42 protein-coding genes are annotated in these 40789 nt (G+C 33.0%); 4 read left to right on the forward strand and 38 right to left on the reverse strand.

Annotated elements, in window-relative coordinates:
* Positions 1–495: 495 nt before the first annotated feature.
* From ACF91D_RS26235 to ACF91D_RS26265, 7 genes are all read right to left on the reverse strand, one after another.
* Positions 496–1560: a P-loop NTPase gene (locus ACF91D_RS26235; RefSeq protein ID WP_042739037.1), complete on the reverse strand. Its 1065-nt coding sequence runs from the start codon at positions 1558–1560 to the stop codon at positions 496–498.
* A 188-nt stretch (positions 1561–1748) separates the two neighbouring features.
* Positions 1749–3194: an MDR family MFS transporter gene (locus tag ACF91D_RS26240; RefSeq protein ID WP_107526938.1), complete on the reverse strand. Its 1446-nt coding sequence runs from the start codon at positions 3192–3194 to the stop codon at positions 1749–1751.
* Positions 3195–3265: 71 nt separating this feature from the next.
* On the reverse strand, positions 3266–3721 hold the full coding sequence (locus ACF91D_RS26245; protein WP_042739039.1) for a SepA family multidrug efflux transporter: 456 nt from the start codon (positions 3719–3721) through the stop codon (positions 3266–3268).
* 165 nt (positions 3722–3886) lie between these two features.
* Positions 3887–5242, reverse strand: coding sequence for a multidrug efflux MFS transporter SdrM (gene sdrM, locus ACF91D_RS26250; protein ID WP_042739040.1), 1356 nt, complete (start codon positions 5240–5242; stop codon positions 3887–3889).
* A gap of 333 nt (positions 5243–5575) precedes the next feature.
* Positions 5576–6256, reverse strand: a complete 681-nt coding sequence (gene trhA, locus ACF91D_RS26255) for a PAQR family membrane homeostasis protein TrhA (protein WP_042739041.1) — start codon at positions 6254–6256, stop codon at positions 5576–5578.
* An 18-nt stretch (positions 6257–6274) separates the two neighbouring features.
* Complete coding sequence (locus ACF91D_RS26260; RefSeq protein ID WP_107513175.1) at positions 6275–7462, reverse strand: UTP--glucose-1-phosphate uridylyltransferase; 1188 nt, start codon at positions 7460–7462, stop codon at positions 6275–6277.
* Between the two features lie 114 nt (positions 7463–7576).
* Positions 7577–8080: a metal-dependent hydrolase gene (locus tag ACF91D_RS26265; RefSeq protein WP_107526936.1), complete on the reverse strand. Its 504-nt coding sequence runs from the start codon at positions 8078–8080 to the stop codon at positions 7577–7579.
* A 175-nt stretch (positions 8081–8255) separates the two neighbouring features.
* On the opposite strand from ACF91D_RS26265, the gene ACF91D_RS26270 reads away from it, so the two are divergent.
* Positions 8256–8516 (forward strand): SunI/YnzG family protein, encoded by a 261-nt coding sequence (locus tag ACF91D_RS26270; protein WP_042739044.1) that lies wholly within the window; start codon positions 8256–8258, stop codon positions 8514–8516.
* Between the two features lie 236 nt (positions 8517–8752).
* On the opposite strand, the gene ACF91D_RS26275 is transcribed toward ACF91D_RS26270, so the two are convergent.
* Together ACF91D_RS26275 and ACF91D_RS26280 are read right to left on the reverse strand one after the other, a co-directional pair.
* Positions 8753–10078 (reverse strand): APC family permease, encoded by a 1326-nt coding sequence (locus ACF91D_RS26275; protein WP_107526935.1) that lies wholly within the window; start codon positions 10076–10078, stop codon positions 8753–8755.
* On the reverse strand, positions 10065–10880 hold the full coding sequence (locus tag ACF91D_RS26280) for a carbon-nitrogen hydrolase family protein (RefSeq protein WP_157946373.1): 816 nt from the start codon (positions 10878–10880) through the stop codon (positions 10065–10067). Before ACF91D_RS26280 ends, ACF91D_RS26275 begins: the two co-directional genes overlap by 14 nt.
* Before the next feature lie 236 nt (positions 10881–11116).
* Here ACF91D_RS26280 and ACF91D_RS26285 point away from each other — a divergent pair, with 236 nt between their 5' ends.
* Positions 11117–11428: a heme oxygenase gene (locus ACF91D_RS26285; RefSeq protein ID WP_042739047.1), complete on the forward strand. Its 312-nt coding sequence runs from the start codon at positions 11117–11119 to the stop codon at positions 11426–11428.
* Between the two features lie 702 nt (positions 11429–12130).
* On the opposite strand, the gene ACF91D_RS26290 is transcribed toward ACF91D_RS26285, so the two are convergent.
* The 7 genes from ACF91D_RS26290 to ACF91D_RS26320 all read right to left on the reverse strand — a co-directional run bounded on the left by ACF91D_RS26290 (position 12131) and on the right by ACF91D_RS26320 (position 20821).
* Positions 12131–13504, reverse strand: a complete 1374-nt coding sequence (locus ACF91D_RS26290; RefSeq protein ID WP_107513140.1) for a YjiH family protein — start codon at positions 13502–13504, stop codon at positions 12131–12133.
* Between the two features lie 213 nt (positions 13505–13717).
* Entirely contained in the window at positions 13718–14680 is a 963-nt protein-coding gene (locus ACF91D_RS26295) for an iron chelate uptake ABC transporter family permease subunit (protein WP_042739049.1), read from the reverse strand.
* A complete protein-coding gene (locus tag ACF91D_RS26300; protein ID WP_107513138.1) occupies positions 14677–15711 on the reverse strand; it encodes a FecCD family ABC transporter permease in 1035 nt (344 codons plus the stop codon). The genes ACF91D_RS26295 and ACF91D_RS26300 overlap by 4 nt, the downstream gene beginning before the upstream one ends.
* A 12-nt stretch (positions 15712–15723) precedes the next feature.
* On the reverse strand, positions 15724–16734 hold the full coding sequence (locus ACF91D_RS26305; RefSeq protein ID WP_042739051.1) for an ABC transporter substrate-binding protein: 1011 nt from the start codon (positions 16732–16734) through the stop codon (positions 15724–15726).
* A 92-nt stretch (positions 16735–16826) separates the two neighbouring features.
* Positions 16827–17888, reverse strand: coding sequence for an alanine/ornithine racemase family PLP-dependent enzyme (locus ACF91D_RS26310; protein WP_107526933.1), 1062 nt, complete (start codon positions 17886–17888; stop codon positions 16827–16829).
* Between the two features lie 3 nt (positions 17889–17891).
* Positions 17892–19649 (reverse strand): IucA/IucC family protein, encoded by a 1758-nt coding sequence (locus ACF91D_RS26315; protein ID WP_107526932.1) that lies wholly within the window; start codon positions 19647–19649, stop codon positions 17892–17894.
* A complete protein-coding gene (locus ACF91D_RS26320) occupies positions 19646–20821 on the reverse strand; it encodes an MFS transporter (protein WP_042739054.1) in 1176 nt (391 codons plus the stop codon). Before ACF91D_RS26320 ends, ACF91D_RS26315 begins: the two co-directional genes overlap by 4 nt.
* 104 nt (positions 20822–20925) lie before the next feature.
* On the opposite strand from ACF91D_RS26320, the gene ACF91D_RS26325 reads away from it, so the two are divergent.
* Positions 20926–22878, forward strand: coding sequence for an IucA/IucC family protein (locus tag ACF91D_RS26325; protein ID WP_107526931.1), 1953 nt, complete (start codon positions 20926–20928; stop codon positions 22876–22878).
* 218 nt (positions 22879–23096) lie between these two features.
* On the opposite strand, the gene ACF91D_RS26330 is transcribed toward ACF91D_RS26325, so the two are convergent.
* The 6 genes from ACF91D_RS26330 to ACF91D_RS26355 form a co-directional block, all read right to left on the reverse strand.
* Positions 23097–23603, reverse strand: a complete 507-nt coding sequence (locus tag ACF91D_RS26330; protein WP_107526930.1) for an Asp23/Gls24 family envelope stress response protein — start codon at positions 23601–23603, stop codon at positions 23097–23099.
* Between the two features lie 59 nt (positions 23604–23662).
* The gene (locus ACF91D_RS26335) at positions 23663–23902 is read right to left on the reverse strand and encodes a DUF2273 domain-containing protein (RefSeq protein WP_042739057.1); all 240 of its coding nucleotides are present in this window, start codon (positions 23900–23902) and stop codon (positions 23663–23665) included.
* Between the two features lie 12 nt (positions 23903–23914).
* The gene (gene amaP / locus ACF91D_RS26340; protein ID WP_042739058.1) at positions 23915–24451 is read right to left on the reverse strand and encodes an alkaline shock response membrane anchor protein AmaP; all 537 of its coding nucleotides are present in this window, start codon (positions 24449–24451) and stop codon (positions 23915–23917) included.
* Positions 24452–24594: 143 nt separating this feature from the next.
* Positions 24595–26151, reverse strand: a complete 1557-nt coding sequence (locus tag ACF91D_RS26345) for a BCCT family transporter (protein WP_107526902.1) — start codon at positions 26149–26151, stop codon at positions 24595–24597.
* Positions 26152–26306: 155 nt separating this feature from the next.
* Positions 26307–27320 carry a zinc-binding alcohol dehydrogenase family protein gene (locus ACF91D_RS26350; protein ID WP_107526901.1) on the reverse strand — a complete coding sequence of 338 codons (1014 nt, stop codon included), beginning with the start codon at positions 27318–27320 and terminating at the stop codon, positions 26307–26309.
* Between the two features lie 28 nt (positions 27321–27348).
* Complete coding sequence (locus tag ACF91D_RS26355) at positions 27349–28350, reverse strand: NADP-dependent oxidoreductase (protein WP_107526900.1); 1002 nt, start codon at positions 28348–28350, stop codon at positions 27349–27351.
* 149 nt (positions 28351–28499) lie between these two features.
* Between ACF91D_RS26355 and ACF91D_RS26360 the strand changes: the two genes are divergently transcribed.
* Complete coding sequence (locus ACF91D_RS26360) at positions 28500–29498, forward strand: LLM class flavin-dependent oxidoreductase (protein ID WP_119624623.1); 999 nt, start codon at positions 28500–28502, stop codon at positions 29496–29498.
* Between the two features lie 34 nt (positions 29499–29532).
* On the opposite strand, the gene ACF91D_RS26365 is transcribed toward ACF91D_RS26360, so the two are convergent.
* From ACF91D_RS26365 to ACF91D_RS26440, 16 genes are all read right to left on the reverse strand, one after another.
* Positions 29533–30420, reverse strand: coding sequence for an alpha/beta hydrolase (locus tag ACF91D_RS26365; protein WP_107526898.1), 888 nt, complete (start codon positions 30418–30420; stop codon positions 29533–29535).
* Between the two features lie 197 nt (positions 30421–30617).
* On the reverse strand, positions 30618–31010 hold the full coding sequence (rpsI, locus tag ACF91D_RS26370; RefSeq protein WP_042739063.1) for a 30S ribosomal protein S9: 393 nt from the start codon (positions 31008–31010) through the stop codon (positions 30618–30620).
* 19 nt (positions 31011–31029) lie between these two features.
* Positions 31030–31467, reverse strand: a complete 438-nt coding sequence (gene rplM / locus ACF91D_RS26375) for a 50S ribosomal protein L13 (RefSeq protein WP_042739064.1) — start codon at positions 31465–31467, stop codon at positions 31030–31032.
* A gap of 244 nt (positions 31468–31711) precedes the next feature.
* Entirely contained in the window at positions 31712–32476 is a 765-nt protein-coding gene (truA, locus tag ACF91D_RS26380) for a tRNA pseudouridine(38-40) synthase TruA (RefSeq protein WP_107526897.1), read from the reverse strand.
* A gap of 3 nt (positions 32477–32479) precedes the next feature.
* Positions 32480–33286 (reverse strand): energy-coupling factor transporter transmembrane component T family protein, encoded by an 807-nt coding sequence (locus ACF91D_RS26385; protein WP_107589337.1) that lies wholly within the window; start codon positions 33284–33286, stop codon positions 32480–32482.
* On the reverse strand, positions 33276–34139 hold the full coding sequence (locus tag ACF91D_RS26390; RefSeq protein ID WP_107526895.1) for an energy-coupling factor transporter ATPase: 864 nt from the start codon (positions 34137–34139) through the stop codon (positions 33276–33278). The genes ACF91D_RS26385 and ACF91D_RS26390 overlap by 11 nt, the downstream gene beginning before the upstream one ends.
* The gene (locus tag ACF91D_RS26395) at positions 34136–34945 is read right to left on the reverse strand and encodes an energy-coupling factor transporter ATPase (protein WP_107526894.1); all 810 of its coding nucleotides are present in this window, start codon (positions 34943–34945) and stop codon (positions 34136–34138) included. The genes ACF91D_RS26390 and ACF91D_RS26395 overlap by 4 nt, the downstream gene beginning before the upstream one ends.
* An 897-nt stretch (positions 34946–35842) precedes the next feature.
* On the reverse strand, positions 35843–36211 hold the full coding sequence (rplQ, locus tag ACF91D_RS26400) for a 50S ribosomal protein L17 (protein WP_042739069.1): 369 nt from the start codon (positions 36209–36211) through the stop codon (positions 35843–35845).
* Positions 36212–36229: 18 nt separating this feature from the next.
* Positions 36230–37174: a DNA-directed RNA polymerase subunit alpha gene (locus tag ACF91D_RS26405; protein WP_042739070.1), complete on the reverse strand. Its 945-nt coding sequence runs from the start codon at positions 37172–37174 to the stop codon at positions 36230–36232.
* Positions 37175–37250: 76 nt separating this feature from the next.
* Positions 37251–37640: a 30S ribosomal protein S11 gene (gene rpsK / locus ACF91D_RS26410; RefSeq protein ID WP_002471279.1), complete on the reverse strand. Its 390-nt coding sequence runs from the start codon at positions 37638–37640 to the stop codon at positions 37251–37253.
* Positions 37641–37663: 23 nt separating this feature from the next.
* Positions 37664–38029 (reverse strand): 30S ribosomal protein S13, encoded by a 366-nt coding sequence (rpsM, locus tag ACF91D_RS26415; protein WP_042739071.1) that lies wholly within the window; start codon positions 38027–38029, stop codon positions 37664–37666.
* Between the two features lie 21 nt (positions 38030–38050).
* Positions 38051–38164: a 50S ribosomal protein L36 gene (rpmJ, locus tag ACF91D_RS26420; protein WP_002482634.1), complete on the reverse strand. Its 114-nt coding sequence runs from the start codon at positions 38162–38164 to the stop codon at positions 38051–38053.
* A gap of 31 nt (positions 38165–38195) precedes the next feature.
* Complete coding sequence (infA, locus tag ACF91D_RS26425) at positions 38196–38414, reverse strand: translation initiation factor IF-1 (protein ID WP_001118443.1); 219 nt, start codon at positions 38412–38414, stop codon at positions 38196–38198.
* 177 nt (positions 38415–38591) lie between these two features.
* Positions 38592–39239: an adenylate kinase gene (locus ACF91D_RS26430; RefSeq protein WP_042739072.1), complete on the reverse strand. Its 648-nt coding sequence runs from the start codon at positions 39237–39239 to the stop codon at positions 38592–38594.
* A 17-nt stretch (positions 39240–39256) separates the two neighbouring features.
* The gene (gene secY, locus ACF91D_RS26435; protein ID WP_042739073.1) at positions 39257–40549 is read right to left on the reverse strand and encodes a preprotein translocase subunit SecY; all 1293 of its coding nucleotides are present in this window, start codon (positions 40547–40549) and stop codon (positions 39257–39259) included.
* A partial coding sequence (locus ACF91D_RS26440) for an uL15 family ribosomal protein (protein ID WP_392438003.1) occupies positions 40549–40789 on the reverse strand: 241 nt, incomplete at its 5' end. The genes ACF91D_RS26440 and secY, both read right to left, overlap by 1 nt.

Raw genomic sequence — 40789 nt, forward strand, 5'->3', positions numbered from 1 at the left:
ATTATGATGTTTGATTAGCTCATAAAATACTAATTTGTGTTATCATTAACACGTTTTTTGAACCAACGATTATCGTTGTGTTCGGAATTAACGTTGACATATTGCAATTCAGTTTTCAATGTTCATTTAAATAGTTGCTTTATCACTATATCATGTCCGTTAATATCTTGTCAATAAGAAATTAATATTTCGTAACAATCAATTAACATTACTTTAATAATATTAAACTATTATTTTGAAGTTAACAAGTATATTTTTTACACTTTTTTCAAAATGATATTAAATAATGTTTTTGCCGTTTTTGACGACTTTTATATAATATCAAGTCTCACAATCAAAGTCAACAATTATTTTAGTGATTTATAAATTGTTTTTTTGTTGCGTCTGTAGTGCCTGTTGTCAGGTCACAAGATATAATTCTAACATCATTACAAATAAATGCAAGTAAAAAATGGAGAGAAATTAAAATAATTTCTCTCCATCCTTAAATCAGCTTTATTTAGCTGTTTTTTCAATGATTTGTTGCGCTATTGATTGATATATTTGCCCTAATTTATCATCCTCTTGATAAATTGAAGGTGCAAAATCTTTCGGATTCCATGATGGTTGTTCCAATGGTAATTGCCCTAGGAGATCTGTTTGTAGTTCTTCAGCAAGTTTTTCTCCTCCACCTGAACCAAATACATATTCTTTATTTCCCGTCTCTTTACTTTCAAAATAAGACATATTTTCAATAACGCCTAAGATTGAATGTTCAGTATGTTTCGCCATTGCTCCAGCTCTAGCAGCTACGAACGCTGCTGTTGGATGAGGTGTTGTTACAATAATTTCTTTACTAGAAGGCAACATAGAATGGACGTCTAACGCAACATCACCAGTTCCAGGTGGTAAATCTAATAATAGATAATCTAATTCACCCCAACGCACTTCCATAAAGAAATTCGTAAGCATTTTACCTAGCATTGGACCTCGCCATATAACTGGTGCATTTTCTTCCACAAAGAATGCCATTGATATAACTTTGACCCCATGTCGTTCTACAGGAATGATTTCTTTACCTTGTACACCCGGCTTTTCATCGATGCCCATCATATCTGGAACACTAAAACCATAAATATCTGCATCTACTAATCCGACTTTCTTACCTTCTCTGGCAAGTGATACTGCTAAATTAACAGCGACTGTTGATTTACCGACGCCACCTTTACCTGATGCAATCGCAATAAATTCAACTGGATTATCTTTTGACAATAAACCTTCTATTGTTTGTGGCTGATCATCATTTACGCCTCTATATGATTCAACTTTATCTGAAGGTAGTTCTTCGAATCTTATTCCTACCGTGTTCGCTCCATTTTCTTTTAAAGCTTCAACAATTGCCATTTGCAATTCTAATTGAGGTTGTCCACCTAATTGAGCAATAGCAATTTTCACACTAACATGCTCAATCTCTTCTTTTATTGAGACATCTACAATACCTTCTGACTCTTTCAATGGTACACCAATGATAGGGTCTTTGATTTCACCTACTATTGATTTAACTTGCTCGATCGTTAACACAATGCGTCCCCCTTAAAGTTACATACTTAAAATCTTTACTATATGAATAAATTAATTCTAACAAACTATACCTACATTTGTTGTTAATCGTTGTCTCCAGTATAAATATATTTTAACTAATAAAAAAGGAGTTAGCTCAATTTATTTATAATTTATAAAAATAAATGACTAACTCCTCGGCAGGAAGTCTACACTTCTCTTGTATTCACTTTTGTTTCTGCTCTATTTTCTTTTATAAAGCAAGCAATAATCAGTCCGATAAACACCAATACACTCACAACAGCAAAAGAAAGATCAACACCTGCAGCTATTGCTTGTCTCTGTATCATTGCCTGTGATTCATTGGCACTTGGATCAGGCGCAAAGTTTTTTGATCCAATTGACATTATGGTTACCATTAATGCAGTACCTAACGACCCAGCTGTGACACGTCCAAAGTTACTAATTGCTGTTCCGTGAGAAATATTTTTATTACTTAGTGAATTAATTCCTGCTGTATTCAGTGGCATCATCAATAATGAAACTGAAAACATTCTTAACGCATACACAATAATGAGATACGTATATGATGTATCCGCCTTTAAGAAACACAACATAACTGTGAAAATAGTTAATAAAGTGAAACCTGTTAAGACAAGTGGTCTAGCACCATACTTATCATAGAATTTCCCGGTAAAGATAGACATCACACCATTGATAATTGCTCCTGGCATAATCACCAGTCCTGACAATAACGCTGACAACCCTAAGGCATTTTGAACATATAATGGAATTAATAATGCTGGTCCAACCATTGATAACATTACTATCATCGATGAAATAGTTGTTAAGCAGAATACTTTATTTTTAAATACAATAATATTTAATAGTGGATTACTAATGCGGATCTGTCTTCTAATAAATGCACCAATAATTACTAAACTAATTGCAAGTGATACTAACACTATTGGATTATGAAATCCTAAATTACCTGCACTACTAAAAGCATAAAGCATCAAGCCGAAACCTAAAGTAGAATATATAACTGAACGTTTATCTAATTTTGTATCTTTAGTCTCGTTATAGCTTTTTAAGAAAATAGCTCCGAAAATAAATCCTAAAGACGCTACTATTACAACTACTACGAATGGCATACGCCAACTCATGGTATCAACAATCAGCCCTGAAAGTGTAGGTCCAATAGCAGGAGCAAACTGTATAACTAAACCAGCTAATCCCATAGCAAATCCTCGCTCATCCTTTGGAAATAGCATAAATAATGTAAATTGCATTAATGGCATAATCACTCCTGCACCAATAGCTTGGATTACACGAGCTAACATTAATATAGGAAAAGTAGGTGCTAAAGCCGCTACAATAGAACCAATTAAAAAAATCCCCATCGCCATTAAGAATAATGGACGCGTCTTAATTTTATCCATTAAAAATGCAGTTAATGGAATCATAACACCATTGACTAGCATAAACCCTGTTACCAGCCATTGTGATGTGTTTTCAGTGATGTGAAGACCTTTCATAATATGAGGCAGAGCCGTATTTAATAAAGTCTGGTTCAATATTGCTACAAAAGCACTCACAATCATAACCGCAACAATCATATTTCTTTGTGACTTAGGTAGTGTTTGATTTTGCATATTGTCACTCCTTAATATTCAACAGAATGACGATAGCATTATCTTAACTTTGACATACTATCGTCATTTGCTTACTTTTTTTGATTTAAATTTTCGCTATCGGGATAAAAGATTTCTTTGCATATAAATAATATTCCAATAATAACGACAATAACCCAAAAATCAATATTGATATAAGTATAGTGTATGTGAACAATGAAGTAGAATAACAAAGTGGTTACAGTAAATGTAATTAAGTGATAAGTTAATCCTTGAAAGTAAGGATTGTCTGGTAATTTCTTTCTAAAATAATCCATTAAATTTTCAATGATAAATAATGTGAAATAACCTAATACGATATAGCTACCATAATAAAATAAGTTATCGTAAAAGTTTTTATTATAACCGAAGTATGCTAAATGGAAATAAATCAAAATTCTACTGAGTCCATATAAACCGAAGCCTAAAAACGCTAAAAATATAGCACCTGAAATAATAAACACAGAAAGTACAATAAGCGTGGTTATCAAGTATCTTATATATTTCATTGCTTACTGTCCTCCCCTTAAAATAATAGTTCAGCTTCTTAGAACTTATTCCAAACAATAATATTAATATACTACCATTATAACAAGTAGTTACCAAATACAAAAAAACAAGAGCTAAAATTCCAATATTTCAACCCTTGTTTCAACTCATCGTCTGTCACATTGCTAACTACCATTGTTATCTATGTGCGGTTTATACATGAAAGACCATAAAATAATTAAAATGAATAGAATAATACAAACTAACAATAATACATTATGAATTTGTAGGCCTATAAACAATATTGACATTGCATACACATAACCCATTATGGTTGAACCAATTGAATTTCCTAAACTCTTCGTCAATGTATAAAGTGACATCATCCGCTTCATATGTTCAGGAGATGTTTCTTCTTGAGTAATCACACTGTCTTTAGTATAAACTGTTCCAAAACTTACACCCGCAAACAACAAACTAAATGCTATAAATAGTGGGTGTTCTGTACCGACAAACACTAAAATTGAACATAGTAGCAATGATGTAAAAGCAGCCAAATATAGCATCTTTCGTGATAAGCGCATTTCAATTTTTGCTAAGGAAAAGTTTAACATTAACCAAGCAAATGATATTGGGAAAATGACAAACCCACTTTGTAACGGCGATAATTTCAATTCTTCTTGTAAATAAACTGGCATATAAAGGTTATACCCCATTAACATAATTGCATATAGAAAGTCAGTCGTAAAAACGAGTACTATCATTTTGTTAAATTCTTTAACAGGTACGAATGGCATACTGATCGATTTTTCATTTTTATATAAAATCATTGCAACGATACAGGCTACTACAAATGCAATTACATTCAAATAAATATGAGACGTATTCATAACAGCAAATAATAAAAAGAATATAAATATGTAGAAAAGTGTTAAACCTCTAATATCTAGCTTACTCTTGCGACCATTCTCAGTCGATGAGGTTTCGTTATCGAAATGGAAGGTCATCAATGCAAGTACCATTGCTAATATTGCAATTGGAATATTTACAAAAAACAACCAATGCCATGATGCAAATTCAAGTATTCCGCCACCTAGTACCGGCCCAATAATACTTGAAATGCCCCAAACGCTACCAACTATCCCCATAATTTTATAGCGCAGTGGAATTTCAAATGCAAGTTTAGGAACAATTTGACATAAGGCCATCATTATTCCTGCACCCAATCCTTGTATAAATCTTGAAATAATTAATATAGTAAATGTTTCACTTAGTCCTGAAAATAAACTACCGATCGTGAAACATAACAAACCAAACATTGTTATGTAAATCATTCTAGTACGTTCAAGTAATTCCCCAACTATTGGATTCGCAATTACAATGGCAATAAAATAAACAGCAAAAATCAATGAGATAGATGAAGTGACATTTAAATCATCCTTTATTGTCGGTAACGCTAATGACACAATAGAAGTTTCAATTGCAGACATGAACATAATTAATAATAATGCTATAACAATACCTATAGATTTTATATTCATAACATACCTCCTAACCTGATTTTATTGAATCAAGTACTTTTAAAATAAACCATTAATTTGAAAGATGTGCAATAACTAAAGGTCAAATTACACCATTTGACCGATACAGAAATTATCGTATATTAACGGTAATACGAATAACATGCTGGCGTTTTTGCTAAATTAACATTAAAAATGGCTAACCTCGTAAAGAACGAGATTAACCTGAAATTTAATTAAATATTTAGTTACTTAACTTTGAACAGTTTCAAATTTATAAGCATTCATATACAGTCATTTTCTAAGGATGAGCTTCCAAACTTGATATATTAATTACAAAACTTTTATTCTGAATTAAATCAAGAAAATGATAGCGATAAAATGACATGCTGACGCGATGATTATAAATAAATGCCATATCATATGGAAATAAGGTCTTTCCTTTTGAGCATAGAACCAAGCGCCTCCAGTATATGCCAGTCCACCTAGGACGATAAAAGTAATAAACAACGCTGACGTTTTTATTACAATTAAAGGGGAAAATAAAATACCCATCCATCCCATAACTAAATACATCGTTAAACTTAATTTATGATTTACATATTTAGCTAAGGATTTATAAAGAATACCCCAAATTGTTATTCCCCATAATATGGCCATTGCAAGCCAACCTAACCATCCACCTACTATGATAAGAAACACTGGCGTATATGTACCAGCAATTGCTAAAAATATCATACTATGATCAATAATTCTCATTACATATTTATGTGGTGAATCATTTTGCATTGCATGATAAATTGTAGATGCTAAAAACATCATAAAAATACTTATTAAATAGACTGACACACTTAATGTGCCTAAGAATCCATTATCAATATAACTTTGAACTGCCGCATACGGAAGTGCCAACAATACCAACATTGCACCTACACCATGTGAAATCGAATTTCCCAATTCTTCTCCAAAGGTTAAAGGTATGATGTCATTAAAAGACTTTCTCATCTTTTTATTTACTTTTATTGTATCTGCCATTTGGCATACCACCTTCTATTAAATCAAGTTCATGCTTTTCAAATCAGCAGTTGCTGTTTCGACACTATCTTTACCTTCTTTATTCTTTAAAGGTGAAAATTCTTGATTTCTATCTACTTGTAATGTAATAAAACTATTTGCGTATTTGAATATATCAAAATAAAATAATTCAAACTTTAACGTCGGTTGTTCAATGACCCCAAAATCTTCATCTAATTGCTTTAAATTCTTTATTGCAAGATGATATGGTAAATCATAGTCTACAACATCATTGATGAATAATAGTTTAAATGCATGTATGCCAATATTTGCGTTATTAAATTGATTAGCAGCAGCTTCGTCTAGTTCGGAATATTCATAGACCGTATCCTTTTGATTTACATGTACTAATCTACCCACACTTTCATTAGGTTTAGGTTGGATAGATTTCGTTGTAATTTCCTTACTGTTCTTATAAGTATAGCCAGCAAATACCGGATCCAAGACTTTAACTAAAACATTATCAATATTATTTAAAAAGATGTACTCAACGCCATTTTCTAACATTTCAGCTAAATAGCCAGCTTTTTTAAGGGATTTGAACACACCACCATTACCATTTGGTGTCTCTAAAATATTCCCATCAGCATCCAAGACCAGTTTACCTTCTTCAGATAATGCAACAATGTTATCCTGTTCAAAGAAATGTATATGCTCAGCATCATAGCCAAAATAACCTTGATCTTCAAAATATAATTGAGTTTCTCTATTATTTACTTTGCTCGTCATTATATACCAATCGATATAGACACCCGTTTGTTCGTGTAACGCAATAAGTTGTTTCGCTTGTAACTCAAACAAACTTACACCCTCGATTTCAAATGAACCTTTAGGTCCCTTATACCCTAAACGCGTACCTTGACCACCGGCCATTAATAACACTGCAAACTTGCCATTTTTAATTGCATCTATTCCAATACTTTCATATTCATTTAACAATGATTCTGATAATGTATTTTTGACTTCGTATTTGACTTCATCAACTTCAGTTACATCATCTATAACTTGCTTATTCACATATAAATCTTCGTACAAATCTCGAATGTTAGATAAGTTTAATGAGTCAACCTTATTAGCTAATTGTTCCTTTTCATTTGAACTCATCATTTTTTCAAATTCAATTAAATGTGCTTGATTATACTTTTCTAACTCTTTCTTGTCTAGCATATTTTCGCTCCTTATTGACTAAAGATTATATAAAAAATATATTTTATTTACACAGTGATTTTATAAATTCTGTATTCTCACTTTATATTATAATCACAGCATATACAACTGTAATCATAATAATTTCATGATTAAATCATCAACAAATGATTTGAAAAACAAATAAAATGCACCAATTGATAAAGCACTTGCAAGAGATAAATCTATCATACCGCCCGTCTTAAATACAATCGGGAACTTCACACTTATCGGTACCGGATAAAATAATTTAACTCCTCTAGGCGTTAACATATCTAGTATAACATGTGAACACAAGCCACATACAATTGCTATTAAATAATGACTAGGTGTTTGAATAAAATATAATATCCCCGTAATAATAGATATAAACAATATAGAATGGGTAAAGGTTCGATGACCGAACATAAGTCTAATAATTAAACTCAATAATTTAAATCTTCTACCAATCTTACTTTGTGTATGACAAATATCAGGTAATAAGCTTGAAATAATAGCAAGCGTTATAATAGTAATAGATGTAAACAAATCAGTATGGTAATATTCTATAGTTAATGCGCCTACTAATAAACCGCATGAGGCATGGGTCTTACCTGTCATATTCATCACTCCTTAATATGCTATATTTTACCATAAAAACGCACAAAATGCGAACATACTTTCGGTACACGCAATTAGTATAACCTAATTTAAATAAGTATCACCTAATCTCTTGAAAACGATTTCAGTATGTTGTATGATATAGCTACAAATTATTTAAAGGATGTGTTCATTTATGGCAATGACAGTTAAAAAAGACAATAATGAGGTACGAATTCAGTGGAGAGTAGCAGATATTAAAATTCCAACAAGTGAAATTACAAATATTTCACAAGATCAAAATATTCATGCAGTGCCTAAATTAGACAGAGATAAAGTATCTCGTATTGGTTCAACATTCGGTAAAACTAACCGAGTAATTATTGATACAAAAGACCATGAATACATTATTTATACGCAAAATGATCAAAAGATTTACAATGAAATAACTAAATAATCGTTTTAAACTGCCTTTAAAATAATAATTAAATTCAGCTGATGTTAATATCAGTCATTAATAAATAGACGAGATTTCGTTTTTCGAAATCTCGTCTTTTTTGAGTTCAATATATTTCAAATATGAATATAAAGAATGGAGCAGTAAGTTTTTATGACAAAAATTACTCCACCATTCTTCAATACATTTCACAAACTGTTGCATAATATATATCATTATTCTCTTGTCAGTTAAATCTATATTGCTAAACTTGGTGGTAATTTTGAAAAACATTTAGTCAATACAAGTAAATAGATAAATCCTATACACGTCCATGCAGAACCGAGTATTAAGGCATGTATGTCTAAACTCACAAATAGACTGATATCTAGTATGCAACCTATTGCTGGTATAAATAAGTAACTCAATTTTTTGAATCCTTCTCTTTGCTTTAATTTTATATAATAATAAGCAATTACAGAAATATTAACAAAAGCAAAAGAAATAAATGCACCAAAATTAATAAAAGAAGTAGACGTACTAATAGTCATAAATACACCTATAGTACCAATAATCCCAATAAATATAAGATTAAATATAGGGGTTTGATGTTTTTTATCCACAAAACCAAAAATACGCTTATTTAATACTCCATCTCTTCCCATCGCATATAATATACGAGCGCCACTCGTTTGCGCTGATAAACCTGAAGCAAATTGAGCTAAGATTAATCCACTTAAAAATAAAGCTGATAAGAAATTACCTCCAACAATTTTTGCAATTTCAAATGCTGCTGATTCTGTATTATGAATTACATTGAAATTAGGAACTGTAATCGATAATACATACGCGACCGCTACAAAAATAAAGCCACCTATAATGGTTATAAGCATTATAGCTCTTGGTATCGTCTTGCTTGGATTTTTAGTTTCTTCAGCAAGTGTAGTAACCGCATCAAATCCTAAGAAAGAGTAACACGCAATTGAGGCACCAGCCAGTATAGGCGACATATGGTGACCTGCTATAGCAAATATATGACGACTTAATAGACTACCTTCACCCATACCATGTACTACATTCCATATACATAAACCTAAAAAAATTATAATTACTAATATTTGAAATAACATGATTAATAAATTCATTGAAGTTGTAGTATTAATACCAATAATATTAATTGCAGTAGTGATGATTATAAAAATAATAATCCACGACCAATTTGGCATGAATGGAAAAGCTGTCGTTAAATATTCTGCGCCAATTAACCAGATAACTAATGGTAAGAATAGATAATCCAACATTATCGTCCAACCCACCATAAATCCCAATGATGGATGTAAACTTTTAGAAACAAAAGTATATGCTGACCCAGCTGAAGGAAACACCTTTGCCATTTTCCCATAACTATAAGCCGTAAATAACATCGCAATTGTTGCAAATAAATAGGCATATGGCACATAACCACTTGTTGTTGCATACAAAGTTCCATAAGTTCCAAACACTATCATTGGAGCCATATACGCTAGACCAAACATAATAACTTGATAGAGTGATAAAGATTGCTTTAATTTACCTTGTTCCATTAATATCACACTCCCCTTTAGCATGACTTAATTGTTGATAAATATTAGGATGCAATTGATTGATATAATCTAACTGTGGATCACGTTCCGTTGTTAACTGTAAATCCAAACATTCGACTGTTGCTTTATCATCGACTTGTAATAAACAATTGGCATTATGATCATACACTGCACTATGACCAAAAAATACTAAAGAACCATTTACTCCAAATTGATTAGCAATAGCGATAGGTACTTCATTTTCTAGCGCTCGACTAGCAATATATATATCCTGATGTTTTTGATAAGGTGCCATATTCGCCGTAGATATAAGTATTAATTCTGCACCTTTCAATTTTAAAATTCGTGCAACTTCTGGAAATTCTAAGTCATAACAAATCATTAAGCCAAAGTTCCCGAATCTAGTTGGTACAACGACAAACTCATCGCCTCGCTCAAATAACATTTGCTCATTTGCAAATAAATGCGTCTTTCTATATTTTCCAATTATTTCCCCATTGCAGTCTATATACACTGATGTAATATAGTAGCATTGTCTATCGACTTCAGGAAATGAAACTATCGTATCAACATGGTATTGAATACATGTTTCCATGATTTTTTGTAAAATACGTGAAGTATCTTCAATCGCTACTCGATCTAATAACTCAGTTTCTTCTATATAACCTGAAATTGATAATTCAGGAAATAATACTAAATCTGACTGAAATTGACTCTCTGTTTTTAAAATATCGCATATGTCATTAATATTCTGCTTTAAGTCTCCTAAATTCGGCTCAAATTGAGCTAATGAAATTTTCATCAACATATCCCCTTTGTATTAAATTAATGAACCTCATATAACTAGCAAATTCTATAAATTCCACCCTTCGTTTCGAAAAAAATAAATTATTAAATTTAATTATCTGAATTTTACTACAATTCTGGTTAGTTATAAAAGAACCAGATAGAACGTTTTTAAGGTACCAGTTTATAAAAATAATTTTTAGCGAAAAGTGTTATAATAAACAGTACAAAATTAGAAAGTAGGTGCATGATATGTATGTAGTTACAAATAGAATTGATTTAAAAAAAGGCTATGCCGAAAAAATGGCACCACATTTTACCAAAGGTGGTAAAATCGAGGATTTACAAGGCTTTATCAAAATAGAGGTTTGGCAAATAGAAAATGAAGCGGATTACGATCAAATGTATGTAAATACATGGTGGGAATCTGAAGATGATTTCAAAGGTTGGTTATCAAGTGATGCCTTTAAAGAAGCACACAGCGGCAAATCAAAAAATTCAGAGGAATCACCTGTACTAGGTAATGAGGTTGTTAAGGCAACCGTACTATCGAAATTAAATTAAAGTTATGATTTAGCTTTAATTAATATATTATATGAAACAAACTAAGTGTCCTTTGGCATTTAGTTTGTTTTTTGTACGTATAGCTGTCGTGCATATCGTTTTTTATGTAGCGTTTAAGTGTTGAGAAACTGTCTAATCTATATTTGTAATATCGGATACGAATTAGAATTCAATTTAATATTAATATAGAACATTTAATTAATCATTGATGAGGGCGACAATGTCTTGATTATTTTAAATAAATTGATTGCTACATCAACCTATCTTATTACACTATTATTTGAATTTAGCTTTAAGCGATAATACATTAAGTAGTCAGTTCCATAAATATTATTACTTTTTTTTGAAAATGGTGCCGACTCCTGTGGGAATAGCACATGCCGAAGACTACAGGCTGAGGCTGGGCACACGGAAAGCGTGCACCATATTCTCAATTAACAATAAAATGATGACAATAGAACCTATCTTATTACATTATTATTTGAATTTAGCTTTAAGCGATAATACATTAAGTAGTCAGTTCCATAAATATTATTACTTTTTTATTTAAAAATGGTGCCGACTCCTGTGGGAATAGCACATGCCGAAGACTACAGGCTGAGGCTGGGCCCACGGAAAGCGTGCACCATATTTTCAATTAACAATAAAAAACTGTCGATAAGATCAAATCTTAATCGACAGTCATACTAACTTATATCAAACTTAATTAAAATAAAGATGCGCCATTAAAGCAATAATCGGTAATGAAATAATTGTTCTTATTAAAAAGATAATAAACAATTTAAAGATACTTACTGGTATCTTCGAACCTAAAATAACACCACCAACTTCAGATAAATAAATTAATTGCGTTATACTTAAAGCACCTATTACAAATAATGTAATATTATTACCAACCCCTTCTATCAATATAGAAGGCAAGAACATATCAGCAAAACCTATTAATACAGTTTCTGAAGCTTGAGCTGCTTCCGGAATTTGCAATAATTCCAAATACGGTACAAACGGTTTACCTATAATGGCAAACACAGAAGTATAATTCGCTATAATCGTAGCTATTGTCCCAATCGCCATAACTACTGGTAAGATAACAAACCACATATCAATTACAGTCTTAAAACCTGATTTAAAGAAAGCAATAAATCCTGGTGCTTTAATTCCTACTTCTGTAGCCATGTCAAAGCCATGTCCAAGCGCGGTTTTATTTTCAGGTAAACGCTCTGTTCTAGTTTCCTCTGATACTTCCTTTGCATATTCATCTTTAATTTTATTTAATGGCCAAATACGTGGCAAAATAAACGCACAGACTAGACAAGAAACTATAACAGTTAAATAAAAATAAAAGAAATGCTTTTCCATGTGTACCGTACTAGCAACAACAATAGCAAAAGTTAGTGACACCACACTAAATGTTGTTGAAATTACAGTTGCTTCACGTCTAGAATAGAAACCCTCTTCATACTGTCTACTCGTAATCAAGACGCCTACTGTACCATCCCCAATAAATGAAGCTAAATTATCAACTGTAGAGCGACCTGGCAATGTAAATAATGGACGCATAATGGGTCTAAATAATGGTCCCAGTAATTCTAACAATCCATATTCCATCAGTAATGGTAAGAATAAAGCTGCAAATAGAAATACAGTTACTAAGGTAGGCAATAAACTATCGAATACTAAGCCACCCGTATCACTTGAGTAAATAACTTTGCTCCCCACTTTTAAATAAGTCATCCACACAAAAATAACTGCGATAACTCTCAGTACTAGCCAAACCCAACGCACATTAAACGCATTGTTCATTAAACTATCTGGTTTTAATCTATTTTTAAATACTGTAGAACATAACACTGTCAAAATTCCTGATAATGTAATGATTACTACAATTAGTGTTGGCATTGCTCCACCTATTAAGTCCTTTAACACGCCAGCTAAAAATGCTACTGGTAACGTTTTTTGCTTTTCACCGTCAACTGTTGCTGTCACGGGAACTAAAAAAAGAATAATACCAATTAAAGACATAATTATAAATTTAAGTCGACCACGGACAATTTGCGATTTATTATATTGATTCATCAAACGACCTCCTTTTCACGTCATTTAAGTTTCGTACAAAAAACAACAGCAATAATTATAACCTATAATGTATAATTATGTAAATGTAAATTCTATGACACTTCATATATTATTCCTATCATAAAAAAAGTTGGCCTATAAATCTACTTTTTGAGTAAATTTATAACCAACTTTATATATATTTGCTTTAAAATTCCTATTACAGTTGAAAACTTATATTTTCCTCAATAAGAATAAAAAGTATGGTACACCCACTATTGCTACTACAACACCTACCGGAATATCGATTGGTGGATGAATGCCTCTTGCTAAACCATCACTAATTACTAATATTAGTGCGCCAATCAACCCCGACATAGTTGTAATATGAATATGTTTATGTCCTACCATTCGTCTAGCGATATGTGGCGCTATTAGACCTAGGAAGCTTAATCCACCAACGACTGAAATAGAAGCCCCTGCTAAAGTTACAGCTAGAAATAGTAAGATCATTTTAATCATTTTTACTTTCGTACCTAGTGCAATAGCTATATCATCACCAAGCGTTAAAATATCTAACTGATGACAGAAGTAAAATATAACAGGTAATGATAAGATAAACCACGGCAATAATACATATACATTAGACATATTATGACCATACAAGCTACCTGTTAACCACACTAATGCTGTGTTTGCATCTTGCGGGTTGCGAATTAATAGAAATTGCACAATTGCCGTACAAATCGCTCCAATTGCTAATCCAATCAATGCTAGTTTAGAACCTTGAACATTAAATTTAGAAATTAACGTAGTCAAAATCAAACTAATTACTAATGCGCCTGCAAATGAACCGAAAGGTAAAACAAATAATGGTGCTGACGGAAATAGCATAATAATTGTTACTGCAGAAAGACTTGCTCCTTTAGTTATACCAATAACATCTGGTGAAGCAAGTGGATTTCTAACAACACCCTGTATTAACGACCCCGATATCGCCAAACTACATCCGACGATTAGCGCAAGTAACATTCTCGGTGTACGATATTCATTTAATATAAAATTATCGTGTAATAGTAAGCTTTTTATAACGTTAATCGGATTAATAAATACAGCTCCAACAGAAAGCGATACAATTGACGATACAAGCAACAATATGACAACGATTGTATATTTAAAAGATAAACGTTGAATCATATACGATCCACCCCTCTAATCGTTATTGCTAAGAAATAAAGTGCGCCAATAAATGACGTCACGATACCAACTGGTGATTCAAACGGGTATGTGATTAATCTAGAAAGCACATCAGATAGTAGCAATAAATCAGCACCTATTATCATTGTTAATGGCACCATAAGCTTGTAATCTGTACGAATATAATGCTTTACAATGTGAGGGACAATTAACCCAACAAAACCAATTGGACCTGCAATTGAAACGGATGTTCCTGCAAGAACAATAACCAGTAGTCCTGTAACGATTCTAATAACTTTAACATTCTGACCTAGAGCAGTAGCTAAATCTTCACCAAGTTCCATAATCGTCAATTGCCTTGAAATAATTATCGTAGCTATAAATGCCATAACTAACCAAGGTATGATACCGATTATTTGTGCCCATTTTATACTTGATAAAGATCCGACTAACCAAAACATTACCGTTGTTGTAGAATCTTCGTTAAGTAGAATTATGCCTTGCGTTAAACTTGAGAAAAACAAATGAATTGCCATACCAGCTAATGCAAGTTTAACAGGTGTCATTCCTCTAGCTGAACCTGACAATAGATAAACTGTTAATCCACCGATAAACGCCCCAATAAATGCCAACAATGTTGAGTATGCAGTTAGGGCAGGAATAATCATAGTTATTGTAACAATAACAAACGATGCACCTGCGTTAACACCAAAAATTTGTGGTGAAGCAAGTGGGTTTCTCGTCATTGCTTGCATAAGTAAACCGGCTAGACCTAACGCTGCACCTATAAAAAGACCGGCAAGCATTCTAGGCATTCTTACATTATGTATTAAAAAAGTTTGCTTTGTATCTACATGATCCCAAAAATAGTTCTTAAAATCTCCCAAACCTATGTGAGACGAGCCAACACTAAGATTAAAATAAATAATGACAAAAAGCGCACATACACTCACTAAAAAAGTGAGTGTTGTGCGTTTTGACATGTTATGATCTTTTGTGTCGGTCTGACTAACATTTGTTAATTTAGTCATTTACCATTCACCTTACTTTTGTTGTTTATCTTCTTTTTGCTTTTTAGAAATTTCTACTAATTCTTTAGCGATTTGTTCAGAAGAAATTATACCACGCGCTCTCGCCCATGTATTACGATCTACAACTGATACTCTATTATTCTTAACAGCATCTAAGTCTTGCCAAACAGGATCTTTTTCTTGAGATTTCAAGTTAGGATCATTTTCACCTTTATCCGCCATAATAAACATGCGACCAGGGTTAATGTCTGAAAGGACTTCTGAATTTAGTTGTAGGTAAGGTCCTTTAAGATATTTTGAAAGGTGATCAGTTTTTGTTTTATTTAAAGCATTATTGAAACCTAATTCTTTTAATAACTGACCTACATACGTATTATCAGGATGTGCTAACAAACCAGATTTAGCTACTACAGCAGGAAGTACCGGCTGTGATTTGTCCATCGTGATATCTTTACTGTATTTATCCATTAATTCATTATGCTCTTTTAGTCTTTCTTTACCTTTATCTTCTTTACCTACTGCTTTAGCTATTGTTTTAAATGCTTCAAGATTATCTTTATAGTCACTATCAAAACTTGGAAGCATAATTGTCGGAGCTATTTTTTCAAGATCCTTTTTAATACCTTTATGTCGATTGCTATCAGCGATGATTAAATCAGGCTTTTGGTTACTAATTTCTTCTAAGTTTGGTTGCTTACGTGCACCTACTGAAGTATAATCACCAATTTTATTTCTGATTGGTTTTAAAATTCTATTTTTATCTCCATCATCAGCAACACCGACAGGTTTAATATCTAAAGCTGCTAGTGCATCAACAAATGAAAATTCTAATGCTACAACACGTTTTGGATTCTTACCGACTTTAGTTGTCCCACCATCATTTTTAATTGATACTGTTTCCTTGTCGGATTTGTTGCTTTTAGATTTGTCAGAACCGTTATCACTCACACTACCACACGCCGCTAATAAAGCCACAGTTAATGTTAATAACAAGATTCCCATAATCTTATAGCTATGTTTCATTGTCTTCACTCCTTAAATATGTATCATTACATATTTATTTTATTGATAATAATTATCACTGTCAATAAGAAATTGAATGAATATTTAGTTATTTAATATTCATTCGTTTTTAGCGTGTGAAGCTGATGATTCACGCTTTGGACAACTTCATCATATATATATGTTTTAGCTAAATTAGGCATATACATACTATGAGCCAGTGCTTTATAACCAAGACTAAATTGAATTTTATCTCCCACTTGATAATGATCGTGGTTCTCTAAATCTATCATCACATGATCACTTGTTGCACCTAACACCTTAATTTGATGGTGTAATGGTTTGATTTCAGCAACATACGTATCTAAACTTCCAATATCTACAATTGCTTGTAAATAATGTTTACCTGTTGATATATTCACACGTGGTTTAATTTCTACAATCTCTGTTTCTAATATGATTGCGTCTTGATAGAGTGAGGCAATAGGTTGATTCGTCGTCGTCTCGACGCCTCTAAATAATGTTTCTCCGACTCTTAGTTCATTTATTTTTCCTAAATCTGTATAGAGCATTTGAGGTATCAAGCTAGAATTTCCACCTGATACAATTCGAAAGCGCATTTGTGTTTCCATCTCTACTGAATCGACAAATTGATTAATCATCTCGATGTCAAGATCTGTTGGAACTATAGACTGAAAGCACATAAAGTTAAATGCAAGACCAGCAATTGAAACATGATGCATCTTCATAATTTCATTAATGTAATCGACGATGTCATATGTCAAAATACCTTCACGTGCATCTTTCCAATCAACCATCAATAAAATTTTATGCTTCACTTGTTGCTTTGCAGCGATATCGTTGATACGTCGAATTGTTTCAAGTTCAGTTTGAACACTAATTTCAGTGAAACGAACGATATCTTCTAATTCTTGCTGGTTACCTGTGCGAATCATTGTATAACTTATATCCTCATCAACAGTCTTCGTTATATTATCAATTCTCGCATCCGCAAAATGAGTGATGCCTACATCCTTTAACGTTTCAACTATTCGTCTATCGCCACCCACACATTTAACTACTGGTGTAAACTGAATGTTATGACTAGTGAATATTGACTGCAATACACTCGCATTATATTGAATTTTTGATAGATTGATTTTTACTTGTGCCATTTTTTACACCTCTTTATAGATCGGGTTCGTTAAGTCTATAGTGACATATTGTTTAACCTTGCTCTCCATTCTCATACGTAGTAATGATTTTACCGTTATTGTTTCTCCAAATAATACCTCTTTCAACACTTGAGCATGTGCTTTATTAGGATCAATTGCTGCATAAACGATATCACTGACGATATTGTATAAGTTCTCTTCTTCGACTTGCTCATAATTTGAAAAGTGATGTATAAATTCTGCGATTTGATTTTGAATTACAGCATGTTGGAATTTAGCAATTACCGCTTCAATGTTTTCAGCAATTAAACTGGTATTTGTAATATCGATACCCGGTTTAATACGCTGTAATGTAGCAAGGTCAATTCGTGAACCACCTAGGTCTCTAACTATAAATTTCATTTGATAATCAGGTCCAAGATTAACAATTGTATTTTGCATATGGGCTTCTAACGCAATACCATAATCTTGAATATAAGCGATAAGTGGTTCTATTAATGATTTAGCATAGTATTTCATAAATTTCTCAATTGAAGTTACTGTCAATCCTTCACCTAACCAATCCAAATAACTGTCGACTATTACACTATTATCGACCGGGTTCTTGTTCACTAAACTTGCTGTTACTAATGTTGTGCCATTATCCGCTAATACAGGTTGATAACGCACAATACACCCTAAATGTCTTGCGATATCAGGATCCGTCTTTGCATGAATACCATAAGGTTCCATTGAAACTTGTAGCTGTGGATATATATCTAACATATCTTGCAATTCATAACTTAACTTGGGACCATCTACTGTAGTCACAGGTGACACAGTTCTCACAGCGCTTGTAGCTTGGACATTGATTGGCAGTTTAATATGAAATGGTTTGTGAACAAGTTCCATTGTTCTAAATGATAACGTCGCTTTAGATTCAATTTCAAATGGTGTTGGTAATAATTGTCTAGCTTTTATCCATTCAGAAAATTGTTTAACGATAACATTTTCATATTGCCACGGATGAACAAGCAATACATTATAATCATTTAATTCTAATTGGTATGGCTCTAAAAATGCTTTCAATTTATAACGATATTCAGGAATAATAAAATCTAATATAAATTGTTCATCATTTTCCATTGATGTTGTAACACTATCATCTTTATGGATTAACATGACTTTCAATGGAATGATTTTCTCAAATTCTGGCGCATATCGTTTAACTTCATCCTCAGTTAAGGGTAACTTTGTCTTTGATAATGGATGTGTTGGATGACCTTCAACCACTAAACTTTCAGAATAACTTAAATCATTCATCTGACCTGAATCTGTCATATGTTGGATCCATGAGAAAAAATTAATCGTTTCTGGCATCCTTGAGAATTTTAACGTTGCATCAATCAATGATTGCCTATTACAAAAATGTTCATATGTCAGAACAAAGCCATCACGGCAAGATATTAATTCCTGAGTTAACCTTTCACTTATAGGAATATCGAACTTACTGTCTAAAATTTCGATTAATTGTTCTACCGAATCAACTTCATAAGCTTCTTCACCTTTTAAATAACTCAAAGGTCCTTTAAAATCATAGCGCGCCATCGCACTTTTACGAATTTTATTAACTTTTAATAATTGTCCTTTATATTGTAATTCAATTAAACCCTGATATTCATTGACTCGCATTCCATCAGGAAAAATTTGTTCTTTAAGAATCGCATTGATAATACGATATTGCACATTTTTATCTGCACATTTCCATGTTTGATGCTTCATACGACTTTGCCTCCGTCTTTCCTTTGTCTGTTAACAATACCGAATAATAATGAAATAACTAAAGTGCATATACCCATAGCAACAAATGTTTCAACAACCCCTATTAACTCAGCTGCAAAACTCATTAACATTGCTCCTAAAGGAATCATGCCTCTATCCATCATAATTACACTTAATATCTTACCTCTATGTTGCGCTTCCACCTTGTGTTGGAAATAGATTCTATTCGTAGTTCGTGCCCATTGACTAAACAAACCAATAAAGAATATTGCAGTAAATAGTAACAACGTATTACTTGTTATCGTACCTAAAAGCGATACGCCAAATAATGCCGAACTTAAATAATACATTTTTACCATAGAAATTTTCTCTAAAATATTCGGTAAAATCATAGTTGCTATAATGCCACCGATTGCACAACAAGTCATTGCACTACCAAATATTGCGACTTGATTTGGAAATGTTTTATCGGTTAACACTGGTAATAGTGTCGTATATGAAAAGCCTGTTGCCATAATTAATAGTGATGTAATAAAGATACGTGCTCCTACATTATTTTCTTTAAAATAATCAACTACATACTTGAAACTTACTTCTGTATCTACCTTATCAATCTTATGTGTATTAAACGATAATGGTAAACAGAGTAGTAATGAAATAAAGTAACATAGTGCCTGTAATGCAAAACTAATTTCTGAATTATATGTAGCAACAACAAATCCAGCAATTGCCGGACCAATTGATCGACAAATGTTTATTATAAATGAGTGATATGACACAGCTTGTGTCGTTGTTAACCTGTCTGTTAAATCAGGTAATACTGCTTGTCTAACTGGTGTTTCAATTGCACTCATAATGCCTCTTCCTAATGCATAAATTAAGAATACAATTATTGGTAACTTCTTACTTTGAAACGTTAAAATACAAAGTATAGTAGTTAATATAAAGGAAGCTGATATTGAAATTCGTAACAGGTTGCCTCTGTTACATCTATCAGCTAGTGCTCCAGCCCATACACTTATTAATAAGATAGGTACTAACCGGAAAAAATTAATTAAACCTAAGTAAATCGCATTGTGATAAATACTGAATACATACCAATTTAATGTAATTTGTCCAATCCAGTTTCCTAAAAATAATAAGAAAGAACTTGGAAAAAAATACTTCGCCATGAAATTTCACCCGTCTTTTTAATTGATAATAATTATCATTATCGTTATTATAGATTATACAAATATCTTATGCTTTTGTAAAATAATTTTTTAGAGGTGCTTTTATGTATTTAAAAAGAAACAAACACAACTTAATTGAAAATCTTACTATTGATGAACAAAATGCTTTTTATTATTTAAGCACAATAGAAGAAAATTGGGCCAATCAATTTAAGTCAGTGTTATTAGCTAGTAGAGACAAAATATCACAACGACTTATTAGTTCATTACATAGAGAAAATTTAGTAAATAGTCGAGACTATAGTCAAATTATTTCTACCAAAACATTAAACCTTGAAACGGATATACAAACTGATGAGATACTGCGTATTGATTTTCCCAAGTCTAGTCGTACTTTAATAGCACCAATTACTGGTCAACACGCTTTCGATAGAATCGATGTATCAGGACCTTTCTACTTTGAACAAGACCAAGTAATGAGACGTGTGCTACATCCTAAAGAGATATTAGATTGCATATTAATCGAAGCACCAGAATTAAATAATGATGCGAGCGCACAATTTTTAGAGGATATCAATAATAGTGTGGCCAATATGGCTATTGCTATAAGTTTTCAGCATCATACTTTATCTGAAACGACAGCACCTCTATGGGAACTTATAGATCAACATCCCGATAGTTATCTACGTTCTGAGCAATCTGTCGTTGAAGGCCATCCGCTCCATCCAGGTGCAAAGTTAAGGAAAGGTATGACACCTGAAACTGCAATTAATTATTCATCTGAATTTGCCCAACCAATTCCTATGAAATTTATACTTATCAATAAGGAAATTACACGTACAAGTGCGCTAAACAATCAATTCAATGACGTTGTTTACCAATTATTTAGTGGTTTGTATGATTTCGCGGTTGAAACTGTAGGACATGAAGCTATTGATAATTACAATGTCATGGTCGTTCATCCTTGGCAATTTAACGAAATTATTGTTAAAGATTATGCACAAGAACTCAAAACTCAAAGTATTATTCCTTTAAATTACCAGTTGAATTATTTTGCTGGTCTATCCTTCAGAACATTGATGCCTGAACTACCAGTAACTTCGCCACATATTAAATTATCAACCAATGTGCATATCACTGGTGAAATCAGAACATTATCTGAACAGACTACGACAAATGGTCCAAAGGTCACTCAAATACTAAATAACATTAAAGAAAACGACCCACTATTTTATAATATTAATGCAGAAACAATCGATGAATTAGCAGGTATACACTTTTATAATGAAGCGGATGCTACAGCAATTAAAACTTTAAGAAGTGAACAACTTGGTACATTATTCAGAAGGAATATTTACGAAATTATTGATGCGGATGTTACGCCAATCATACCATCAAGTTTAGTAGCAAATTATCCGAACAATTCTGAGGCACCTATTATCTCTTTAATAAAAAAATATACATTAGCACGTTCCTTTGATAATTTTGAAATCGCAAGTATAAATTGGTTTAAACGTTATGGCCAAGCTTTAATTGATATTGCAATTCCATTATTAGTAAAATATGGTATTGCTTTAGAAGCTCATTTACAAAATTCAATCGTGGCATTTAATAAAGATGGTTCACTTAACACCTTATATGTCAGAGATTTTGAAGGATTACGTATTGATGAACCTTATTTAAACAGTGTTGGGTATAGTACAAAGGATTTTCATGAAAAATCACTTATATTAACAGACAAAGCACAAACTGTATTTAATAAAGTTTTTTATTCAAGCATACAAAATCATCTTGGTGAATTAATCACAGCCGTAGCAAAATATAGTGACTCAAATGATTTAGAATCCCAAATTTGGCATACAATAAGTGATTTAATTGAAGTTAAGCTAGATCAAATTGAACAAACTCTAACAGATTCAGAACGTGTAGCAAACTTTAGAGATATCATATTTGCGGAGAAGATAGATTATAAATGTGTAACAACCATGCGTCTAGAAGATGAAGCTGATTATTACACTTATGTTCAAGTAGATAATCCACTTTACAAAAGTAAGTAATTATATAGAAGATAAAAAATGAGGGTTATCATATTTTAAAATCACATCATTTACTGCCAGTAATGTATATTGCTTTATTGGCAGTTTTTTTCTATAAATTAAAATACAGGTTAGGATGTTTATTAGGTCCTAACCTGTATTTTTTCGAAATAATTATTTATTCCTATTTAATTAATGTGATAAATCATTTTAGGTTTTGGTCTTAATCAGTAATAGACTTATTGTAAACCTTTTTGTTCTTTACTTGAGCTTTCATTTTTTTCATTTTTTTGAGCCCATTCTTTCTTAGTCATTACATCTTCAACTCTCATGTTAACTTCGACCACATCTAAACCAGTGATATATTTAACTTGTTCTTTAACTAAGTCTGTTACTTTGCGGAAAATTTTAGGCGCAGACTCACCATACTCTAATACGACTTTTAAGTCTACAGCTGCTTGTTTTTCGCCTACTTCTACACTCACACCTTGAGTAACATTATTGCTGCTACCAAATGAGTTAGAAATGTTGTCGACGAAACCGCCTTTCATTTCTAAGATACCGTGAACTTCACGTGCAGCAATACCTGCAATTTTTTCTACAACTTCATCTGAGAACGATAATTTATTTGAAAATTGAGGTTCTTGATTTTGTTGTTGTTGTTCTTTTTGTAATTCTTGTTCTTTTTCGTTCACACCAGTTTGGTTGTCATATGCTTGTTTCGCTTTATTGTTATCTACTGCCATAATAAATTCTCCTTTATTATTTAAGTTTTTTGTTTTGATTCATTAATTACTTTAAATTTTTAACTCCACCGATTTAAGAAATTTAAAAAATCCTGCTTACGGTCTTTCGTATACCCTATACCTACGCCAATCAAACATAATATGATAATAAGTATTGTACTCCAGAAACCTAAAGTTAAAAATAAAATAGCAATGATTAAGAATGCTAAAAATCCTATAATTCTCCATTTAAAAGTTTTAAAGAAATCAATAACTTGTTGCGTTGAATCTTGACCATTTTGGTTATTATTTTGAGTCATAATTACCCTCCCTTACAACACGCGTTTGCCTGAGGTTTTTTGATCTCTAACATTAACCTCTAATTTTGATACTGGTAATTCAGTAAAATGCTCAACATTTTGTTTTACATCATTTCTTATTTGTTCTGTAAGTGTTTTAACTTGAACATCTCCAGGAACAAAGAAATCCGCTTTCAATGTAATATGTGACTTTTTCTTTTTGTTATATAGCTTAGCTATTACATTAGGTTGACGAATTTCATCATATTTAACAATTGTATCGTAGGCAGTTTTTTCAACTGCTTTACGCGATACGTAAATATGACCATCCTCATAATCTTTATAAAGTCCAGGCTTTCTATACGTAGGTTTAAACAAACTAAATACTAATATTAGACCTATTAATAATAAGAGTGCTGCTAAACCAATTAATGTTGGTACAAACCAGTTAAATTGCATGAAATAATCTTGGTATTTAGTAATACGTGAATCTTTAATAAACATAAAGAGTAAAAATCCAACAATTACTACTATTAACAGACCTAAAATAAAATTCTTTATGCGTTTCACCTCGTATGACACCTCCTATGCTTGTATATTTATGTACTTGTCATACCAAAAACATACCCCTAAATTTTCCATCAAAAACATTTTATTGCGTTATACTTTAATTGGTTTCAATAAAACTTGCTTAAACTAATTAAAATTTCAAATCATTGCTGGTTATTTTCATTTATCTTATGTTGTGAACCTTTATTTTCCTTCAGCATATTACTATGGTTTGTTCTCGGTTTCTCTTCAGAAATCGCTTTAAATAAGGCGCATATCATAAAGATAATGACTACAGAAAACGGCAAAGCAGCAATAATTAATAAGTTTTGTATCGACTGTGTACCTCCAGTATAGATCATGATTACTGCAAATAATGCTAAGATAACACCCCAACTTATTTTGACAATACCTGAAGGATGAATACTACCTTTTGCACTTAACATACCTAACACATAAGTTGCAGAATCGGCCGAAGTCACAAAGAAAATCATAATAACAACTAATGTGACAATACTCAAAATAAATCCAAGTGGGTAATGCTCCAATGTACTAAATGTAGCTGTTTCTGTTGCTGCCTTTGCAATATTAGCAATATTGTGTTGTTGCAAATAAATAGCTGATGTACCGAATACTGCAAAGAATAAAAAACACACAAACGCCGGTACAAATAAAACACCTAATATAAATTCTTTGATCGTCCTACCACGCGATACTCTTGCAATAAATATACCAACAAACGGTGCCCAAGAAATCCACCATGCCCAATAGAATATTGTCCATTGTTGTAACCATTGATACTTTTCACCACCGCTCTGCGGAATGCGTAGACTCATTTTAAAGAAATTAGCAATATAATCACCTAAAGTATTGGTAAACATATTTAATATATTTAAAGTAGGTCCAACACAAAATAGGACTAATAATACAACAAATGCAAGTAACATATTAATATTACTTAAACTTTTAATACCTTTATCAATACCTGACCAAGCAGACCAAGTAAATAAAATTGTAGCTACAATAATGATAATGACTTGCGTCCCAAAGTTAGAAGGAATATCAAATAAAAAGTTCAGTCCTTCATTAATTTGTAAAGCGCCAAAACCAAGTGTAGCTGCTACGCCTGTTACCGTTGCAATGATAGCCAACACATCAATCGCACCACCAATTGGTCCACGCATCGCCTTACTGCCTAATATTGGGGTCAAAGTCGCACTAACTAATCCTGGATATCCCTTATGAAAATTAAAATAAGCAAAGACAAGGCCAACTATGCCATACACTGCCCATGCATGTATGCCCCAATGGAAAAAAGAAAATTGCATGGCTTCGTTAATTGCAGTTTGTGTACCTGCTTTATGTAATGGTGTTAATGTATAGGCATGACTGATTGGTTCAGCTGTTGTCCAAAATACTAATCCAATCCCCATTCCTGCACTAAATAGCATAGCAAACCAAGATTTCAGTGAAAATTCTGGTTCTTCATTATCATCTCCTAAGGTAATTGACGCAAACCTTGAGAATAATAAATAAATGCAAACAATTAAAATAAATAACACTAATAATAAATAATACCAGCCAAAGTGCACAGCTATAAAATTAGTAATGCTCTGTGTCACTTGCTCTAACTGTTTTGGTAAAATTGCTCCATAAATAACGAATAACGTACATATAGATAACGCACACCAAAATACAATCGTGAGTTTCTTACCACTCATTCGTTAATTCCCCTCCTTTAAATCTATATTTGTATTACCCTATCTTATTTTTGATATGCGTATCTTCTACATCTGATAAATTTCATAAAAAATACCATTCACTCAACTATGATCACAGTCAAATGAATGGCATTTTACATATATTCTATTGGGACTTACTCAGCAACTTGGATTACTAACTTGCCAACCATTGCATGGCTTTCTAATTGTCTATGCGCTTCATATAAATTGTCAACAGTTAATCCTTGTAATACTTTATTGACTGTTGGTTTATATTTACCGGATTCAATTTTATCAGTAATGTCTGATAGTAACTCGTGATGTCGTTGCATATCTTCTGTCTCATGCAATGGTCGTGTGTACATATATTCGTGTGTAAAAGTCACACTTTTATTTTTGAGTAAATTCAGATCTTGCTTGTCCTTGAACGCTACTATTGTAGCAATCTTACCTCTTGGTTTTACTAATTCGATCATTTTCTCAAAATATCGATCTGTATCGAAGGTACAGAATATATAATCCACTTCAGAAATTTCATATTTCTCAAATTCTGCACTTAAATCATTTTTATGATTCAGGACAATTTCTGCCCCCATTTCTTTCGACCACTGATGTGTTTCTTCACGAGATGCTGTTGTTATAACATGCAAACCGTGCTGTTTAGCCATTTGGGTAGCAATACTTCCAACGCCACCTGCTCCATTAATAATTAAGATTGACTTACCTTTATTATCTTCTGGATTGTGTGAAATATTGAATACATCAAATAATGTTTCTGCAGCTGTTAAACCAGTGAGTGGAATACTGGCTGCTTCAATTGCCGATATATTTTGAGGCTTTCTTGCTACCAAGCGGCTATCTACAATTTGATGTGTTTGATTTGAACCTTGGTAAGACGGTGAACCAGAATAATAGACCTCATCACCCACCTGAAAATGTTTGACATTATCGCCTATTGCCTCAACAACACCTACAGCATCAAAGCCTAAAACGCGTGGTGCATTATCAACAGGTGATTGCCTAATCTTAGTATCAACAGGATTAATGCTAATTGCATCTATCTTCACCAATAATTCATATTGCTTTGGTTCTAACGAGGTTATTTCAAATTCATAAAATTGATTCCCTTCAGATAAATTAAAAGCGCTATCTGCACCAATTGCTTTCATCACATGCATCTCCTTCACTATTAATTCGTTAATCTGCGACTTTAACTACTTGTTTGCCGAAATTATCACCTGTAAATAAATTACGGAATGCTTGTGGTAAATTTTCAAAGCCTTCTTCTACTGTCGTTTTTGTTTTAATTTTATCTTCAATAACCCACTGTGCTAAATCTTGACTTGCTTGTTTAAAGTCATCTGCATAATTTCCAACGATAAAACCTTTCATTAATGCTTGAGATTTGATTAATGTTGGTTGAATACGAGGACCATATTCAATTTCTGTATCATTGTAACCAGAAATTGCACCACAGACTGGAATTCTGGCAAATTGATTTAAATGTTTAAACACTTCATCCGCAATATCACCGCCAACATTTTCAAAGTAGACATCAATGCCATTAGGGACTGCTTCGCTTAATGCAGTTGCAAAATCTTCGTCTTTATAATCCAATCCTACATCAAAACCTAACGTTTCTGTTAAATATGCCGTTTTTTCAGGTCCACCTGCAATACCAACAACATGTGCACCTTTCAATTTAGCAATTTGTCCAACAACAGAACCAACAGCACCTGAAGCTGCAGATACTACGACAGTTTCACCTTCTTGAGGCTCTCCTATTTTAAGTAAACCATGATAAGCAGTTTGTCCTGGCATGCCTAACACGCTAAGGTAAAGATAAAGAGGTACTTCTGTATTTGAAACTTTTATCACTTTATCTCCTGATATATTTACAACCTTTTGCCAAGGTAGTCCACCAGTGACAATATCACCGGTTTTAAATTGATCATGATTCGATTCTGTTACTCTACCTACCACATGACCATTAAGTGCTTCATCTAATTTGAATGGTTGAACATAAGATTCGCTATCACTCATTCTACCTCTCATATAAGGATCCACTGAAATGTATAGTGCTTCAATTTGAATCTCATTATCACCTGGCTGCCCTATTTCAACAGTTTCATATCGAAAAATTTCATCTGTAGGTAAACCTACAGGTCTTTTAGCTAATACAATTCTTTCTGTTTTCATTTTTTAGCCTCCATTCACGTCTGTTATCTTTCATTTTATAGTGATTGACTATCTCAAGCAATCAAATCGCTTATCTTCAATTTTAACTTCATGTTATGATTTATTAAATTAAACACTTGTTATACGAAGTTATTAAAGGAGGATAATCCGTGAAATTAAGCATCTTGGACTATGTCCCCATCTTTCAAGATTGCAATGCAACAGAAGCATTTAATCATGCCATAGAACTTGTACAGTTGGCTGAGCAATTAAACTATGAAAGATATTGGGTTGCAGAGCATCATCAAGTATATTCAGTTGCTTCTAGTGCACCTGAAATGGTTATGATGGCACTTTTAGAACAAACACAATCAATACAAATAGGTAGTGGTGGCGTCATGTTGGCACATTATAGCCCTTATAAAGTGGCAGAACAATTTAATATTATGGAAGCACGTCACCCTAACAGAATAAATATTGGGACAGGTCATTCACCCAGCTTTAAAAATGTAAATAAAGCGTTGAACGAACATAAATCACAACCAGTCGATTATGAAACTCAAATTGAAGATTTAATTCAATATTTTAATGGTGACACACAATTTCACCGCTTTAAAAATATCGCTGTTACCCCTAAAGTTGATACTAAGCCTTTAATGTTTATTCTAGGTATGAGTAAAAATAGTGCATCTCTTGCAGCGAAAGAAGGATTACCATTCGTCATTGCTTTAATGGGACAACCAGCTTCTCAGGTTGCGAATGTAATCACACATTATCGACAACAATTCGCAACATTGCACCCTCAACGTCAAAGTTACGTAATCATTTCTACATTTGTAGTAACTGCCGATAATCAAGAAACCATAAATGATTTAGAAACAGCGCTACACTATTGGTTATTACGTATAAATTACATCGACCAGCCACAATTTTATGCTTCACCTCAATATGTAAAAAATAGACCACTTACAAGCAGAGAACAGGAAAAAATGCTACAAAATAAAAAGCGCGTTATTTCTGGTACTCCTAGTGCTGTTTATGCACAATTACAGAATATACAGGATCAATATGGTGCTGATGAAATTATGATTCAACCTCATGTCTATGGAGAAGAAAATCGAAAGCAATTACTTCAACTTATTGCAAAAGAAAATAAAAAATCAACGTAACTCACCAATAGTTACGTTGATTTTAATTTCTACACTATTTATTCCAAATAAATGCATTAATTTCATCTGCTACTACTTTATAATCATGTAATGCACTATGTTCACCATGTTCCCCTTCAACTTTAAAGGTACGATAAGAATTCACATAACCATTTAGTAAAGATTTAAGAGATAATGAAGATTGATTTGTCACCTTTCCATCTGAATGTGAACCATCTTGAAGATCTCCATACACATTTAATACATCCACTGATTTTTTAGGATAATTATATTTCATTTGTTGTAAATCTTTATATTCCTGTTTCATTTGATCAGGCTTACCATTTTCATCCAATTTCACTTCATTCGGTTCGTCATTTCTGCCTAATATACCATTATATGGTGCACCCGTATTAACTTGTTTATTTAATTTAGGTAAAGATTCATCTCCAGCATAATTCAACATATAATAGCCTAACGTAAGGTTCCCCATCGAATGTGCTACCATGTTAAATTTACTATATTTAATATGCTGTTCTGTTTCAGTAATGACATTTTTAAACCATTCGGCATTTTTGTTGTAATCCCAATTTTTATTATCTTCAAGAATAATTTGAACAATAGGATGAGGATCATTTTTATCAAATTTACCGTCAAATGTGACTTCACCATCAGCTGATACATGAGCTTTGATTACTTTATTCGTGACACCTTTTTCAATTGCTGAATTTACTAAATAACGCTCTGACTTCTCCGAACCAGAGTAACCATGTAAGTAAAATGTCGGCTCAGGTGTTTGTTTTGCTTCTTGGGTAGTTGCTTGTTGTGCCGCGTTAACTTGATTATGTACTGTCATTAAATATAACAGTGACATTATAGTAAATATGACTATAATACTACTGATAATCATTCTTCTAAAAACACTATTTTTTTGTAATATCAATCTCGAAACACCTCTTATAAAAATATTAGTATATAAATATGCTATACACTATATATTTCATACCCGAGAATATTGTGGTTATCCTTTTCATATAAAAGATTTAAACGAACTACATACTAGGTTAAAAAAGTTTACAAAAAAAGCCCCCAACAAAGTTGGGAGCTTCTTGAAACATCGTAGTTCGTATGAACCAACAATTAACGTTTTGAGAATTGTGGTGAACGACGTGCTTTTTTAAGACCTGGTTTTTTACGTTCTTTCATACGTGGGTCACGAGTAAGTAATCCAGCGCGTTTTAAAGAACCTCTGTATTCAGGATCTGCTTCTAATAATGCACGAGCAATACCGTGGCGGATTGCTTGAGCTTGTCCAGTGAAACCACCGCCAGAAACGTTAACTAATACATCATAGTTACCTTTAGTTTCTGTTACATCAAATGGTTGGTTTATGTCTAAGATTAATGATTCGAATGGTAAGTAGCTACGTACGTCACGGTTATTAACTGTGATGTTACCTTCACCTGGTACTAAACGTACACGTGCTACTGAGTTTTTACGACGGCCTGTGCCTTTATATTCAACTTGTGCCAATGTAATTTCCTCCTTCTAATTAACCACGTAACTCGTAGTTTTCTGGTTGTTGTGCAGCGTGTGGATGTTCAGCGCCACCATATACAAATAATTTTTTACCTTGTTTTTCGCCTAAACGAGTGCTTGGTAACATACCTTTAATTGAGTTTTCAATTAAACGTTCTGGGTTAGTTGCTTTTAACTCACCAGCAGTGATTGATTTAATACCGCCTGGGTGGTTTGAGTGACGGTAATAAACTTTATCTTGTTCTTTATTACCTGTGAATTGAATTTTTGAAGCGTTGATGATGATTACATAGTCACCAGTATCAACGTGTGGTGTATAAGTTACTTTATTTTTACCGCGTAAAATAGATGCTACTTCTGATGATAAACGACCAAGTGTTTGACCTTCAGCATCAATCACATACCATTTGCGCTCAATGTTTGATTCATTTGCCATAAATGTTTGACGCATAATATTGTCCTCCTAGAGTAAATAAATAAGATTTCATATTTAATAGTAGTATACTTTTAAATCGTAAATTTCATTTATTTTATTAATTTTGTTCTACGTGCTTCTATATCTTGTAACACAATAAGATTCCGGGGCTTATCGTGGGTGATATAAAACAATACCGTTAGTAATCGTATAATTTTTATGTCATTTTGTCAATGTAATTTAGTGATTTTCTAAAGAAATTTTTTACTTAAATTTCTTACTAAACTTCATATGTCGCAATGAGTTCATCCAATGTGAGGTATATGCGTTCCAAGTACAACCCTTCCGGGGGTGCAGTAAAAGGAATTTGCTTTCTATCTTTCGCTTCTAACAGCTTTGGAATTTCTTCCGGTTCTCTTTTTCCCTTACCGACCTCGATTAGAAATGCTACTAATACTCTCACCATATTATATAGAAATCCCGAACCAGTTACAACGTAATCGAAGCCGTCAGCAGTTTTTATTATTTTACTTCCATACAAAGTACGGACTCTACTTTCTGTTTCCGTTTTCTGCGAACAAAAACCTGTAAAGTCATGAGTACCTATAAAAAATTGAGCCGCTCTATTCATTTTTTCTATATCTAGTTGTTCAGGTAAATGTGTTTTCAATCCACTTTGAAATGGATCCTTAGTTTCAGACTGATATACTTTATAGCGATAAGACTTCCCTACGCAATCATATCTGCAATGAAAGTGTTCATCTACTATGGTTACATCTTTAACATAAACATCACCTGGCAACGCTCTATTCATAGCGTATTTCCATTGTTGCGCCGGTATGTTGAGTTCTGTATCAAAGTGAAAATATTGTTCAAGTGCATGTACACCTCGATCTGTTCGACTTGTTGGGTGTATTCTCACATGACGTTTATGAATACGTTTAAGAATTTTTTCGAATAACTGTTGTACAGTTCTTCCATTTTGTTGTATTTGAAAACCTAAAAATTGGCTTCCTTGATATGATATATTTACCAAAACACGCATGCTTTACACTCCTATAACTTTCAATGCAATTAATATTAAAGCAATTGGTATTAGGGCTACAAGTGCCAATGTATCTTGCCATTGCCATTGCAACCTTCGATAACTTGTGCGTTGTTTATTCGTGTCATAACCCCTAACTTCCATCGCAATTGCTAAATCCTCTGCGCGCTGAAAAGCTGAAACAAACAAGGGAATTAATAATGGTACAAAGGCTTTAATACGATTTGCAATGCTGCCAGAACTAATCTCTGATCCTCGCGATTTTTGGGCAAGTATAATTTTATCTAATTCATTCATTAGCGTTGGTATAAATCTAAGTGCAATTGACATCATCATACTGAGTTGATGTACTGGAATTTTAATCCATTTTAAAGGATTTAATAATCTTTCAAACGCATCTGTTAAATCAATCGGACTTGTTGTCAAAGTCATAATCGTAGAAATCATGATTATAAACATTAATCTTAAGACTATATAAATCCCTTCTAATATGCCTGCTGTATCAATTGAAATAAAGGCTATCTCTATTAAACGCGTGCCACCTTTTGTTAAAAATAAATGCATGGCAAAGGTAAAGATTAAAAATATCCATATAGGTGTTAAACCTTTTACCAAAAACCATAATTTGATTTTTGATAAACGCACAATCATGCCTATCAATAGTAATAACCATAAATATGTAGCAAAACTATGTGCAATAAAAATCAATATAATAAATACCATGACAAATATCAGTTTTGCTCGTGGATCAAGTCTGTGTATTAATGTATCAAGTGGCAAATAACGTCCAATAATAAACTTATCTTTCATTTTTCGTCCACTCCTTATACATCGCTACAAATTCATCCTCTGTTAAAGCAACATGATTAAACTTCATTTGATGCTTGCTTTCAATATCACGTTGCAATTTCACGATATCAGGAACGTCGAGGTTTAGCTGTTCCACATAATCTGAATTACTAAATAGTGCTCGTGGTGAACAGGACTCTATTATCTTACCGTCTCGCATTATTTTAACTTCGTCAGCATAACGAGCCACATCATTCATCTCATGTGTAACTAAAACGATAGTCTTTTTATGTCTAATCTGTAAATTTTTAATCAATTGCATAATTTGCTTTTGGCTTTTTGGATCCAAACCAGCAGTTGGTTCATCAAGTATTACAATATCAGGATTCATTGCTAAAATGGATGTTAAGGCTATTTTACGCATTTGACCACCTGACATTTGAAATGGAGATTGCTCTAATACATCTCTACTAAAACCAAAGTCTAACAATAAACGAAAGGCTCTTTCTTTAACTTCTGACAATGGCATATTAAAATTATTAGGGCCAAATAATATTTCTCTCTCTACTGTGTCTTCAAATAATTGAGATTCGGGGAATTGGAACACAACTCCTACACGCTTTCGTACGGGCATCAAATACTTATCCTTAGTCTTAGGTATAATCTGTATATCATTAACCGTCATCGACCCCTGAGTGGGCTTTAAAAGGCCGTTGAAATGTTGAATTAATGTCGATTTACCAGAACCAGTCCGTCCGATGACTGCATAATATTTTCCTTGCTCAAATTCTGTTATGATATCTTTTAGTGCTAAATGCTCAAAAGGTGTTCCCTTTTGATACACATAACTTACTTTATTAAAATTTACTGTCATAGTTCACTTAACAACCTTTCATAAGTGATATACTCTGACTCTCCTCTAATTAATTGGTTGATTCTCATTGCAAACGGTAAATCTAATCCAATTTTCGTGAGCGCTTCTCCATGGCTAAACACTTCTTGGGGTGTCCCAATTTGAAAGACACTACCTTCATTCAATACTACCATTTGATCTGATTCAGCAGCTTCTGATAAATCATGCGTAATTGAAATTATAGTCACATCTTTCTCAGAATTTAACCGTCTGATTAATTTAAGTAATTCAGTTCTTCCTACTGGATCTAACATAGAAGTTGCTTCATCTAAAATAATAACTTCAGTATTAAGCGCTAATACACCAGCAATTGCTACACGTTGTTTCTGACCACCAGACAAAGATTGAGGTTCATAATTTAAACGATCTAACATATCAACGTCACTAAGCACTTTAGGTACAATTTCATGCATAGATTCGTGAGATATAGCATTATTTTCTAATCCAAATGCAACATCATATTCCACTGTTGCACCAACAAATTGATTTTCAGGATTTTGAAACACTATCCCAATATGATTTCTCAACTCACTTAAATGCTCAGGGTTTATACACTGATGATTATAATAAATATCTCCTGTCAGAGGTTTTTGTATTCCAATCATCAATTTTGCCACTGTAGATTTTCCAGAGCCATTGTGACCGACAATCGATGTCCACTTACCTTTAGGTATATCAAAGGATACATCATTTAATGCAAATGGTTCGTCACTATTATATTTAAAGGATACATGATTAAATTTAATTATACTATCCATTGATTCCATATCGATTGCCTCCCTTGACATTTAAAATTAGTATACTTTATCCATTTTACATGAAAATGAATCATATTGCATTCTCTGATTCCTATGTACTGCTTATGCATGTATTCCTCTTGACACTCTAAAGCGTTAAGCTTTTATCGTTCGCTATTGCTTCGCAATTGCATAAGTCTTAGCAGTCCTTGGAATCTCTGATTCCTATGTACTGCTTATGCATGCATCATATGCATGTATTCCTCTTGACACTCTAAAGAGTTAAGCTTTTATGGTTCGCTATTGCTTCGCAATTGCATAAGTCTTAGCAGTTCTTGGTATCTCAGATTCCTATGTACTGCTTATGCATGCATCATATGCATGTATTCCTCTTGACACTCTAAAGAGTTAAGCTTTTATGGTTCGCTATTGCATAAGCCTTAGCAGTCCTTGGAATCTCTGATTCCTATGCACTGCTTATGCATGCATCATATGCATGTATTCCTCTTGACACTCTAAAGAGTTAAGGTTTTATGGTTCGCTATTGCATAAGCCTTAGCAGTCCTTGGAATCTCTGATTCCTATGCACTGCTTATGCATGCATCATATGCATGTATTCCTCTTGACACTCTAAAGAGTTAAGCTTTTATGGTTCGCTATTGCTTCGCAATTGCATAAGTCCCCCTAAACTCTAAAGAGTTAAGCTTTTATGGTTCGCTATTGCTTCGCAATTGCATAAGTCCCCCTAAACTCTAAAGAGTTAAGGGGGACTAAACAAAAAAAGCGCGCACCCCATCATTTATTTTTGAGTTCACGCTTTAAAATTTATTAAGTTTGATGGGGTACTCTGAGCTAGACAATATTTGTATGTGGCAAACATTATCGTTGCACTCATTTGCTTTATATATAGTAGTACGTATATTTAAATTAAACTAATTCGATAATTACTGATTCAGCTCCGTCTCCGCGACGAGGACCTACTTTAAGAATACGAGTGTAACCACCTTGACGTTCGTTATAACGTTCAGCGATTTCACCAAATAATTTTTGAAGTGCAGTTTGTGTAGTTTCATCTTCATTTAGGATTTCAACGTTACGTAAAGTTTTAGCTGCTTGACGGCGTGAAGCTAAATCTCCGCGTTTACCTAAAGTGATTAATTTTTCAACAACACTACGTAATTCTTTCGCACGAGCTTCTGTAGTTTCAACACGCTCACTAACGATAAGTGATGTAGCTAAGTCGCGTAACATAGCTTTACGTTGATCAGAAGTACGACCTAATTTTCTGTAACCCATGAGTTAACCTCCTTTATATTAATCTTCTTTTCTTAAGCCTAAACCTAAGTCTTCAAGTTTATATTTAACTTCTTCTAATGATTTACGTCCTAAATTACGAACTTTCATCATATCTGCTTCTGATTTATCAGCTAATTCTTGAACAGAGTTAATGCCAGCACGTTTTAAACAATTGTAAGAACGAACAGATAAGTCTAATTCTTCAATTGACATTTCAAGCACTTTTTCTTTTTGATCTTCTTCTTTTTCAATCATGATTTCAGCGTTTTGAGCTTCATCAGTCAATCCAACAAAGATGTTTAAGTGTTCTGTTAAGATTTTTGCTGCTAGTGAAACAGACTCTTGTGGTGTGATTGAACCATTAGTCCAAACATCCAAAGTTAATTTATCAAAATCACTACTTTGACCTACACGTGTATTTTCAACTGTATAGTTTACACGTTCAACAGGTGAATAAAGTGAATCCACTGGAATTACACCAATTGGTAAATCACTAGTGTTATTTTGTTCTGCTAATGCGTAACCTCTACCCTTGTTAGCAACAAGACGGATTTTCAAGTGTCCACCTTTAGAAACAGTTGCAATTTTAAGTTCAGGATTTAGAATTTCAACATCACTGTCATGAGTAATGTCACTTGCAGTAACTTCGCCTTCATCTTTAACATCAATTTCTAAAGTTTTGTCTTCTTCAGAATAGATTTTCAACGCTAAGTTTTTGATGTTCATAATGATTGTTGAAACATCTTCAACTACATTGTCTATTGCTGAGAATTCGTGTAATACTCCTTCGATTTCAATGTACTTGACGGCTGCACCTGGTAATGAAGATAGTAGGATACGACGTAAGGAGTTTCCTAGTGTAGTACCGTAGCCACGTTCTAGTGGTTCAACAACGAACTTACCGAATTTAGCATCATCACTAATTTCAATTGTTTCAATTCTAGGTTTTTCGATTTCAATCATTTACAAATATCCTCCTTGATTACGTCGACTTGATTTGTACTGTATTTCTCAGTGACCTGCGACAATAACAATAAAATTAAACGCGACGACGTTTTGGTGGACGACAACCATTATGTGGTACTGGAGTAACGTCACGGATCGCAGTTACTTCTAATCCAGCTGATTGTAATGCACGGATAGCTGATTCACGACCAGGACCTGGTCCTTTAACAGTAACTTCAACAGTTTTTAAACCGTGTTCCATTGCTGATTTTGAAGCAGTTTCTGATGCCATTTGAGCTGCAAATGGTGTAGATTTTTTTGATCCTTTGAATCCAAGTGCACCTGCTGATGACCATGATAAAGCATTACCAAATTCATCAGTGATTGTTACGATTGTATTATTGAATGTTGAACGGATGTGTGCTACACCGTTTTCAATATTCTTTTTCACTTTACGTTTACGAGATACTTGTTTACGTGCCATTTAAATTTTGCCTCCTTTACCTATTATTTTTTCTTGTTAGCTACAGTTTTAACTGGGCCTTTACGAGTACGAGCATTGTTTTTAGTTTTTTGTCCGCGTACTGGTAAACCACGACGGTGACGGATACCACGGTATGATGAGATTTCCATTAAACGTTTGATGTTTAAGTTTTGCTCACGACGTAAGTCACCTTCTACTTTATAGCTGTCTACTACTTCACGGATACGACCTAATTCGTCGTCAGTTAAATCTTTAGTACGAGTATCTGCTGATACGTTAGCTTGCTCAACAATTTTGTTAGCAGTTGTTGTACCGATACCATATACATATGTTAATGAGATAACAATACGTTTTTCACGTGGAATATCTACTCCTGCAATACGTGCCATAATTATTTACACCTCTCTTTATTAGCCTTGTCTTTGTTTGTGCTTAGGATTACTACAGATTACCATTACTTTACCTTTACGTTTAATGACTTTACATTTTTCGCAAATAGGTTTTACTGATGGTCTTACTTTCATTTTAATACCTCCCTATATTATGGAGTGACGATTATTTATAACGATAAGTAATTCTTCCGCGTGTTAAATCATACGGAGACATTTCTACAGTTACTTTGTCGCCAGGTAGAATACGAATATAATTCATTCTGATTTTACCACTTACGTGTGCTAAGATCTCATGACCATTTTCTAATTCTACTTTAAACATTGCATTTGGTAAAGTATCTAATACAGTACCTTCTAATTCAATTACATCTTGTTTAGCCATTTATTAACTTCCCCCTTTTTGCGGTAGTTGGTTATCGTCAATAATCAACTCTAACCATACGAGTCTATTAGTGTTGTTAATAAGTTTAACAAAATTAAAATGAATTACTCAATCGCATTGTCACTCTTATTTAATTATACTTTTGGCATTACATAGACCGTACAAAGTTGAAATTGATTATAGTTGCTCTAAAATATTAATAACGTCTTCTGTTACTACATTAATATCTCTAGAGCCATCAATGTTTTTCAATACACCTTTATTATCATAGAATTCTAAGATAGGTTTTGATTGCTTAACATTGACGTTTAAACGATTAGCAACTGTTTCTGGGTTGTCATCTTCACGTTGATATAATTTACCACCGTCAAGATCACAAATCCCCTCAACTTTTGGAGGATTGAATACAAGATGATAAGTCGTTCCGCATTTTTCACAGATTCTACGACCAGTAAGGCGGTTCATTAGTTCTTCTTCAGGTACCTCTATATTGATAACAGCATCAATTTTTCTATCTAATTCTTGCATGATTTCACTTAATGCTTCAGCTTGTTCAATAGTACGAGGAAAGCCGTCTAGTAAGAACCCTTTTTTCGCATCGTCTTCAGAAATTCTTTCTTTAACGATACCCACAGTAACTTCATCAGGGACTAATTCTCCACGATCCATGTATGATTTAGCTTCTTTTCCTAAATCAGTTTCATCTTTAATCGCTTTTCTGAACATGTCGCCAGTAGATATGTGTGGAATTGGGAATTTCTTTACAATTTCACTCGCTTGAGTTCCTTTACCTGCTCCAGGTAAACCCATTAAAATGATATTCATAAGTGCCCTCCTACAATTTATCTACCACCAAAGCCTTTATAGTCTTTCTGACTTACTTGCGCTTCTAAACTCTTCATTGTTTCAATTGCAACACCAATTACAATTAGTAAGCTTGTACCACCCACTTGAATTGTTTGTGGTAAGCTCATTACTTTAGTAGCAATGATTGGAAGAATTGCTATAACAGCTAAGAATATAGAACCTACAAATGTCAGACGATATAACACTTTAGTAATATATTTTTTAGTTTGCTCTCCAGGTCTAATGCCTGGGACATAACTTCCTTGTTTCTTCAGGTTATCTGCCATCTTCTCAGGATTAACTTGTATAAATGCGTAGAAATAAGTGAATGCTATGATTAATATGACATATACAACCATACCATAGTTATTAGATGGGTTTGCGACATCCGCAACTTTTTGTGCCCAACTCGCATCTGGGAAGAACAATGTTAATGTTCTAGGTAATAAGAAAAATGCCATTGAAAAGATAACTGGTATTACCCCTGCAGAGTTAACTTTTAAAGGTAAATACGTTGCTTGTGAACCTAATCGCTGTGTCGATTGTTTTTTAGCATATTGAATCGGAATTTTACGAACAGCTTGTAAGACGTAAATCGCTCCAACTGTTAATAATATCATTCCAACTATTAATCCAATTACCTTTAACCAAGCCATTGTAACATCATCTTGTCCAACGAATGCTTGTTGATAGAATTGAATCAATGCTGAAGGTATTGATGATAATATACCTGCAAAGATAATTATTGAAATACCATTACCAACACCGAATTGAGTGATTTGTTCACCTAACCACATTAAGAACGCTGTTCCGGCTGTTAATACAACAGCAATTAATAAATAACTCAGAATCGACTGATCCATGATCAATTGACCCTTCAAGTAATTATTAAACTGGAATGCCATTCCAATAGATTGGATAAAAGCAAGTATAATAGCAAAATAACGCGTAACGTTATTTAATTTCTTTCTACCTGCATCACCTTGTTTCGCCCACTCTGAAAACTTCGGAACAATATCCATTTGTAATAACTGCATAACGATTGATGCAGTAATATAAGGCATTATACCCATAGCAAAGATAGAAAAGTTCTTCAAGGCTCCGCCACCAAATGTATTTAACAAATCAGTGACACCTTGAGAACCTTGTTGACTGTCAAAGGCAGCTGGGTTTACCCCAGGTGCTGGAATATAAGTACCTATTTTAAAAATAACTAACATTGCGAGTGTAAAAAAGATCTTGTTACGAACTTCTTTTGTTTTAAAGAAGTTCACAAGCGTTTCTAACATTAGATCACCTCGTGTGCTCCACCTTTAGCTTCGATAGCTTCTGCTGCAGTTGCAGAGAATTTGTGAGCTTTCACTGATAGCTTTTTGTCAAGTGAACCATTACCAAGAATCTTGATTCCTGATTTTTCACTCTTAACTACACCAGATTCTACTAATAAAGCAGGAGTTACTTCAGTACCATCCTCAAATTTATTAAGTTTGTCTAAGTTAACAATAGCAAATTCTTTAAGGTTAATGTTA

The organism is Staphylococcus sp. 231237_7MaSpsaltlick, assembly GCF_043107035.1.

Bases quoted from the DNA above. Each gene is read 5' to 3' on its own strand.
- ACF91D_RS26240 (WP_107526938.1), bottom strand. From the start codon at position 3,194: ATGCAAAATCAAACACTACCTAAGTCACAAAGAAATATGATTGTTGCG.
- ACF91D_RS26245 (WP_042739039.1), bottom strand. From the start codon at position 3,721: ATGAAATATATAAGATACTTGATAACCACGCTTATTGTACTTTCTGTG.
- sdrM (WP_042739040.1), bottom strand. From the start codon at position 5,242: ATGAATATAAAATCTATAGGTATTGTTATAGCATTATTATTAATTATG.
- trhA (WP_042739041.1), bottom strand. From the start codon at position 6,256: ATGGCAGATACAATAAAAGTAAATAAAAAGATGAGAAAGTCTTTTAAT.
- ACF91D_RS26260 (WP_107513175.1), bottom strand. From the start codon at position 7,462: ATGCTAGACAAGAAAGAGTTAGAAAAGTATAATCAAGCACATTTAATT.
- ACF91D_RS26265 (WP_107526936.1), bottom strand. From the start codon at position 8,080: ATGACAGGTAAGACCCATGCCTCATGCGGTTTATTAGTAGGCGCATTA.
- ACF91D_RS26270 (WP_042739044.1), top strand. From the start codon at position 8,256: ATGGCAATGACAGTTAAAAAAGACAATAATGAGGTACGAATTCAGTGG.
- ACF91D_RS26275 (WP_107526935.1), bottom strand. From the start codon at position 10,078: ATGGAACAAGGTAAATTAAAGCAATCTTTATCACTCTATCAAGTTATT.
- ACF91D_RS26280 (WP_157946373.1), bottom strand. From the start codon at position 10,880: ATGAAAATTTCATTAGCTCAATTTGAGCCGAATTTAGGAGACTTAAAG.
- ACF91D_RS26285 (WP_042739047.1), top strand. From the start codon at position 11,117: ATGTATGTAGTTACAAATAGAATTGATTTAAAAAAAGGCTATGCCGAA.
- ACF91D_RS26290 (WP_107513140.1), bottom strand. From the start codon at position 13,504: ATGAATCAATATAATAAATCGCAAATTGTCCGTGGTCGACTTAAATTT.
- ACF91D_RS26295 (WP_042739049.1), bottom strand. From the start codon at position 14,680: ATGATTCAACGTTTATCTTTTAAATATACAATCGTTGTCATATTGTTG.
- ACF91D_RS26300 (WP_107513138.1), bottom strand. From the start codon at position 15,711: ATGACTAAATTAACAAATGTTAGTCAGACCGACACAAAAGATCATAAC.
- ACF91D_RS26305 (WP_042739051.1), bottom strand. From the start codon at position 16,734: ATGAAACATAGCTATAAGATTATGGGAATCTTGTTATTAACATTAACT.
- ACF91D_RS26310 (WP_107526933.1), bottom strand. From the start codon at position 17,888: ATGGCACAAGTAAAAATCAATCTATCAAAAATTCAATATAATGCGAGT.
- ACF91D_RS26315 (WP_107526932.1), bottom strand. From the start codon at position 19,649: ATGAAGCATCAAACATGGAAATGTGCAGATAAAAATGTGCAATATCGT.
- ACF91D_RS26320 (WP_042739054.1), bottom strand. From the start codon at position 20,821: ATGGCGAAGTATTTTTTTCCAAGTTCTTTCTTATTATTTTTAGGAAAC.
- ACF91D_RS26325 (WP_107526931.1), top strand. From the start codon at position 20,926: ATGTATTTAAAAAGAAACAAACACAACTTAATTGAAAATCTTACTATT.
- ACF91D_RS26330 (WP_107526930.1), bottom strand. From the start codon at position 23,603: ATGGCAGTAGATAACAATAAAGCGAAACAAGCATATGACAACCAAACT.
- ACF91D_RS26335 (WP_042739057.1), bottom strand. From the start codon at position 23,902: ATGACTCAAAATAATAACCAAAATGGTCAAGATTCAACGCAACAAGTT.
- ACF91D_RS26345 (WP_107526902.1), bottom strand. From the start codon at position 26,151: ATGAGTGGTAAGAAACTCACGATTGTATTTTGGTGTGCGTTATCTATA.
- ACF91D_RS26350 (WP_107526901.1), bottom strand. From the start codon at position 27,320: ATGAAAGCAATTGGTGCAGATAGCGCTTTTAATTTATCTGAAGGGAAT.
- ACF91D_RS26355 (WP_107526900.1), bottom strand. From the start codon at position 28,350: ATGAAAACAGAAAGAATTGTATTAGCTAAAAGACCTGTAGGTTTACCT.
- rplM (WP_042739064.1), bottom strand. From the start codon at position 31,467: ATGCGTCAAACATTTATGGCAAATGAATCAAACATTGAGCGCAAATGG.
- truA (WP_107526897.1), bottom strand. From the start codon at position 32,476: ATGCGTGTTTTGGTAAATATATCATATCAAGGAAGCCAATTTTTAGGT.
- ACF91D_RS26385 (WP_107589337.1), bottom strand. From the start codon at position 33,286: ATGAAAGATAAGTTTATTATTGGACGTTATTTGCCACTTGATACATTA.
- ACF91D_RS26390 (WP_107526895.1), bottom strand. From the start codon at position 34,139: ATGACAGTAAATTTTAATAAAGTAAGTTATGTGTATCAAAAGGGAACA.
- ACF91D_RS26395 (WP_107526894.1), bottom strand. From the start codon at position 34,945: ATGGAATCAATGGATAGTATAATTAAATTTAATCATGTATCCTTTAAA.
- rplQ (WP_042739069.1), bottom strand. From the start codon at position 36,211: ATGGGTTACAGAAAATTAGGTCGTACTTCTGATCAACGTAAAGCTATG.
- ACF91D_RS26405 (WP_042739070.1), bottom strand. From the start codon at position 37,174: ATGATTGAAATCGAAAAACCTAGAATTGAAACAATTGAAATTAGTGAT.
- rpsK (WP_002471279.1), bottom strand. From the start codon at position 37,640: ATGGCACGTAAACAAGTATCTCGTAAACGTAAAGTGAAAAAGAATATT.
- rpsM (WP_042739071.1), bottom strand. From the start codon at position 38,029: ATGGCACGTATTGCAGGAGTAGATATTCCACGTGAAAAACGTATTGTT.
- rpmJ (WP_002482634.1), bottom strand. From the start codon at position 38,164: ATGAAAGTAAGACCATCAGTAAAACCTATTTGCGAAAAATGTAAAGTC.
- infA (WP_001118443.1), bottom strand. From the start codon at position 38,414: ATGGCTAAACAAGATGTAATTGAATTAGAAGGTACTGTATTAGATACT.
- ACF91D_RS26430 (WP_042739072.1), bottom strand. From the start codon at position 39,239: ATGAATATCATTTTAATGGGTTTACCTGGAGCAGGTAAAGGAACTCAA.
- secY (WP_042739073.1), bottom strand. From the start codon at position 40,549: ATGTTAGAAACGCTTGTGAACTTCTTTAAAACAAAAGAAGTTCGTAAC.